The 43,594-nt window shown below is 35.3% G+C and carries 45 protein-coding genes and 1 pseudogene; 42 read left to right on the top strand and 4 right to left on the bottom strand.

The features are described from left to right. Positions 1-23: 23 nt before the first annotated feature. Complete coding sequence (locus ACIFQN_RS27375) at positions 24-1,604, bottom strand: recombinase family protein (RefSeq protein ID WP_429836207.1); 1,581 nt, start codon at positions 1,602-1,604, stop codon at positions 24-26. 702 nt (positions 1,605-2,306) lie between these two features. Between ACIFQN_RS27375 and ACIFQN_RS27380 the strand changes: the two genes are divergently transcribed. Beyond that, positions 2,307-2,519: a DNA-binding protein gene (locus tag ACIFQN_RS27380; RefSeq protein WP_429836208.1), complete on the top strand. Its 213-nt coding sequence runs from the start codon at positions 2,307-2,309 to the stop codon at positions 2,517-2,519. A gap of 67 nt (positions 2,520-2,586) precedes the next feature. Here the strand turns inward: ACIFQN_RS27380 and ACIFQN_RS27385 are convergent, their stop codons facing one another. Together ACIFQN_RS27385 and ACIFQN_RS27390 are read right to left on the bottom strand one after the other, a co-directional pair. Beyond that, positions 2,587-2,805, bottom strand: a complete 219-nt coding sequence (locus ACIFQN_RS27385) for a hypothetical protein (protein ID WP_429836209.1) — start codon at positions 2,803-2,805, stop codon at positions 2,587-2,589. Positions 2,806-2,822: 17 nt separating this feature from the next. After that, positions 2,823-3,098, bottom strand: a complete 276-nt coding sequence (locus ACIFQN_RS27390; RefSeq protein WP_429836210.1) for a helix-turn-helix domain-containing protein — start codon at positions 3,096-3,098, stop codon at positions 2,823-2,825. Positions 3,099-3,240: 142 nt separating this feature from the next. On the opposite strand from ACIFQN_RS27390, the gene ACIFQN_RS27395 reads away from it, so the two are divergent. Genes ACIFQN_RS27395 through ACIFQN_RS27405 form a run of 3 tightly spaced genes read left to right on the top strand, consistent with a single transcriptional unit; the run spans position 3,241 to position 4,392 of the window. After that, complete coding sequence (locus ACIFQN_RS27395; protein WP_429836211.1) at positions 3,241-3,501, top strand: hypothetical protein; 261 nt, start codon at positions 3,241-3,243, stop codon at positions 3,499-3,501. A 45-nt stretch (positions 3,502-3,546) separates the two neighbouring features. Then, positions 3,547-3,978: a hypothetical protein gene (locus ACIFQN_RS27400; protein WP_429836212.1), complete on the top strand. Its 432-nt coding sequence runs from the start codon at positions 3,547-3,549 to the stop codon at positions 3,976-3,978. Positions 3,979-3,999: 21 nt separating this feature from the next. Next, positions 4,000-4,392, top strand: a complete 393-nt coding sequence (locus ACIFQN_RS27405) for a hypothetical protein (RefSeq protein WP_429836213.1) — start codon at positions 4,000-4,002, stop codon at positions 4,390-4,392. A gap of 52 nt (positions 4,393-4,444) precedes the next feature. Here the strand turns inward: ACIFQN_RS27405 and ACIFQN_RS27410 are convergent, their stop codons facing one another. After that, positions 4,445-4,657, bottom strand: a complete 213-nt coding sequence (locus ACIFQN_RS27410; RefSeq protein ID WP_429836214.1) for a helix-turn-helix domain-containing protein — start codon at positions 4,655-4,657, stop codon at positions 4,445-4,447. Between the two features lie 139 nt (positions 4,658-4,796). On the opposite strand from ACIFQN_RS27410, the gene ACIFQN_RS27415 reads away from it, so the two are divergent. The 38 genes and pseudogenes from ACIFQN_RS27415 to ACIFQN_RS27600 all read left to right on the top strand — a co-directional run. Beyond that, positions 4,797-5,063 (top strand): hypothetical protein, encoded by a 267-nt coding sequence (locus tag ACIFQN_RS27415; RefSeq protein ID WP_429836215.1) that lies wholly within the window; start codon positions 4,797-4,799, stop codon positions 5,061-5,063. A 24-nt stretch (positions 5,064-5,087) separates the two neighbouring features. Next, entirely contained in the window at positions 5,088-5,450 is a 363-nt protein-coding gene (locus ACIFQN_RS27420) for a hypothetical protein (protein ID WP_429836216.1), read from the top strand. A 29-nt stretch (positions 5,451-5,479) separates the two neighbouring features. Further along, positions 5,480-5,722 (top strand): hypothetical protein, encoded by a 243-nt coding sequence (locus tag ACIFQN_RS27425; protein WP_429836217.1) that lies wholly within the window; start codon positions 5,480-5,482, stop codon positions 5,720-5,722. Beyond that, entirely contained in the window at positions 5,719-6,075 is a 357-nt protein-coding gene (locus ACIFQN_RS27430) for a type II toxin-antitoxin system PemK/MazF family toxin (protein WP_429836218.1), read from the top strand. Before ACIFQN_RS27425 ends, ACIFQN_RS27430 begins: the two co-directional genes overlap by 4 nt. Positions 6,076-6,097: 22 nt before the next feature. After that, positions 6,098-6,373, top strand: a complete 276-nt coding sequence (locus tag ACIFQN_RS27435) for a hypothetical protein (protein ID WP_429836219.1) — start codon at positions 6,098-6,100, stop codon at positions 6,371-6,373. A 777-nt stretch (positions 6,374-7,150) separates the two neighbouring features. Next, complete coding sequence (locus ACIFQN_RS27440; RefSeq protein ID WP_429836220.1) at positions 7,151-8,245, top strand: tyrosine-type recombinase/integrase; 1,095 nt, start codon at positions 7,151-7,153, stop codon at positions 8,243-8,245. A 74-nt stretch (positions 8,246-8,319) separates the two neighbouring features. Then, positions 8,320-8,865, top strand: coding sequence for a hypothetical protein (locus tag ACIFQN_RS27445; protein WP_429836221.1), 546 nt, complete (start codon positions 8,320-8,322; stop codon positions 8,863-8,865). Positions 8,866-9,569: 704 nt separating this feature from the next. Continuing rightward, the gene (locus ACIFQN_RS27450; RefSeq protein ID WP_429836222.1) at positions 9,570-10,172 is read left to right on the top strand and encodes a hypothetical protein; all 603 of its coding nucleotides are present in this window, start codon (positions 9,570-9,572) and stop codon (positions 10,170-10,172) included. After that, a complete protein-coding gene (locus ACIFQN_RS27455; protein WP_429836223.1) occupies positions 10,169-10,786 on the top strand; it encodes a bZIP transcription factor in 618 nt (205 codons plus the stop codon). The genes ACIFQN_RS27450 and ACIFQN_RS27455 overlap by 4 nt, the downstream gene beginning before the upstream one ends. A gap of 152 nt (positions 10,787-10,938) precedes the next feature. Then, on the top strand, positions 10,939-12,870 hold the full coding sequence (locus ACIFQN_RS27460) for a hypothetical protein (RefSeq protein WP_429836224.1): 1,932 nt from the start codon (positions 10,939-10,941) through the stop codon (positions 12,868-12,870). Positions 12,871-12,937: 67 nt separating this feature from the next. Then, positions 12,938-13,303: a hypothetical protein gene (locus tag ACIFQN_RS27465; RefSeq protein WP_429836225.1), complete on the top strand. Its 366-nt coding sequence runs from the start codon at positions 12,938-12,940 to the stop codon at positions 13,301-13,303. 33 nt (positions 13,304-13,336) lie between these two features. After that, positions 13,337-13,957, top strand: a complete 621-nt coding sequence (locus tag ACIFQN_RS27470; RefSeq protein WP_429836226.1) for a hypothetical protein — start codon at positions 13,337-13,339, stop codon at positions 13,955-13,957. Positions 13,958-13,983: 26 nt separating this feature from the next. Next, positions 13,984-14,916 (top strand): hypothetical protein, encoded by a 933-nt coding sequence (locus tag ACIFQN_RS27475; protein ID WP_429836227.1) that lies wholly within the window; start codon positions 13,984-13,986, stop codon positions 14,914-14,916. A gap of 13 nt (positions 14,917-14,929) precedes the next feature. Next, positions 14,930-15,715: a hypothetical protein gene (locus tag ACIFQN_RS27480; protein WP_429836228.1), complete on the top strand. Its 786-nt coding sequence runs from the start codon at positions 14,930-14,932 to the stop codon at positions 15,713-15,715. Between the two features lie 64 nt (positions 15,716-15,779). Beyond that, positions 15,780-18,554, top strand: coding sequence for a hypothetical protein (locus tag ACIFQN_RS27485; protein WP_429836229.1), 2,775 nt, complete (start codon positions 15,780-15,782; stop codon positions 18,552-18,554). After that, positions 18,535-19,392: a hypothetical protein gene (locus tag ACIFQN_RS27490; RefSeq protein WP_429836230.1), complete on the top strand. Its 858-nt coding sequence runs from the start codon at positions 18,535-18,537 to the stop codon at positions 19,390-19,392. The genes ACIFQN_RS27485 and ACIFQN_RS27490 overlap by 20 nt, the downstream gene beginning before the upstream one ends. 1,375 nt (positions 19,393-20,767) lie before the next feature. Further along, positions 20,768-20,983, top strand: a complete 216-nt coding sequence (locus ACIFQN_RS27495) for a YonK family protein (RefSeq protein WP_429836231.1) — start codon at positions 20,768-20,770, stop codon at positions 20,981-20,983. Between the two features lie 11 nt (positions 20,984-20,994). After that, positions 20,995-21,807 (top strand): hypothetical protein, encoded by an 813-nt coding sequence (locus tag ACIFQN_RS27500; RefSeq protein ID WP_429836232.1) that lies wholly within the window; start codon positions 20,995-20,997, stop codon positions 21,805-21,807. A gap of 42 nt (positions 21,808-21,849) precedes the next feature. Next, positions 21,850-22,173: a hypothetical protein gene (locus ACIFQN_RS27505; RefSeq protein ID WP_429836233.1), complete on the top strand. Its 324-nt coding sequence runs from the start codon at positions 21,850-21,852 to the stop codon at positions 22,171-22,173. A gap of 155 nt (positions 22,174-22,328) precedes the next feature. Beyond that, a complete protein-coding gene (locus ACIFQN_RS27510) occupies positions 22,329-23,432 on the top strand; it encodes a hypothetical protein (RefSeq protein ID WP_429836234.1) in 1,104 nt (367 codons plus the stop codon). After that, on the top strand, positions 23,429-25,264 hold the full coding sequence (locus ACIFQN_RS27515) for a terminase (protein WP_429836235.1): 1,836 nt from the start codon (positions 23,429-23,431) through the stop codon (positions 25,262-25,264). Before ACIFQN_RS27510 ends, ACIFQN_RS27515 begins: the two co-directional genes overlap by 4 nt. A 17-nt stretch (positions 25,265-25,281) precedes the next feature. Beyond that, positions 25,282-26,871, top strand: a complete 1,590-nt coding sequence (locus ACIFQN_RS27520) for a hypothetical protein (RefSeq protein WP_429836236.1) — start codon at positions 25,282-25,284, stop codon at positions 26,869-26,871. Continuing rightward, a complete protein-coding gene (locus ACIFQN_RS27525) occupies positions 26,868-27,023 on the top strand; it encodes a hypothetical protein (RefSeq protein WP_429836237.1) in 156 nt (51 codons plus the stop codon). Before ACIFQN_RS27520 ends, ACIFQN_RS27525 begins: the two co-directional genes overlap by 4 nt. Positions 27,024-27,038: 15 nt before the next feature. Then, positions 27,039-28,430 (top strand): hypothetical protein, encoded by a 1,392-nt coding sequence (locus ACIFQN_RS27530; protein WP_429836238.1) that lies wholly within the window; start codon positions 27,039-27,041, stop codon positions 28,428-28,430. Between the two features lie 21 nt (positions 28,431-28,451). Continuing rightward, on the top strand, positions 28,452-28,904 hold the full coding sequence (locus ACIFQN_RS27535) for a hypothetical protein (RefSeq protein WP_429836239.1): 453 nt from the start codon (positions 28,452-28,454) through the stop codon (positions 28,902-28,904). 26 nt (positions 28,905-28,930) lie between these two features. Then, complete coding sequence (locus tag ACIFQN_RS27540) at positions 28,931-29,920, top strand: hypothetical protein (RefSeq protein ID WP_429836240.1); 990 nt, start codon at positions 28,931-28,933, stop codon at positions 29,918-29,920. Positions 29,921-29,976: 56 nt separating this feature from the next. Continuing rightward, complete coding sequence (locus tag ACIFQN_RS27545) at positions 29,977-30,639, top strand: hypothetical protein (protein WP_429836241.1); 663 nt, start codon at positions 29,977-29,979, stop codon at positions 30,637-30,639. Between the two features lie 18 nt (positions 30,640-30,657). Beyond that, positions 30,658-31,149, top strand: a complete 492-nt coding sequence (locus tag ACIFQN_RS27550; protein ID WP_429836242.1) for a hypothetical protein — start codon at positions 30,658-30,660, stop codon at positions 31,147-31,149. Between the two features lie 9 nt (positions 31,150-31,158). Next, on the top strand, positions 31,159-32,349 hold the full coding sequence (locus tag ACIFQN_RS27555) for an Ig-like domain-containing protein (RefSeq protein WP_429836243.1): 1,191 nt from the start codon (positions 31,159-31,161) through the stop codon (positions 32,347-32,349). Between the two features lie 11 nt (positions 32,350-32,360). Beyond that, positions 32,361-32,873, top strand: a complete 513-nt coding sequence (locus ACIFQN_RS27560) for a hypothetical protein (RefSeq protein ID WP_429836244.1) — start codon at positions 32,361-32,363, stop codon at positions 32,871-32,873. A gap of 11 nt (positions 32,874-32,884) precedes the next feature. Further along, a complete protein-coding gene (locus ACIFQN_RS27565; protein WP_429836245.1) occupies positions 32,885-33,358 on the top strand; it encodes a hypothetical protein in 474 nt (157 codons plus the stop codon). A gap of 9 nt (positions 33,359-33,367) precedes the next feature. Next, positions 33,368-34,081, top strand: a complete 714-nt coding sequence (locus ACIFQN_RS27570) for a hypothetical protein (protein WP_429836246.1) — start codon at positions 33,368-33,370, stop codon at positions 34,079-34,081. A 64-nt stretch (positions 34,082-34,145) separates the two neighbouring features. Continuing rightward, positions 34,146-34,898: a hypothetical protein gene (locus tag ACIFQN_RS27575; RefSeq protein WP_429836247.1), complete on the top strand. Its 753-nt coding sequence runs from the start codon at positions 34,146-34,148 to the stop codon at positions 34,896-34,898. 81 nt (positions 34,899-34,979) lie between these two features. Continuing rightward, positions 34,980-35,480 (top strand): hypothetical protein, encoded by a 501-nt coding sequence (locus tag ACIFQN_RS27580; RefSeq protein WP_429836248.1) that lies wholly within the window; start codon positions 34,980-34,982, stop codon positions 35,478-35,480. After that, a complete protein-coding gene (locus tag ACIFQN_RS27585; RefSeq protein ID WP_429836249.1) occupies positions 35,455-35,877 on the top strand; it encodes a hypothetical protein in 423 nt (140 codons plus the stop codon). The genes ACIFQN_RS27580 and ACIFQN_RS27585 overlap by 26 nt, the downstream gene beginning before the upstream one ends. Positions 35,878-36,041: 164 nt before the next feature. Beyond that, positions 36,042-36,422 (top strand): hypothetical protein, encoded by a 381-nt coding sequence (locus ACIFQN_RS27590; protein WP_429836250.1) that lies wholly within the window; start codon positions 36,042-36,044, stop codon positions 36,420-36,422. Between the two features lie 74 nt (positions 36,423-36,496). After that, positions 36,497-43,129 carry a phage tail tape measure protein gene (locus ACIFQN_RS27595; protein WP_429836251.1) on the top strand — a complete coding sequence of 2,211 codons (6,633 nt, stop codon included), beginning with the start codon at positions 36,497-36,499 and terminating at the stop codon, positions 43,127-43,129. Positions 43,130-43,161: 32 nt separating this feature from the next. Next, a pseudogene (locus ACIFQN_RS27600) lies at positions 43,162-43,594 on the top strand (hypothetical protein); the annotation flags it as partial.

A 43,594-nucleotide genomic window follows, 5' to 3' on the forward strand; every position in this document is an offset into this window, starting at 1 on the left:
GAACGCGTTATATACTCATATTACTAAAAAACATTCCTGAATAAATCTGCTTTCAAGATTGGTGTTAACTCAAATCTTGTAGGTTTTGCTCCTCTTCCTTTTTCGATTACCTCCAAATCTATATAATCAAAAACTGCTCTTAGTAATGTATTTTTCCTAGTTTTATTCTCTAAGGCATTGTAAGCGGTCAATACAGAATTAATATTCCCTTTGATTTGCCCCACATCAATTTTTTCAATTTCAATTGAATCATTGGTGTTTACATTTACTAATTCTAACTCAGACATTTCTTTTTCTATTGCTGATTTTCTTTCAATAAAATCTGTGTCACTATAAATTCCAGATTCATATTTTTCAAAAACAAACTTTAATCGATTTTGTAATTCCCTTTTTCTTTGTTCAATAGATTTTCTTACTTCATCATAATCAAATTCATCTTCCGATACTAACCCATTAAGAATCTCATTATGCAACTTATTGTCATCCAAAATTGTTAAATGTTCTAAGTAGCTAATAATTGTACTTTCTACATCCCTGTATTTAACAAAAGTGCAAGCAGAGGTTGTACACCAAAGAAATTCTTTATGATATTTACTGATTTCTCCATCTTTCCTTTTGTAATTCTGAACAGAATATTGTCGAACCATTTTTCTTCTACATTTTTTACACACTATCAGGCTGGCTAACTCACAAGGGGAAAAATCTAGTTTCGTTTTAGGTAATGTCTTATTTTGAATCTTAATCATAGACTTGTTCCAAGTAGTTAGGTCAATAATTGGTTTGTGAGCGTCATCCACAATTATCTGTTCTTCTTTGGGACGCTTCACAACTTTACCATTAACTCTTTCAGTAATTCTAAATCTAACCTGTCCAATATATACAGGATTTTCAATTAACTGCCTTACTTGTGTTGCACGCCATTCTGTCTTCCCTTTTGGTGTTTTTATTCCTATTCTCCTCAAGTAAGTTGAAATTGCTCTAAAACTAACCTCCTTACCTTCTATACCGTTAACATATAAATTAAAAATAAGGCGAACTATCTTTGCTTCTTCTTCACTTTCTTCAAGGCGTTGTGTGTTCTGATTATAGTTATATCCGAACGGAGTAGATCCCGCGACCCATTTACCTTCCATGGCATAATTGTATCTTGAGCCAATAAGCCTTTCCTTTGTGGTTTCAAATTCTTCCCTAGAAAGAAACAGTTCAAACCGAATCTGCCTAGCATCAGAATTGTTATTAGGATCATAAATTTTCCAAGGTGTTATGATATAAATCCTGTTTTGCCTAAGTAAATCATAAATAATACCCATATCAGTATAAGAGCCACGTCCCAATCGGGAGATTTCTTTTACAGCAATTGCATCGTACTTCTTATTTTTTAAATCTTCGATGACTGATTGAAAAATTGGTCTGGTTGAAATTTGGTCTCCTGATCCAATCTCTAATCTCTGTTCATAAGGGATTCCCATATCATCCAATATTCTTTCCATCAGCTTTTTTTGCTCAGAAAGAGTATCTTCACCTGTTTTTCTTTCTCTTTCTATATCTTGTCGTGATTTTCGAAGGTAATTAATTATGTTGGTTATTTTGTACTCAGATTTCATTTGGCACCACCTCATTTTAGTTTACTTCATTATACTTCGTCATAGTTTATATACTCAACCAAAAATAGACTTTAATCGAACTTTCCTAATCATGATAATACATTATCTTGATTGAATTTATAAAATATAGTACTTTAACACAAACAAACTCCCCCGTTTTGAGTAGGTGTTCTCAACGGGGGAGCGTAGCAAGAAAGTTGATGCATAAATAAATCTATCCAAAATGTACCAGTGTGTCAATGGTACAATACTCAAGCAAAATATCTAAGAATCACTTTACTACAGTTAACTAATTTGCTACAATCTACTTGAGGGTATGATTTCCATACCTACCATTTAGGGGAAGGAGGAAATAATGGTGGTAACGGCTACTTTGCTAATAATCGCAGGATTAGTTAATCTACTCACAGCGATTATTAATTGGCAGACCGCAAAACGGAATGCCAGAAAAAAGTAAGACCCCTCCGTATCGCACACGGAAAGGGTCAGGTCACAAAGGAGGTTGGGGAGTTAAAACTCCCTTCCTCTACCATCATTATATGTCAATCATACCCTCGTCATTCACTATAGTCAACGACAATACGTTCAAAGGAGACTGGGACTTATGGACACCCTTGCTACAGTTATAAGCATAATTGCCTTGGTGGTATCAGTCGCTGCTCTTATTCAAGCTGTGAAAGCCCGTAGAAGAGGTTGAATAACATGTACACATTCAACAGCAAAGAAGAATTAGAGAGATATATAAAAGACTCTGTTATGACATCAACTGAGGTAATTGAATATCTGGGAGTTAGTCGTGCTGGTTTAAAGTATCTAATTGGAGAAAATCAGATTAAACCATTCAAAGAAGAGAAAACGACAAGATTATTTTTCCGTTACGATGTTGAGAAAATCAAGGTGAGAAGACAAACATAAATGAATGATTGTTTTTCAAAAAGCCTACTTAACCAATATGGAAGAGTAGGCTTTTTTGTGTTGCTTATTAGTTGGTAATAGCCTTTTTCAATAACTTGATATCTGTTTCTAGATCGTTAACTTTGATTCCAATTTCTTTAATATCGAATTGGTACTCAGTGTTATTCGCTGTTTGCTCTTTGATTATGTCTAGTTTTTGTTCAATCGTGTTCAATTTAATATCAAACAACTCGTGTGACTTTTGTATTTCCTCTAGCTTGCCAAGAATGAGGTCGAGTTTATCCAATTGGTTTGTCCTCCTGTTCAATTAGAAATCGTTAATTCTTTCCCATTTTCATCAACTAAGATTAAAAGGTCGCTTATATTACATTGTAATTCTTCACAGAGTAATGCCAAATTCTCTAACGGAATATGCTTTGATTCGTTTCGGCACATCTCACTTATAGAAGGTTGTCTAATCCCCGTTTTTCTAGATAGTTCTTGTTGTGACATTTTTCCTTGAATGAGCTGGTCTAATCTAATTTGTACACTGTATATAGATTTTCGTTTCTCTTCCTTTGTTTTGTTTGCTTCTTTCACTTAATCACCTCCCATTGATTTTACCACAAAAAACAATACGAAAATAGTATAGAAAATGCATTGACACGAAAAACGTATAGGTGTATTATTAGGTCATAAGGTAATACGAAAAACGTATTAACAAAACGGGAGGTAATACATAATGAAAAAGTTCACACAAACTCAAGCGGTTATTGAAGCAATGAAACAAAATGGTGGTTACTCAACTCTAAAGGAGTTGTACACAGCAGTTCCTTTGGTTGAGGGAGTGACATGGAACACGAAAACTCCTGAAGCGACCATTCGTAGAATCGTTCAAAACGAAAAGCATTTCTTTAATATCAAAGCAGGCCTTTGGGCTTTGAATGAATGCAAAGATACCCTGCCAGATGAAATTAAGCAAATGATACAGGAACAGTGTTAATCAGATTTCAATAAACAAATTAAAAATATATCGGAGGTAATACATATGAAAGTAAAAGTGACGGTTGAAATTGAAATTGACGAAAAAGACTATGCAACTTTAACAAAAGCTGAAATAAAAGAAGAAGTGAAATCAATAACTTTGAAAGACCTTGATGAAAGTACACAATCTAGAATTAAAACTCTTGTCCATAACACATTGAAAACAAGACATTTCAAAAATTACAAGAATCCTCAATTGAAAGAATGTGCCATGTATGCACAAGAGGTCATAGATTTCAATCCAGAAATTGCAGCAAAAGCAAAGAAGGCAAAACAACCATTAGATATTCTCGTTCCTGTACATCAAACAATGATAGCAATTGGTGCATTTGATGGTGGATATACGAATGACAGTAAGGATTATTCGTTAGAAGTCGCTAAAGCTATCGTCATGGGATATTACAAAGAAGTAAATGAATACTACTTGCATAACTAAAAATATTGGAGGAATGAATAAATGGTTACCATTAAAGAAAGCGTAAAATTTGAATGGTATGAGACATATGCAGGATATAAGGATTTTCAAGTTCTAAACATGAAATGTAACAACATCTTTCATTTAGTGGTGATTGGCTACAATGATGATTATGATTTGGAAATCAAAACGTTTGTTCCACATGTAGGCAAAAATAAAATTAACTTTGTAGATGGTTTACCTAGCTATATCTATAACAAACTGGTTCGCTCTTTGTTTAATGAATTTAGTGTGCTGATTAAAGAGCGAGAAGCGTGCGAAGAATACGATTCCTTTATGACAGAAGAGGTATTTGAAAAGACATACGAACAGTGGATCACGGATTATGTAGCATTCTGCAATGAAGGAATGAACGAATACGGCTATGATGAATAACAAAGCCGTATCATGTTAAATTATTGAATTAAATTATGTCGGAACCTTTACGCTATTCTGTAATAACTACTATTTCAAAAAGGCTTTCCACACTTATTCCTAGAGCTTTAGCAATAGAAAACAAATGAATATCTTCGTGACGTGAATTTTTATCAAAACGTGAAATGCTTCCTTGTGGGACACCTGACAATTCGGATAATTGCTTTTGAGTCATTCCACGTTCTGTGAGAATCTCGTTTAAGCGCGGCTTGATTTGTAAGTTCATAAAGTTAATCACCCTCCAATTTAAATAATTATACGATATCGAATATTTTTTTGCAAAAGGTCTTTACAATTCAATATACGATATCGTATAATGTAATTAAGAAGAAAACAGAACAACAAAAACTAAGGAGGAATAGTAAATGAACAAGCTCAACAGCCTTCAAATCAAAACGGCGCACGAATCAAACCTAATCTTTGATTTCAAACATGAAGGTGTTCAATACCGCACCTACATTGAAAATAGTGTCAACGAAGGTTGGAGAGTAAACTGCATCATTTACTGGTCTGATAACGGTCGTGAATACTTAGACAATCCTCAAGATGAACTAAGAATTGCCCTAGTTGAATTGTTTAATAAGGAACCAAAAGTATTGAGATATACAGAAGGCAAAGCAATCAAAAACTAATAAAAATATATGGGAGGAATTCAAATGGTAAACAAAATGGTTCTGAATCAAGTAATGGAAATGGCAATCGGTCAAATGGACAGCAAGAAAGGATATCGCGGTTACATCTTAGCACTAGACAACATCAGACACAACGAAATGAAAACTGCTGACACTGTTGAAAGAATCATGTTCGATGCTTTGGAAGAAGCAGCTACCTATATACATATCCTACAAACTGGCCTGAATCGAATTACCGAAGAGTTAAAGCAAATGAGTTTAAAGGATATGATTCAACTCACATACAACTTGGCTCCAAAATACTTCGAAACTGCTAAAGTAAACATGGATCATGTTTGGGATGAAATTGATGCAATCTTAAATAATACAGAGGAAATGGTGGCTTAATGCCACCTTCCCCAAGGGAGGATTGAAGAATGCACATAATTGATAAAACTGAGCAACTACAGTACTACGATAAATGGTTTCAAATATACACACATAGTTTCCAAAAAATAAATCCACTTGGACATGAAGAAAGTTTCCTAGATAGACTCAATGAACTAATTCCCAATGTACCATTTGAAGAATACCATTTAGGTCTTATCAGCAATGATGTTGTTCAAATGAGAGCGTTAGTTAATGCATATAAACAAATCAAGGAGTTGTCAAAAACTTGAATATTAGACGTGGTGATATATTCTATGCCGACCTGTCGCCAGTAGTTGGCTCTGAGCAAGGAGGTGAACGCTTAGTAGCCATTATTCAGAATGATATCGGCAATCAATTTAGCCCAACTGTTATTGTTGCTGCAATCACGAGTCAAATTCATAAAGCGAAACTACCAACGCACGTTCCCATTTCAAGTGAAGAATATCCAATTAAAAAATCATCTGTGATTTTGACTGAGCAATTACGTACCATAGACAAACAGCGTCTTAAATGGAAGGCAACCACTTTACATGATGAAACGATGGGGAAAGTTGATAAGGCAATGCAAATTAGCCTTGGATTGATTGGTATACATTCATAAATTTATAAAGGAGAGATTGAATATGAAAACAATCTACATCGTTCAGTACAATCATAACGAGGATGCAAATACATGCAATTGGGATTTAGTTGAATCTGAACAAGAAGCAAAATTAATTGATCCTGATTATGAAATTGCAAGTGTAGATGACCTATACGACATGATGGCTGGATGTGGCTACATTTATGAAGGGTTGATAAAGGTAAAAGAGGGAATAGTAAAGGCTGTTTCAAGCACATTATATGATGGATTGAGATACATAAAGATCAATATTGAAAGCAACATGATGCCAGCGTAAGCTGGTTTTTTGTTTGTGAATGGAGTGTTAAAACGCTATTCGAAAGGGGTAGTAAGTTTTCATTTTGATTGCTTTCTGTGCCTAAAGAGTCCAATGACAGAAATGACAATAGCCAATCCACATAATGCTTTCATAAAGATAATAGATGAATCATTGTTGTCAAAATGCAAAGTTAAATAGCCAGAAGATATAATTAAAACGAAAATAAATGTAAATGCATTGTTCATATTAGAAATCTCCTTTCCAATAGGGAATTGAGTTGTATAAACGTTTGTAAATGACTATAATAAAGGTAAGGGAATGGGAGCCTGTGTTAGCGCTCCCTGAGTGATTCAGCGTTTGTGGTGGGTTTCCTTTCGTGGAGGAATTCCACCATTTGTTTTGTCTGGATGTTCACGCTGACTTTCTAGTTCTTTCTTTCTAGCTCTAATCTCGTTGCTTATGTATGCAAGTATTGCTAGAAGGAAGGAACTAATAGGGATGATGTACTTGACTATGAAATCAAGGTAGTGCATTTGTCTCACCCCTTTCCCTCTCCCTTGATTATATTATATCACTACTCATTGAGTATCACAATTATTATTTGTTATTTTTATTTAATAAACTTGGCAATGGTGAGAATTCAGCGATTACATTAAGGCTATAGAGCGAGGGAAACTCTAAGAAGAAAATCATATAGAATAAAAATAACAAATATACCATTTAATCATTTGACTTACATACCAAATATTGCTATAATATAAATATAAACACAGGGAATGAATGGAGGTAAGTCAAATGACTCAACCAGCAACTCAATTACTTAATGTAAGAAGTGTTTATAAATCCATTGAAACATTTTTGGACTATAAGGGAAGCGATAGCATAAACACAAAAATGGCCTATGAAAAAGATATTAGGAATTTCTTCAGTTTTATGAAAGGTAAAGAATTGCATGAGTTGACTACTGATGACTTAGGTTTCATTCAGGAAGATGTGTTGAGATATAGAAGTTACTTAGCTGGATTAGTCAAAGAGAATGGAGAACCAAAATACAAGGCAGCTTCTATCAATCGTTTTATTGAATCAGTTAGGTCATTGTTTGATTTCTTAATTGGCAACAAGTATAGAGAGTTTATAGATCAAGACGCATTTTCATTTAATAACTTAAAAAATGTAAAACGGGAAAAAACAGGACAACTTAAAGAAAATGAATTTAGGTTGTTTGAATCAAAGGCATTGGAATTAGATAATGGATATATGAAATCAATGTTGATTGGATTGGCTGGACGTACATCTATTCGTTTAAGCGCTCTACTATCGTTAAAGTGGAGCGATATAAAGAAAGATAATGGTGATGTTTGGTTGATAAGTGTAGTTGATAAGGGACAAGAAGAGGACGTAAAGCCAATTCTTGATGTATTCTTCAAGAAGCTTATCGCGATGAAAGAAAACGAAGAATATCAAAGCGCATTAGCTGTATGGAGAAAGAGTAACTTTAATGCTAAAGAGGACGTAATCTTTCCTATTAGTACAACTGCTGTTGCTCGAATGGTGAATAGAATTGCCAAGTTATTAGGGATACCAGATGAACGAAATATTAGGTTTCATTCATTTAAAGGCTTTGGGATTAATATGGTCAGATTAAATGGTGGTTCAGTATTAGACATGCAAAAGCAAGCTCACCATAAAGACTTTAAAACGACTAATGACTTCTACATTGACCAACAAGAAAAGGATTATTCAAAGTATGCTGGTGTAATTATGGATAGTGAGTTTACGACAGATCCATTACATGATCTGAGTAAGGATGAGCTAATTGAGTTGATTAATAAGTGTGATATACAAATCAGAAGAGCAATCATGAATGAATACACAGCAAATCTATTCTAAAGCCACTCACTGTGATGAGATGGCTTTTCTTTTTATGGTATACTTTGGAATATTGTAAACAAAAGGAGCTCATCATGTCTGGCATAATTCCATTTGTATCACTTATTGGTGTTATTGTAGGTTTTGGGTTAAGTTTACTTAAAGACTGGTTAACCAATAGACCAAAGATGAAAGCTGAAACGTCTAATGGTAAGTTCGAGTACTATAATAAATATTACAATGAAGAAGGAATACATACGGCAATTAGATGCGAACATACAAACGCGAATATATTAAACATACAATTGGTTATTGACATTTACAATGTTGGAAAGGTTGCTACTGCTGTTAAAGAAATCATAATTGAAGTGGAAAACAAAGGATTGAATAGTAAAAAGTATCTTCAACCTGAGTTATCAAAAGGTGAGAATAAATCATTTAATGTTTCTGTTGGTAGTATTATCACAAAAGAACTATCACTAAGTATTGCAAGGGAAGAAGATACTGAAGTATTTTTTAATGATATAATACTAGACCCCAATAGTGATGGAAGATTGTTGATTACTGTACATGTTAAGGACATATATGGTAATCAGGTTAGTGTGATTGTTGAACCATTTTCCATTGTGACAGCTTATTAGGTAATGAGTAAAGTGATAGGGTGATAGTGATGTGGTGAATAGTAGGATAGATATCTTCCAACAAGCAATCACTGTTACCCTATTCGATAAATTAGTGACTACATGTGTAATCTATTAATAACTCCTCATTACTTTAAAAAAATAAGTATTCAGCTTTATGTTATTAACTTACTAAAAGTAATATAAAATAGAAACAAACGTTCCTGTGTTTATAGCGGTGTTGTCATAACAAGGATTATTGACACATTAAACCGCTATTTATAAGGGTTCTGGAGGGGGGGATATTTTACATTTATAAACTTAAATACAGGAACAAATGTTCGATGATCTCTTCATCCCACATACCCAACTTATAAATCAGTTCCGTTACATGTTTACAATTTCCATCGAATTTGCTATCGATACATGTATCGACAATTCGCTTTAGCCTCAACGTTTTAAGCCGTATTACATTCCTCCAATAAATCACATCAACATTCCATTAATTCTAGGTAAATGACAACGAAATCAATACACAAGCCATGTTCCTACTGCATTTATCCGATGAAGGCATTATATCGAACAATACAACACATAATAATGTATAAAAAAATAAACAAATATAACTTTACTACTTGATATTCACCCCTAATCCATATGGCCTAATTGTGATACAATATTTTGAATTGGCATATGACGTATCAAACTCTTGGAAGTGATGAAATTTGAAGCATAAGCTTAAATCCCTAGACAGAGAAACGCTAAATAGAATGTACCATGAAGAAAACTTAACCGATCTTGAAATCGCTACATTATATGGGGCAGATAGAACTGCTGTTGTTCACCTTAGAAAGAAATTCAAAATAAGTTCAAGAGAGACAAATCGTGACAAAGCACTTCAGCTTGTTACTGATAAATTATTGGAGCTTGGTTATCAAGTAATAAATACAAAAGAAACTAACAAAATTGCAGAGTATGACCTATTGGTTAATGGGAATGTAAAAATAGAAGTGATTTCTACAGGGAATGTATCAAGAGGAGGGTTCTCCAGATTCGTTCTAACAACACAGATGAGTAACAATGTCAAAGAATCAGCAACAAGAATTGTTTTACCTAACAGTAGATATAAAAAACTTCACAGACTCATTACTGACTTTATTATCTTTGTATTATTAAAGGACGTTGAATCCTATTTTTGGGTTATTCCATCTAATGTTATCGGTGATAATGTGCAAACAATCAGTCTCAGGCCAATATCAAAGAGTAGTAAATTTGACAAATATAAAGAAGCTTGGGATTTAATAGAGGGAATAGGGGGAAGGGAATGAGCGAAAAAGACAGTAATTCAATGGAACAATTCAAGGGTAACGCCTTTATCTCATTTATTGGTTGGTCTTACATCATGCTTGGTATCGGGATTTTGTTTTTTGATTATCACGTAGACCCGATTTATTTAACATGTCTATCTCTTACAGCACTATTTGTTTCATTATCAGAGACAAATCCATCAAAAAGATGGGAAGGTAAAAAGCTGTTTGGAAAATCACTGCCTGATGAAGAAACAGTATCACTTAGCATGTTTATTTTGGCAGCAATGTGTATGGTTTTTCTCCCATTTAACCCTGCTTTCGTTAATTTAAGCCAAGAAACATTGGGTAAATTTGGAAATACGGCTACTCTAGTGAGTTTGGGTATTTCAATTAGTCTAATTGGGAAGAGATCCAATAATGCATTTCGTGATTATGTCAAAAAAATCTCAAATACATTTGTTTCAATAACTGAAAAGGGTACGGAGGAAATGAAGCAATTAATTAACAGACAAGCCGAACTCATAGACGAGATGGAAAAGAGGCTCAACGCTTTATCTGAAGAAAATGAAAAGTTGATGAAACGATTGAATGATAGTGAGCAGGTAAAAGAAACAGCAGCTACAGAAGAATAATGGAATAGACTAGGGACTTGTGGCTTTTGTCACAGGTCTTTCTTTATAGAGGGGACAAAGTTGTTCAAGTTTATTAAATAAAAATAATTGAAATTTAATTGTTTTTATGTTACATTCATTTTGTAGTTGATAAGATGAAAAGGAGAGATGTAATGAAATTAATGCTACACCCTAAAACATACCCATCAAAGCCAACAAATCCTTGGACAATTAATGATGAGATCGCACAGCATCCAGTGGATATTTCAATCAATCAATTAGCACAAGAGATAATACTAGGAAAGACATTCTGTGCAGGTTATCTCAATACATCAAATTCAAACAATGAGATTAAGCGTTCTAAGGAATGTTGGACATCACAAGAATTAATCTGTTTAGACTTTGATAATGAAATCACCACAAAGGATGAAAATGGTAACACCGTCACAGTAAAGCATGTGACCAGAACAATTGAAGAAGCTCAACTACAATTCAAGGATAAGGCCACATTTATTTACTCAACATTCAATTCTAAGAAAGATCACCCAAAGTTTCGAGTTGTGATGGTATTGGATAGAGTAGTTACAAATGCAAGTGAGATTGACAAAATACTGCAATCTCTTAAACATCAGTATAGTGATGCTGATGAAAAATGCTTTGAACGCTCTAGACTCTTCTATGGAGGAAAACAACTATATAAACTGGATTACACGAAGAAAATCAGTACAAATGACTTAATTAATTACTATGATAATGTCGTAAAAAAAGAAAGTAGTAATAGAGAGAGGGATTATGAATATAAAATTAATGAAAATATTATGGGGGTTACAATAAGAAGTAGGGTTTTATTTACTGATTATAGTAACCCCCATAACACACAGCAACCAAATACCACACTCATATCGAATAAGAGGATATCAGACTTACATTTTAGATTAAAGATTCCACCACAAAATATCAAGATAAACAATAAAGATGACCTTAAGGAATACCTAAAGAAACAAGACTTGAGACAATATTTAGGCATAGAATCATCTACAAGTTCATTTCATTGTATATTCCACAATGACAATAAGCCAAGCGCGAGCATAGTGACTAATGAAGATACTGGTCATCACATTTACATTTGTGGTAGTGATAAATGTGGAGTGAAAGGTTCAATAATTGAATGTACAGAACTACTATTGCCCAAGTATAATAGACCTAAAATTTATCAGTTTTTAAGAAAGGTATACAGAGTTGAATTTGAGGAATCCCAATGGCAAAAGGATCAGAAAGCAATTTTGGATGAAAATATTGATACCCTTTTAGATGATACATTCCCAACATTCTATCCCACGTTACATAAACGGATTCGAGATCACATACCTGATTTAATTGTTTTCCATGAAATTGCTAAACAACACATAACAACGGAAAATTTTATTGATACAAATGGGAATTCGGCATTCTTTAAAAGTATGGACATGATTGCGTCAAAATTCAATAAATCAAAAAATAAGGTTAAGGATAAGTTAGCTATCTTTGCTTACTTAGATTTGATTAATAAACTCGGACGCAAAGACGTACCAGAATTTTTATGGAGAGAAGCAAAACGACAGCAATCAAAAAATCGTAAAAAGTTCTTAGTAGGCTTTTATTCAATTCCATCTTATACAACACATGTTCTTACTTCTGGAGAGAAACAGGCATCTCTATTCAAATCTCTTGGGTATACAATGAAAGGTATGTCATGGGAGATGTTTAGGAGGGGCGAGGGGGAAGAGGTAGCAAATAAGGTATTTCCACAGCTTGAAGGTAAGTCACTGAGTGATTTAAGCGAGAATTTAACTTCAAAGATTGAGCAAGTCACAATGAAATTCATCTCTGAACGAGGATGGGCTAGAGAATCAGATATAATTTCAAATGTACAGCATAATGTTTCTGAGAAATTTACAGGAATCCAAATGAAAAGAATACTTGCAGAACTATTGGATAAGTATGATCTTCAGCGGACTAGATTAAATAAAGACCTAAGGGTGCATCTACAGATTAGTATAGAAGATATTGAAGAAAGAAAGACTCCTTTTATCATTTACAATATATTAAATAAAAATAATGAATAAAAGTATTGTATTCAAAAATCAATCATGTTATTCTAACCTTACCAGCCAAAAGGAGGTGAAAAAAAGTGTGTGTATTGCAAGAGACATAGTTACAAATGGGCTTAATCAGATTACATATGAACTTGAGCTCCAGAAGGAACTACTGAATGAACAGGTTTCAGACATCACTAAGAAGATCAATCATATTCAGCATGAACTAACTATCACTACATTTAACGCATCTCAAGGCTACAGAATTTTGAAACACCAACAAGACTTATTGATTGAAAGAAGAAAGCTAAAGGGTGAAATGGCAATCATTGACCAAGCATTACAAGTGAATGAGCGATCAATGGGTATTTCTCAGCAAGTTATTCAGAACAGTATGGCATATCAAGAGAACTTAGTGAAGGATACTGGAGTGATTAGGCAGTTGTTGGAGTATAATAAATAAAAATAACAGAGATAAAAAATGGAGGTTTTTGCATTGGTTAATTTTCAAGATATTCTTTCCCTGAGTGATGAAAAGAAGAAATTGGTTTGGGACATCGTACAAGATTGGATTACTACAGATGATCAGAGCGGAGAACTATATATACATATACGAAATCTGATGGAAAATGATAAATACTGCACTTGGTTTAGCCAACAAGAATTGCAGAGCTTCTTAAATTTATTTGTAAGTGATTATGAAGAAGCAGTTCCAAATGGGAGAGAAGAGTTAGAAGAATATTACCAACAAATTAAGAAAGAAATTGAAGAAGAAAATGCGAACAGAACTAAACAGGAAGAAGAAAAACGCCGGATGGGTGAAATGTTAAAAGAGGTAATCATTGAGGGAGAAAGACATAAAGAAATGTTCAACACAATCTCTAATCAATTGAACATGTACCCTGAGTTTTTATCATCTGATATTGTAGTACAAGCATCATATCGTTCTCTAATGGAGAATTTCAACAAACTTAATGAACTAACCCGCGAATATTACAACAGTAGTTATGTCTTCATCAGATTACTTGCGAATAATTTAGGAATTAAAATTCCGAAGAGTGATGAGGAAAGTGTTGAAAGCTTATTAGACAAAATCAGAGGACAATATCTACAATAACAAATAAAAATATACGGAGGATAAATGTGAGTCAATTATCAACAGAAGTTCAAGCTAAGGAGACACATGAAAAGGCAATTGGGTATTTCAGAGTAGCAGAGCAATATGGTTATAAATTCATCATGGAAGTAAAGAAGATTCGTGATGAAAGATATTATAAACAACTTGGGTACTCAAGATTTGATGATTATTGTGAAATGGTTTGGAAAGTAAGACGCGATTTTATGGATCAACGAATTCAAATAGCCACCACCTTCTCAAATGAAGAAGAATTTGCCGACCTGAGTCGGCAATTAGGACACAAAAAATCACTTCTGTTAGCAAGAACAGAAGAACAAATCAGAAATAAAATTCTTACTGAACAGAGTTTGGTACCATCGACTGGCGAACAGAAAACAGTTGAAGAAATGACAGTTAAGGAATTACAAGAAGTAGAAAAAGCACTCAAAGAAGCTCAACAAAAGGCTGCAAATGAACAACGAGAACGTCAATCTGCTGAATTGAAAGTTAAACAACTAGAAAATGAACTTAAAAATGAACGTAATAAAGAACCAAGTATTGTTGAGAAGGAAGTGATTAAAACAGTTGAGATTGATAAGACGGACTATGCGGAGATTGAAAGATTAAAGAGGGAAAGCAAAGAGAAAGATGCAGAAGTACAGAGGTACGTAGATCAAGTTGGGGAGTTAGAAAGTGAAAGAGTAAGACATGAGGAGGCATATACCCCACAAACACGAATGTATTTAAAACGAAAAGGCAAACTTCAAGATTTATCACTTGAGTTTGTTGACCAGATCAAAATGTTTTCTATTCAACCTCCATTGGATTTGCCTGAAGTTTATCGTGTGGATTATCTTGTAATGCTTGAATCACTCATAAAGGAAGCTTCAAATGCTTATGATGCGATGAATAATAACCAAAATAAAAATATTATCGACGTTGAATATACAACGTTGTAAAGGGAGGAATATCATGAATAACATTTATCAAGAGGCTAAAGACTACAAGGAATTGATTGTACGTAACGAAGAAGAGGACAACTTTCAAAAGATTGACCGTTTTGACACAATGATTGAAGAAAGTGCAGTTCTAGTTTTTGCTTTTCCAAATGAAAAAAGTATATTTGAATATTTTGATGTTCCTAAGTGCGGAAAATTGGCACTTCCTGCAATAAGCAGAAAAACCGATGAGGTTCTCAAGGCATATAAGATGCAACGAGTAAGATTAATTCACTTACATGACATTACTGAAGATGTGTATGAGGAAATTAAGGATTATCCTTCAGTAAAAAACAAAATTAAGACAAATACAGATAGAGAGTGCTTTATAAAGGCACTTGCATATTTTGTTGCAAGACATGTTCTGGTACATCGATATAGGGTAGGAAAAATTATTAATTGTGAAGTCAAGGAGCTGATTGGCGACTTCCTCGATCTAACCAATGCTGATAGAGGAAGGTTTCAGGGGATGCATCAAATTTCCAATAAACTATTGGAAGGGGGATTAAGTCCTAGGGGGGCAATGGAAGAACTGAAGTGTGTAATTTGGACAAGAAAAGAAGAGTTGGCAAAGAAAGCTATTGCCTACAATGGGGGCTATCTTGGAAAGGCTTCTAAAGAGTTACAAATGACTGATAATGAAAATGAACTATTGAGCTTCAATTTTTCACTGAGAAGTGTGCCAGATAATCATATTATTCAAGGTAGACGAAATAAGCCTCAACGTAAACGAAATGCAATTAGTAAGCAAGGTGAGTAATACATAACGGGTGGCAGCACAAACACTGTCACCCAAACTAATTATACAAAAGGAGAATGATTGTTTGAAACAAGGAAAATCATACACTATTTATAAAATCAATTCCGAACGTATCAGAAAAAACAAATGGAGTCTTGATATCGACCATGAACAATTAAAGAAGTCTGGAGAAGTCGTTGGGTTAGCTGAGAGTAACCTAATTAGAATATTACGTAAGATTAACAACGTAGATGAACAGGAATTTAAACAGGGGATCGTCGAGCTAGAAGATAAAATCAATGAGTTAAAGCATCAGGTTGCAACCAAAGACAATATTACAGAGATGCGCAAGTTAAACAATGACTTGCGAACCAAATTGCATGTGATTGATGTAGTCATGATAAAAATGAGTAAAACAAGCGACTTTGATAGACTCAATAATAGTAAAGGCTTTAAGATTAACGGGGATAAGTATATTAGATTATTTGGTACTGCTGGGGGAGTAAAGAAAGAAACTATATTCTACGCCAATGAAAAGGTCTATGTAGAACTAAATAGACGGATATTAAATGACAGAGATCCTAATTTTAAAATTGTCCCTGCGAAAGACGAGGCATATAAATCATTAGTCTCTAGTTCGTCCATATCCGTGGGACATTTAGAACCGCATGAAGTATTAGTTGTTCCAGATTGTATAACCAACTTTAAAGAAGATGTAATTCGGATCTTTGATGAAGAAGGCAAAGAATATCCAACTGTTATAGAAGTTAAGGATTATCCAATTGAGAACAACGCTTCAGATGGTTTTGGACTAATTTGTCCAGAACTAGCTCAAAAGTGGGGTGTTAATAGTGGTGCTTGCATAAGGAATTCTACTTGTAAAGGTATGGTTTTTCAGTTCGATTTTCATGCTTTTGCAAATGAGGCCGTAAGTAAACATGAGAAAACTTATTTCGTTCCAGATGTATGGGGAAAAGAACTTAAAGACATTAGGAAAGTCAAACTTATTCTAACCGCCTCCATGGTGAAATTGTGGAAAGCATATGATAGCATTGAGCATTACTTAGAATCATGCAAAAAGAATGGACACACATTCAGTATTACGAAATTTACACCTGAGAAACTTGAGAACGAAAGAGATTTGAATTATCAATTCGTACAAGCACTCGAAATGTCAGATTCGGATATCGAAGAGTTGGTTAACCCAACTATCAATAACATCAAAGACGTATTGAGTAACGACTATAGAAAAGCATTGATCTACCTAAAGGGAGATACATTAAAAGCAAGAAACTATGAAATAAAGAATTACGACTATTCAGATGCTCTAATGATAGAACCAAGATTGATGAACGACCCCTTTGTAAAAAGTAAAATCAAAAGTCTAATCGGGAAAAGGATTAATGATCTAAAGAAAGGTGACATATCCGTCCGAGCTAACTTTGCCACAGCATCTGGCGACCCTTATGCATTGTGCCAGTCCATCTTCAATCTTCCAGTAACAGGCATTCTGGAAGCAGGTGAACACTACTCAAGATATTGGAGTGATAGGGGAGTATCTAAAGTTGCGTGTTTCAGAGCGCCTATGTCAGTTGCAAACAATATTCGTATCTTAAATCTACAGGATTCTGATGAACTGAGATATTGGTATCAATACATGCCTACAGTCAATATCTTCAATGCTTTTGATACGACATGTCATGCTCAAAATGGTCAGGATTATGATGGTGACGCAAACCTCACTACTGACAACCCTGTACTGTTACGAGTTATCAAGGAATTGAAGCCAATCATGTGTGAGCAAGGTAAAGTAGATCCTAAGATTCCAACAGAAGATGATTACATAGAAGCTAATAAGTTATCATTTGGTGATGATATCGGAAAGGTAACAAATCGTGGTACTTCCCTTTATAACGTATTGGCAAAGTTCAAAATTGGCTCACTAGAACATGTAGAGGTTTTGAAAAGAATCATGTGTGTGCAGCACTATCAGCAAAATGCAATTGATAAAACTAAAGGGGCTAAATGGAAGCCATTCCCTAAAGAGTGGTATAAGTTAAAGGCTAACCAGATCAATGAAGACGACTCAGAAGAAGTAATTCAACAGAAATTGTTCAACCTAAGAATTTTGGCAGATAAGCAGCCATACTTCTTTATCTATCGGTATACTGAAACAGCAAATACATATAGAGACTATGTGAGAAAACATGAGGATAATTGTATTTTCAACTATGGAGTTAAACTCCATGAAATGCTAAAGAAGGAAGACAGAAGTGAAGTAGAAGAAAACTTTGTAACAAATTATTACAAATATATGCCTGTTTCGCTAGCCCCATCAACAATGAATCGTATTTGCTGGAAAGTGGAATCTGCTTTTGGTAGGAAAAAACGAAGTAACAAGAAGGACAAGTTTGATTATACAATGATGAAATCAGGAAACTCGTACAATCAAAGCCAGTTTAAGCAGCTACAAGGTCTATATAATGAACATAACAAGCTGATGCAAGAACATATGAAGATTAGCAAACATGATAATATTGACGAAGAAGAATCGATTGAAGATAGCAGATTGTTTGTTGAAGGGTTTAAAAGAAGAGCCTTAGATATTTGCAACAATGAAGTTGTACTAACAGACATGCTTTTAGATGTATGCTACTCGAAAAAGAACTCAGAGAAATCAAAGCAACTTGTATGGGATGTGTGCGGAGAACAGATAATCAAAAATTTACTGAAGGTAAGTGGTAATTCAATTAACATCCCTGTACAAGATGAAACAGGAGATGTTGAGTACAATGGTAAGAGATTCAAAATTATAAGATACAAATTCAAGGAGGGATTGGATGGATCAAATTCTGAATGAAGTGAAATACATAAATAGAATATTGAATGAAAGATATGTTGATCCAAAAACCTACAACTCACTGAGAATACTAGCAAAGTATTACGCCATCAAGGGATTAAAGAAAAAAGAAATACATAATGAAGTCTTTAAATATGCCTGCAAACATTACCTGAAAACACAAGAGAAAGGAGGAGTGAATAAAAAGTATGAAATGGATGAACTTGAAAAGGTAGTTACTAAGTATGTAAACAGTTTGACCAGTCAAAAGAAAAAGTTGGAAAAGGGTGGTAAAGTATTTAAATTATATGGGATAGAAAGCATAAGTATCACGAAAAATGAGTTATATAAAATTTCAATGTTAAGCAATCATGAATTGGAGAGACTTGCTTATGTAATGCTTGTACTTAGTAAAATCGCAAAAGCAAAATCAGATTATCTTGATGGTGTATATAGTATCTATTGCAACAGTGATGTTTTTAAAGAGTCGTTTCTTTCATACTCATATAAAAATAAATGTTTGATTAATGAAATGAAACAAACAGGACACGTACAGCCCAATGAAGAGTATGGTAATTCAAGATTGGTAAAGCTACTATATGCTGACAATGATAACGATTCAGAAATTGCTATTACTATTATAGACTTCAGGAACTTCGCTTATACATATGATCAGTACAGAGGCAGTAAGATGATAAAGAATTGTAGTGGGTGCAATGTTCTTTTTGAAAAGAGGTCTAGCACTCATAAATATTGCGATGCTTGTAAGAGGGAAAACGAATTACAAAAGACCAGAAAAAGAGTTATGAGATATAAAAATAAAAAGGTAACGGTTCGAGAAAGTGAAGAAAACCCTTGATAGATATATGTTTATCGTATATTTTTATATTCATCTTATATGAGTAGTAAGACAAAAAATACTCAACAGTGAGGCAATGTGGGGTGAGATGCCCACAGTTAACTATGTGTGGTGATATTCACCACTCACTAGATGCATGGTCTATCGCAGGGTTCAAGTTTGATAGACAGTGGGCAGTTCGTTCATCATGTCGATGAAGTTCCCTGAGAGCAACAGAGAATCCCACAAGAGAATATTGCTCACTTGTATTTGAAGGTGGTTTTATAGAAACGCCTTTTGCATGTTTTAGTAAGAAGCGTCTGCAATAAAGAATAAGATTTACTGATAAGTCCTACACACAAAAGTGGGGTCTTATCGAATGAATTGAGCCTATTGAAAGTTGGTAGGCAGCGATTTAGCAATCCACTTATCAATTTCATTAAGGCAGTCGTCAAACCAATTATAGACTGCTGACAATTATGCAGGAATTGACATGGGTCAAATATTAGAATGATTTAAGAGGATAGAACAGGCAGCTATCGCACCCGTTGTATTAATAACTAACGGTCATGAGATATCATGATGTCGATTGTGAGACGGGTCTTAAAAAAGCGTAATTGCTAAGAGATGTGGGATTGTCGCCCCACCTTGAATCATTTCTAGAACATTCTACAACATAAGAATGTCTATTAATACCTCTGGCTTAATTGCCAACTAGATATCTATCAAGCCGTAAGGCATGGCTCATTTATTGAGCATTGTTAAACACTTAAGCATAACTATGTTCTTTGCGACCATTCCCCTTTAAAGGGAGTCACATTAGATGTGTCCTTGCTGGTACGCTGGTAGGGATGAATTGATTAGATGAGGGAGCGCTTGAATGGTGCTTCCCTGATATTCATAGAACTGGGCGTGAAGCTCGAACGAAGAAGTATAATTGAACTACTGAACAAATATGTCCTGTCTGTTGATAGGATCGTCTATTTACAATTCAAAGATCATGTCAGGGATTACTGAACATTGCACGACCCACATTAATTGTGAAGGTCAGCGAGTGAGAAATTACTCGCAAGGATAGGGAGGGCTACAATTAAAACTTGAAGTCCTTTAAAATTTGTACATGAGACCCGATTGGGCAAATTGATTCACTTCATTGGGGATTGGTGATTTAATCATCATTCCCTTTTTTACATTGAAAGGTATGAGTAATATGTCACTAGTTGAAGATTCACCGAAAGTAATTGAGGATTTGTCTTATCAAGCAATCACTGTACATAAAGATGAGCTTAGTGTAGATACATATGGTGTTGTCCAAAGTCCATGGGAGCGTCAAATGAATAAGATGTTAACAGAATAATATATAAAAATAATCTGTATAAAGGGAGGTTTCGTATTTATGGCTAAGAACAATAGCAGCTTTGCAGTAACTGGCAATTTCGAAATGGATACAATGAAGATCGCAGAGGAAAAAAAGGATGGAATTAAGACATTTGATCTGCGAAAAGTATTGCGGAAATACGATGGTTACAAGGTGAAGTTCTCAATTTCCATTGATAGTGACGACTCCGAATTTCTTGTTGATGAGCAAGAAGACGAAGATGAACAAGAGTAAGAGGTGATTGAATGAATATCTCCCTACACCTTCGACAGTTAAACGAAAGTCTTGAGCAATATAAAGACCGCCTCGTCCTTAACAAAGAAGCCTACAATTTGTCTTGGAATGCTATTGCCCAATTATGGTTCGATCATGCTGATGATCGAAAAAGTGATGACTACTTTAGGAAATATCGTAAGAGACTTTTTAAAAGTGAAAAGAAAGAGTTAAAGACGGTTGATTCACAAGGTACAGAAATTGAGGATAAAATTATTCAATATGAAAAGACAAAATTCAAAGTTCAAGACCAAAAGCGCGAATATCGAAACCTGATTCGTAATGATGCACGTTTTGAGCATTTAAAAGAAGAACTCATTAGAGCTGTGCAGGAAATAGCTCAACTAAAGCCCCTCAATTGGAATAGACCATATCAATCTATTGGTGACAAGGAAGCTGTCGCACTCTTCTCTGATTGGCATTATGGCATTGTATCTGACAACTATTTCAATAAATTTAATCCAAATATCTTTCATGAGCGTGTTAAGGTATTAGTACATAAGACGATTGAATATGGCAAATTGCATGGAGTAAAAAAGCTCCATGTTTTTAATTTAGGTGATATTGTAAGTGGCATCCTTCATGTTTCAGTTCGAGTTCAAAATACAGAAGACATTATTTCGCAGGTTAAAGTGGTATCTGAAGTTATGAGTGAAGTGCTTGCTAAATTCTCAAGTGAGTTTGAGGAAGTAAAGTTTTACAGTGTTCGTGGAAATCATGATCGAGTAACAGCCAATAAACATGATGCGATCTCAAAAGAAAGCTTTGCTGATATCGTCCCATAGTTCGTGCAAGCAAGGACTGCTCACATTCCCAACTTGGAAGTAATGAACAATACATATGATGATGAAATGATTGTTGCGGATGTTGCAGGTCACACTGTTTTGGCCGTTCACGGACATAAGGATAGAGTATCTGAGGTAGCTCAGAATCTCACTGTCATGCTCAAACTATTCCCCGTTGTCGTTTGTATGGGACATTACCACCACAATTGGGAAAAAGAATTTAATGGCATTGATGTTATTGTAAACCCATCTCTATCGGGAACTGATGAATACGCTAGGGATATTCGCAAGGTAAGCAAACCTGCACAAAAGATGCTCATCTTTGATGAAACAGGTCAAATCTGCACTTATAAAATTTTATTGTAATATCCTCGACTTAAAAACCTCTTTAAAGTATCACATCAAATTAACGATGTGATTTTCTATAAGCGGTTTTTGCTGCTTTGGTGGGGATAGGAGAAATCTGAAAAGTGGAGTCCTCCCCTTCATTTCTCCACTACATTTTTTATGGAGGTGAATTGATGATTAGGGTAAAGAAAAATACAAGAAATAGAATTATACATGAAAAAAAACTGTGTACTAAATGCAATGGTGATAAAAGAATTGATACGAATTTTTATAAATCACTATCAGACCAGCACTCAGATGGTAGGTATCCAACATGTAAAGTTTGTTTGAAAAATGGACTACCTGATTTTAAAGATGAGTATACAGAACATGTTAATAAGGTTAAAGAATTACTTCTACAAATGAACCGACCCTTTATTTCAGAACTGTGGGATTCAACAGTAGTCAAGAATAAAGATAAAGATATTTTTGGATTGTATATGAAAAATGTACAACTAAATTACAATGAATTGACTTGGAAAGATAGTATCTTTGATTGCTCTACGAGTACACTGAAGACTATTTTTGAAGAAAGCTCTGATGAGGATTCAACAGAATATGATAATCAAAGAATTGAACTTTCCCTAGAGGATATTCAATCGCAGAAAGATTGTATTCGTTTACTTGGGTACGACCCATTTTCAGGATACTCAAAATTTGACCGTAAGTTTCTGTATGCTGAATTAATCCCTTACCTCGATGAAGAGACATTGGAGGATCAGTACAAAATATCAATCATCATTCAAATACTGAATAACAATAATCAAATACGTAAAATTGATCTACTTATTAATAACTTAAGTTCGGACGAGAAAGCATTTCTCAGTAACAGTGGAGAGATTAAGCAATTAACTTCAGTCAAAAAGCAAATTATCGAAAGCAATGACAAACTCTCCAAGGAAAATGCCATTGCCATTAAACATCGTGGCGATAAGAAGGCTGGTCGCAGTACTTTAGGGTACCTAATGAAAGATCTACGTGAACTTGGCTTTGAGAATGCCGAAGAAGATTATTACGATATGAAAAAGGCTTATGGAATGCAGGTTACAGCAGACATAAGTAACAAGAGCATTCTTTCACAGTTGAACTTTGATGAAAAAGACTTGGAAGACATGTTAAAAGAACAGCGTGACTTGCTTTTAAACTATCAAGATAAAATTATGGAACTTGAAGAGAAATTGCGTCTCGCAAATGAGCAAATTCTCGAATTGAAAAAGAACGGTAGTGAGAGTCAATGAAAAAAAGCCGTTCAAAAGATATATTGTCTCAGCGAAAAATTGACTTATACGAGAAGAACTCGAAAATTATTAAGTTCTGGCGTAGAAATCCAGTAATTGCCTGTGAACAGATATTGGGAATAAAATTATTGGATGCACAAAAATACATACTTCAAGAGTCGTGGACTAAGCCTTACGTTTTGTGGTGCTGCTCACGTAACTTTGGTAAAAGCTTTCTTGGCGCTATTTTTATGATTCTTAAGTTTTTACTCTTCGAGAATCAGCAGATATACATTATTTCAAGTGTAGGATCTCAATCTCAAGAGACATTTATGAAGATCGAAAAAATCGCCAAACAGCGAATTGAATCTACTAAGTCTCTAAAAGACATCTTTAGAACTGAAGTTGTCACCAGCCCTGCTAATCAGGATGGTTTTACACACAACCCCGCAAGTTTTCATACCATGTCCTATAATGGCAGTGAAATTTTTACTCTAAATGGCAATCCTGACAACAACAGATCAAAGCGCGCGACCCTTGTTTTCTTTGATGAGGCTGGCTTCTCCAGTGACGAGATTGTTCTCATCAGTGAAGCTTTTGCAACACAAGATAGTAACTTTGCTACATCTACTGACGAAGGGTTCAACCTTGACACCCAGCGGAAAAAGAACCCCACTCAATTGATATATGCTTCCTCTGCAAGCGATATTGACACGATTTTCTTTAAAAGATATAAAGAGTTCTCTAAGAAAATGTTCTTAGGAGACACTCGATACTTCGTTGCGGATATCCCTTGTGACATACCATTGAGCCCTTTAATGGATGGAGAGGTTCACCCTCCCCTATTGAAAAAAGAACAAGTAGAAAACGCAATGAAGGGTAATCGAGAAAAAGCAAATCGTGAATATTACAACCGATTTACTACCGATGGTGGTGACACACAGGTATTCAAGCGTGGCGTATTGGTTAGAAACTCTACAAACCAATTACCTGAGTTATTTAATGCTACAAATAAAGACAAATTTATTTTAGCATTTGACCCTGCACGCAGCTATGACAATTCAATTTGTTCTGCGATGAAAATCTTTCAAGATCCACATGTGGGCTGGATAGGTGAAATTGTAAATGTTGTAAGCATGGTAGATGTTGAGAAGAAAAAACGAACGCCTATGAAAACCCCCGATCAGATAAAATACTTCAAAAACATGCTTCTAAATTATAATGGCAAAGCTCCCGATTATCAGAATATCATGGGAGTGTTATTTGACAGTGGTGCAGGTGGCGGTGGGATAAGTGCCTTTGCAGATAACCTTTTAGATGAGTGGGTTGATAGCAACGGAATAAGACATAAAGGTTTGATTGATCTAGGGCATGATGAGTATAAAGACTACGCACACAAGTACCCTAATGCAGTAAATAAACTTAAATTAATCTCACCGAAGAAGTATAAAAAACAAATGGTTGAAGAACTCAAAGAGTTATTGGACTTAGACTTGATCAAGTTTACAAAAGAATATGACAACAAAGGTTTTATCAATTTGATCATTGATAATGAAAAAGAGAGAAGCATCAAAGAGAAACAATTAACAATAGAAGAGGAAATTGCTTTAACTAATATAGACTATATGAAAGAAGAAACTGTAGCTATACATAGATTTAAGTCTTCAAATGGCAATGTTAGTTATGATTTACCAAAGGACAAGGAAAGCAAAATCGGGGATGATAGATTTTACACCCTATTAATGCTAGGTCATTTTTTATATGAGTTAAGGCGAGAAGGAATTACTAACAAGAAAGAAGACGAAATCGATTGGACTAGTGCTCCTACATTCGTTTCATCAGTGAGTTTTTAAGATTGGGAGGTGAGAAATTGTCAAATGAAAACGAAAATTTTAAAGTAGTCATCGCTTCAAAGGCTGATGAGGACACCATTGTTCTTACTTCACAAGAACAGTCGCAGCAATGGCTTGAGCAAGCATTTTCCAAATTTAATAATAACTATCACCAATACTCATCATATCTAACTGAATCATCATTGGGTAGAACACCTATATCGAATGACACAATTGACGACCTTGCAGATAACCCACAAGGGAACTTAGAAAAGGTAAAAAAGATAAACGCTTATGCTCGTTATTTTATCAATAAGGATGACTTAATTGGTAAAGTATATGAAACCATTGAGAGTAACATAAATACTGATATTAAACTATCTTATAGGGATTTTTCAGGTAATCGCAACAAGCAGAAGCAATTAGAAAAAGCTAAGGGAATTATTAACGATTTTAATAAACAAATTAATATAAGAAGTTTATTGAGGAAGTCAATACCTCTAGCTTATTCTGAAGGTAACTATCCAATGTACTTAAGAAAAAACAACGAAGGAAGTTATGTTGTAGATCATCATCCTTTAGGCGTAGTAGAAGTTAGTGATTATGAAATTGATGGTGAACCTTGCCTATTAATGAACATAAATGAGTTAAAGGGCAGATTACAAAAGATAAACAAGAAAACTAAAAAAGGTAAGAGCCTGTTCTTTAATGATACAGCAGAAGAAATTAAAAATACTTACCCACCTGAAGTGTACGAAGCCTATACCAGTAAGGAACCATACGCGAAACTTGATGTTAAGCACTCAGGCATACTAAGAGTGAACAACATGGGACGCAAGTATGGGGTAACACCAATCTTTCGGACTTTTGAGTCTTCCATGATGCTCAACACGTTCGAAAAAACAGACAGGGTAAATGCCAAGGCCAAAGGTAAGAAAATCATTTTTCAGAAGCTGCATAAAGAAATCTTAGGGGCAGACTTCTCCAAACAAGGCTTTGAGCAAATGGCGTATGCTCATGATTCTCTTATGAGGGCATGGAGAAATGAAACAGTTATGTATACGGGTGCTCCATATGTAGAAGATATCAAGTACATCGAGCCTAAAGTTGAGAACATTAATATCAACAATGTTAACTACTATAGAAGTAAAATTATGACTGCACTAGGAATTGGATTCTTAAATCAGGACTCAAAGCAGACCTTTACAGTTGCAAACATATCTATTCGAGAACTCATGAAAACAATCAATAAAATCTCTGAACAACTGGAAGATATTCTAGAGAAATGGTACAAAGTTGTTCTCCAAGAAAACAATATCCCAATTGAATTCTATCCAACGATTAAAGTTATTGACAGTGAGCAGCTAGAGAGCGAGATAAAGTTCAAACTGGCAGAAATTCTATTTAGTAAAATGAATGCGAGTTATTCTACTGTATTTAGTATTTTGGGTGTTGACTTGGAAGATGAGAAACAGAAACGGGCACAGGAAAATAATGAGGGACTGGATGAGGTATTTACGCCTAGATTAACCTCTTATACAAACTCAGGGAATTCACAAGGTAGGCCTGTTGATAACAACAATCCTGACAAACAGCTTCAAGACCAAGACAGGAGAGGTTCTGAATGAAGTCGCTAATTAATTGCCCTTGCTGCGGTGAGGAAATGTCACTCATCATTGAATCTGATCAAGTAAAGAGTATCACTGTTAATAGTTCTTTTGAAACTTCAGAATCCAATATTAAAGAATTGCTATTGGAACATAACATTGAATTTGGTTAGAAAGGTGGTGATATATTGAACAAAGAGATTATCAAAATTATTAGCACTCATAACTTAATCATTAGTGAATCAGACAATAACGATACCCTTGATGCCAAATTCATCATTTGTGATTTCTGCCCAAACAAAAATGATGTTATGTTAAATCGAGACACAATTGACACTTGGATTGATACTTTACAGATAAAGCCCTTAGTTGGAAAAGTCATTACAAAGAGCAATGGAACTCAAGATTTTTCTGGACACAATGTAAAGCTTGTAAAAAAAGTAGATGACGATGGCAATGAATATACAGATATTGAATTTGATACTTCAGCCTTTGGAAGTTTTTATTCCTCATCAATCGAGACGATGGATGAACATGAATACATAGTTGCAAGTGCGAAAATTTGGAAGAGATTCTCACAAGCACATGATGTAATCAAACGAAGAATTGACTCTAAAAAAGGGATAAAAACCTCATGGGAAATTCAAGTTATCGAGAGTCACTATGAGACTATAAACAACAAACAAATAAAGGTAATCGACAAAGGCGTGTTCATCGGACATGCTTTGCTTGGTGAGAATGTAGATCCTGCCTATGATTCCAGTGGGATTTTACAAGTTGCGTCTGTAGAAGAGGTTGATACAGAGCTGGCAGAAGCATTAGCAAATGATATTAAAAAAGCAGAAAGGGAGGATGAAGCAAAAATGCCAAAGAGTCAAACGGACACTTCAGCACTTACTACAAGAGATTTGCATCAAAAGGTATACGAAGCGCTGAACCCAAAAGGTTGGAACAGTAATCCGTACTATTCAGTATGGGAAATCTATCCTGAAGAACATAAGGTACTTGCTTATGATATTGATCGCACTTCTGAAGACGAGTATATGGTATTTACCTATTCCGTTAATGAAGATGTAATTTCAGTTGGTGAAGGCACTGTAACTAAACTGAGTAATATTTTAGCTGAAAAGAAGCTGGTTGATGATCAAGAGTTTTCTAAAATCCTCAGTGAAAAAGATGAGGCTCTTGTCTCTGCAAGTGAAAAAGTAAAAGATTTGCAGGCGCAAGTTGACGAATTAACCCCCTATAAAGAAAGGGTTGAATCTTTAGAGCAAGCCGAAAGAGACCAGAAGCATGCTGAAAAGATGGAAGATTTAAAAGAAATTGCTATGAAAGGTGGATTAATTTCAAAGCAAGAGCTTGATACATCTGAAGAGATCAAGTCAATGATTGAAGCACTTGATGAAAAAGGCATTAAAGCTGTAATTGCTGAACGTTTCATCAAGAGATTAGAAGAGAATTCACCAACAGTGGTGACTTCTGAAAAACAGAACAAGAATAATGTAAAGACTAACATTAATACTGATATGGATTTAATCGACTATAAAGTAGTAATGTCATCGTTTTTAAATAATAACTAAAATTATAGGAGGCATAAAAATATGCTTAGAAGTTTGCAAACCATTCCCCATAAAAATGCAGATGCCATGTTCAAGGCAGCAAGTGAAGTTACTCGTGGTCGACTCGTTCAGAAGAATCATGTAACGAAAACAGCAGTTCTACCTACATCTCAAGAGGGACTTTACTTCATTAATAAGGATAATTATCCTGTTGGCATTATGAGTGCAGAAGGTGAGTTATCTGATTACGATTCACGCCTTGAGAAGATTCAAGCAGGAGAATCTGTTGTACTTGAAACACCACTACATGGCGAGCGCTATGGGACTAGTGAATATGTACCAGATGGACTTGTTGAGGGTGATCATCTTGAGGTTGAAATCACTTCTGGCGTCAATCAAGGAAAACTTAAGAAAAGTACAGATGTAACTAAATTTAAGTATTGCGGAACCATTAATGACAATGGTCACACCCTTGCAGTAATTGAAGTACTTTAATCTCACACAAATGGAGGAAATAATACATGCTACATACTGAAATTTCTAGTCTCATGAATGAAAAGGGCAAGATTGCTGAATGGGCTTCCAAGGTTGAATATAAAAAGGTTTTGGATGCCGAAGAAAAAGAAATGTCGTCAGTGATTGATGCTTGGGCTAAAAATATTGGAGAGAAAGGCCATGATCCAAATTTAGAACTTTCCAGCTACATTGTAAAAGTTGTGACTCCTGAAATCTATGATGCTCCTGATGAACTGTTGGATTCAATGTTTGATCGTGGTAACATTGGCGAATTTGACGACTCTCAAGTTACAGAAACACCGAAAAATACACTGATTGCTTATGAGTCTGCGAAAGGTGGTAATGTAGATAAGTCATATGTTGACATTACTGTTACAAAGCCGAGATTTAAGCATCGACAAGTAGAAACAGCAGTATCATACGCAGATCTTCGTAGAAATGGCTATAAAACAATTGCTAACCTTACCGTTTTCAGTGAGGAAGCACTCAAGAATAAAATGTTCTTTGACGTTTTCAATGACGTGGATGTAGCTGCTGCTGGTGGAGAGCAATTGATTGTGGCAGGTGGGACTAATCCAACTCAAGTCGCAATGGATGCATTGGCTTTATATCTGATTGATCGTGGGGAGAATCCATTTAGCGTGTCCTTGAGCAAGTATGCTCAGGCGATTATGAATATGTCAGGTCGCACAAGTTTCATGAACGATGAAATGAAGGGTAAGTATAACCGTTATGGTCTCGCAGATTTCTATAATGGGGTTAGAATTGGTCACATTTCTGGAGCAAAACGTACAGGAGATAACCAGCAACTGCTTCCTGACAAGCGCATTTTTGGTATTGCAGGTAAAATTGGCACACTAGATATGCGGGGACAGATTCGAGTATATCAAACATTCGATAATAATCGTGAAAAAGTTGATCTGAAAATTACGGGCTTTGAGTATGGCGTTGCAATCACTAAATTAGACAAAATCGCTAAGATTGTAATGTCTTAATTGAACGGGGGCATGAAGATTTCATGCCCTAATCCAATCCTTGGGAGGAAATGTTAATGTCTATTACAGACAGTACAGTAATTAATATCTATAATGTGACAGATAATCAAGTGGCTATTTCAACTTATTTAAAACCGTCTGGAATTTTACTTGAGGCCACCAGAGATGACGTCCCTTACGCAATTCAGTTGACAGTTGCAGAGGTAAAAGGGATTAATACCCAATCAAATGTATTCAAAGAAGGGATCTTGCGCTTTGATACAGAGCTAGAAAAAGAAATCTATGAACTATTGGGAATACGCGATTGGGAAGAAATCCTATCTGATCAGCAAATCCGAGAGACTATTTTACGTCCATCTGTCGATGCACTGCAAAAAGTAATTAAGACAAATACACCATCTATGATTGAACGATTCAGGGGTATGCTTGTCATGCTTGAGAATTCAAGAATATATGACGTATCTCAGAAAGCGAAAGAAGTGATTTTGGCACGTTACTATGAGATCTATCAAAACACGCGTGTATCCAATATCATTTTGCAAGTACCACAGGAAAATAAAAGCATCGATGAAGATCAGCTTACTAAAATTAAAGAAGAACTGGCAGCAAAAATTCGTGAAGAGTTGATGGCAGAATTAAAAGCGCAAAAGGAATCTTCGAAAACCTCAAAAGGAAAAAATGTAGAACAGAGCCAAGAGAGTCAAGAGGTTAAAGAATAAGAAGGGAGAGCATGTTCTATGTCAACGGCATGGTCTTCTGTCTATGATGTATTCTTTCGAAAGATTGAAAAGGATGCAGATTTCTTCTCGTACAACAACATTGAACCTGATGAAGCAGTGGAAATAGCGAAATTAAGAGTTAAAGGGTATCTTCAGGAGGCTGTATCAAGATTAACAATGAATGGTACTCCAGACATTGACTTTACTGATTACGATGCGGATTTAGAAGTGTTCAATGTTGATTTAACCAACAACGAAATAGACCTATTGGCTAATATCATGAGAGAGAAGTATTTTGAGAAAGATCAATCAAAATTGAAGGCATTCCAAGTTCGCTTTTCACCAAAGGATCTAAATGTCTTTTCTCCTGCTAATGAAAGAAAGACTTTCATGGATATGTTTGATGTAATTACTAAAGAGAATGATCGATTAATAGCACAATACTGCTCAAGAGACAGAATTACTGGGAAACTAAAGCAGATTAATTATGCCCAGTATTCTTCTGAATAGGAGTGGACAATGGATATCTCCTATTTTCGAAAAATAAACAACATGTATAAGACTACTACGAAAAAAGAAGTAGAAGTCTATAACACAAAGAAAAGCATGTTATTGGATTTTGAAGACAATCCACTACCAATTTCTGTACAAATTGACGGACAAGATAGAGAAGTTTTCATTATGAGTTCGTCTAAGGAGAAAATGAAAAAGGTTCTTTCTAAGCCTGATGAACTTATCAATATGGGTAGCTTAATCGAATGGAATACTTCTTATTGGCTGGTTGTAGAAAAAGAGCCGAATGAGGAACTTCACTCTAATTGTAACATGAAGAAATGCGAGTCCTCTTTGAAATGGCTAAATTCTGAAGGTGAGATTAAAGAGGCTCCGTTTACTCGAAAGTTTAATTCGTCTGCATATCCACTTCAGGACGATAGATTTATGATACTGTCCAAAGAAAGACGTGTCATTTTAGTCCAGTCCAATAAAGACACAAAGCTAATTAAGAAAGACAGACGTTTCATTTTTGATGAGCGCTGCTGGAAGGTGATTGGCTATGATGGACTAGTTGAGGGACTACTTGAGTTAACACTTGAGGAAGATCAATTTCATGACACTCTTGATAACGTTGAATTACGGATTGCGGAGTATTATGGAAAAGTTGCTAACTACAAAGTTCATATTCTAAATGGTAGTAGTAGCAGTCTTTCCCTCGATGACAGTTTACAATTGACAATTCGTGTTACAAATAATGAGTCAACTGTTGATTCCCCCATCCTGCTCTTTTCGTCATCAAATGAATCAATTGCCACAGTTGACGTGAATGGATTAATCACCCCGATATCTGTTGGTGAAGTGGTTATCAATGTCGAGTGTAATGGTGCGATATCAAACATCACACTACAAGTAACCGAAAAAAGAGTCTATAACTACACACTTGATATCTTAGGCAGTTCAGAGATCAAGATAAATCAATCTCAAGAATATCAGGTCATTTTTTATAGCAATGGGACTCCAATACATGATAAGGCCACTTTTACATTAACATCGTTAGATGGCACCCCTACTACGCTTGCCTCAATTAAAACAACCACAGATAATTCCTGTGTAGTTACTGCTGGCAAAACAACTGGTAAGCTTCTTCTACATGCAGCAAATCAAAATGGATTTATAACGGGAAGTAAAGAAATTAAAATTAAATCACTAATATAGGAGTGTTGAATGTGGGTCAGGCAATCATCTCCTTGGATAAACTCTCTGTCGAGAGTTTCATTTCAAGTGGAACTAACAACAACTATCTAATTTTCAAACCACTCCCCTACTCTCGTCAAAATAGCAGTGGGATTGATGGTCACCTGCAATTCAATGGTATTACAGCTACAGAAATTGTTGATGCAGATCTTGACGTAGCACTAACAGGTTCGGATTATGCGTTTGCGGTTGGGACGGACAATAAGATTAAGCTCGCATTCAGTAAGACCCTTCATGCGACTAAGGCTGAGGCAATGAATGTGCTTAAGAATGTAGATGTCACTTATGAATTGGGGAACCTCAAGTTAGATGGAGATAACTACACACTTATTGCTCGTGATAGCACAGGTCAAGAAGTTCACGCTACTACTCCTGTGACACTAGATCAAGCAATGAAGATTGTCAATACTTTGGACATGAGTCGGGACACTAACTCAGATGGCTTTATTCGTTATGAATTAGTTCATAACTTTATTGTTAGTTAGCAGGTGGTTCAATGGCTAACTTTGAATTCCTAAGCGAAAATTTGAACAATGTCTTGTTAGAATTGATGGATTCTCAAGAGCTGTGTAAGTTATTGCAGTATCCTTCATATGACCCCTTATCAGAGCCAGATATTGAAGATACTTCTGAACTTTTATTTAATAAAATTCATCCCTATCCCAGAGTTCCAGATGTAATTGCTACAGCTACTAGCAATCTCAATGTAATTTTTGATTCTTTTACTCTTGGAGATGTAAACAATATCAAAGAAGGTCTGTTAAAGTTTACTATTCTTGTTCATAACGATCTTTGGAGAACGAATGGTGCCTTAAGGCCGTTTTTAATCATGTCTAAGATAGATAATATCTTTAATGAGAAAAGGATTGTTGGCCTTAAAAAATTGAAATTCGAAAGAGCGAATTTCATTTGGGCTAATGAGAATTTTTCTGGATATCAGGTTAGTTATAAAATGGTTAATGCAAATTAGGTGGCGCATGTGAAGTTAAATCATATCTTAGGATTACCACAGTATGTTGAAGGGGTTGGAGAGATTCATCCTGTCTTAATAAAGGAATATGATAGTTTCCAAGAGTGTTCTTATCCTCTTTACTACTCTAAAGCGCACTTTAAAGGCATGGATGAATATCCATTGTTGGATTTAATAGTGTTTGGAACTGGTGATAACAAAATTACCTCTAATCTGGAGAATCTCTTTTCATTAGTGCTTAGAAAACAGGTGTACTTTGATTCAACTGATACCCATTACGGGTTTGTTATAGAGGAAGACAAAGCTATTTCAAGTTCAAACTATGATCTAATTAGAACAGTCATTATGAAGCAAAACATCTTGTTTGAGCAAAAAGTATATGACAATCCATTAGTTCAGCAGTGGGCAGAAAAGGTCATGAAGGCTAAATCAAAGAACGCTGCAAAAATTGGTGCTGAGGAAATGCTTTCGACAGTTTCAGTTTTTAAAGGCGCCTCATATGACACTCTTGCTGAACAGACATATTACCAACTGTATGCTGACTTTCTTCGAATCAATAAATTCAAGGCTTATGACACTTCTATACAAACAGCTCTTACTGTAGGAAGTAAAGATGTAAAGATTGAGAATTTTGCTGAAGAGGTTAACATGTACAACAATCCATACGACGATCTATTTGTTAGCTCAGGTAAATTAAATGATCTAAATAATGCAATGAAATAGAAAAGTAGCCATAAATAGCTGCTTTTTTAATTTATAAAAATACAAAAGAAAAGGTGATTATATTATGGCTTTCGTAGCAGACGTTTTTGATGCTATTTTAATTGATGTAGATACAGGAGACACAATCGCAACAACTACCCTCCAATCAGGTAATCTTGAAGTTTCTGTTTCTGAAAATGAAATTCGTGGTGGTAAGGGTAATGCTCTATTGGGATTATTGCACGTTTCTCGAGACATTAATGTGTCATTGACAGATGCAGAATTTAAGTTTGAGTGGATGGCTAAACAACTTGGTCAAACTGTAATTACTGGAGCTGGAACTGCTTATGCTATGCCTGAATGGTATACAGTCATGGACAATGCTGGCGCAAAGGAAATTACACTGAAAGAGGAGCCAACAAGCATTGATAGTGTTGTTCTCTTTGACAAGAATGGCGTAAAACTTACTAAAACAACTGATTTCACATTGGACGAGAAAGTAATTACCATTACGAAAACTGGAGTCAATGCTTCTGATAAAGTGGAAGTCCGTACCTTTACATATGCAACTGCTGCAACCACTCAGACAATCAATATCGATAGTTCTGTTTTTGCTAAAGGGGTTAAATTGATCCTTGAAACAATTGAGATTTCAGGGGATGAAAAACCACTTAATAAGATCCAATATCAGTTCCCTTCTGCTGTACCTGCTGGCAACTTCTCTATTCAGACATCCTCTGAAAGAAGCGCACAGGCCCAACAGTTCGATCTCAAAATTCTTAAGCCATCTGACAGCACTATCGTTGGTCAAATCGTTCGAATTCCAATTGCAGCCTAAAAAGGATAAGTATGTGGGTAGGGGATCAAACCTCTACCCATTTCTTTAACAATCAAATAAAATTCTGGGAGGAATTATATAATGTCAAATGTAAAAAATCTTTCTCTTTCTCACCTGAAGAAACAAGATGCTGAAAAATACAAAGAAAAGAAGCAAGTAGTATTTCATGATGGGACTAAAGTAGATGTAGACATGGCATTTCGACCATCTGTACAAAATGATTTGAATACCGAGCTGTTGAAACTGTTTCAAGACGTAATCAAGAAAAAAGAAAAGGCAGATGGTGGTGAAATTACTGCTGTTGCTCTTTGCTTGATTATTAAGTACTTTACCTCAATTGAAATCAAGGGCGCTAAAACATTTAATGATTACATTGAGATGTACAACATTATTGAGGATAACGAGTATTTACAACCCATTGTGCAAGCCTTCGAACCAAGCGAACTACAAAAATCGATGGATAGCATTAACAATATTATTGGTCGATGGACAAAAGACATGGAAAGAGTAATTGAGGAAGTTAAGTTTAAACGATCATTGGAGGAGAATCCTTCTGATGGTAACATTCAAGAACTTGAATGATCTAGCTAAGTATGTAAATACTCAGTCGAAACAATCCTTGAAAGACGAAATTGCCCCACTTGTTAAATCCAAAATGCAGTCTCATGTAGAATCTGATGTGTACTCCGTATACGTACCATCAATTTATGAGAGAACTGGTGGATTAAAAAGGGACATTGATATAAGAGAAACATCGAATGGTGTTTCAGTTGTACCTACAAGAACTGATGAGGTTACAGGAAACTACATACCACACACAGTGGAGACAGGACAGGGATATTTGTATTCAGGTTATGGGTTAGGCTATGAAAGACCAAGGCCATTCGTTGAGAATACGGTAAAGGAATTACAGAGTACAGGTGAACATGTAAATAAGCTGAGGCAAAGCCTACAAGCTAAGGGCTTGAGTGTGAAGTAGGAGCATAGGATCATGTGCTTAACAGTGCCAATAGAATATCCAACTGTCTGTTGGCAGTTTTTAGAGCATGATTCTATGTTTAGATTCATCTGTTTATATATTGAGTGGAATATTGAGTAAATTTTGTTGTATAATTGTGGTAAAACTGGTGCGAGGTACTTCATATGATTAGACAATTTGCACTTATACTTATTTGCTGTTTAATACTTCTTGTGGGATGTAGTAGTGAGTCTACAATTCGTAAGGAATTATACGATGATTCTTTGAAGTACTATAATTTAATGAATGAACGTGTTGTTGCTATAGAAACTTATACAGAAGAAGATAAGAAGAATTTGAAAGCGTATGATGATAAATATACAGCTATACTGAACGATCTAAACAAAGAAGAAAGAGCTTTATATGCAACTATTGGTGGAATGGCTATGTCCCTTGATTTGATTAATGAGACATATTCGATTCTTGGTAAGGAAGGTATTAAAGAGACAGTAGAGGATTTTGTAAGAGATAAACTTGAAGCTGGAAAGATCTTAGGAGTAGAGTAGTAGATCAATTTAATATATTTCTGTTAACCACTCAATTATTGGGTGGTTTTTTCTATTTAGAAGGAAGTGATAACATGTCAAATGGGCAACATAATCTTTCTATTGAACTTACTGGTCAATTAAATGTTGGTCGCACAATTTCAAACCTTAACACTCAAACCAAGGCATTGGAAAAGTCTGCACAACTTAAAACACTTAACTTGAATGCGAAAATTGACCCTAAAGTTCTCAACGAGTTACAGTCTCAGATTAAGCAGATGCAATCATTGCTTGGAACTAATAAGATTAGGATTTTTGATGAAAAGGAAATCGCAAAGTTTAATCAAGGAACTCAAAAAGTATTCCATACTGTTCAAGATGCTGTAAAAGAGTATCAGAAATTTGGTCAGGTTAAAGTTGATAAGAATTTTAATCCACTCACAGGAAAGCTAAGGGATTTTACTTTAGAAGTTAAAAAGGCTGATGGGATAGTTGAGAAATTAAAGTTCGATTTAATCCATGTAGCAGAAGGTGCAAAATTAAATAATCTTTTTCAACTGAATAATATAAAAACGACTGATACAACCAACAAAGTATTAGCTCAAATAAGACAGCAAAAAGAAGAGTTACGTACCTTAGCCAGAGAGCTAGCACAAGTTGGAGCACTTTCAAAAAGTCAACTCGGTGACTTAGGAAAAGCGATCAATCTAAGTTCAACAGTTAAAGATATTGAAAATGCGAAGCAAAAATATCAGCAATTGCTAAACACTCAAAAAGAAACACTCAAGGTAACTAGTGCCCAACAAAAGGTGAATAGCGATCAGCAAAAAGCGAGACAGCAAGAAGTTGCAAATAATGCAGTACTCGAAAGACGTCTTGCGACATACAAAGAAATAGCTAAAATGAAATTGCAAGATTTAAGAAGTACATATGGATATAAAGTCGATCAATCTGCAACGCAAAGTTGGCTAAACAATGTAAATCAGTTAAATACATCGATGCCAAATCTAAAGCAGAAAATGCAAGATTTAAACACCTCTTTTAGGCAGATATCATCCAATGCTAAAGAAGCTAGCAAAGAAGGTGCTTCATTTGGGCAGGCATTTGGTAATGCGCTGCCAAAATTCGGTTTGTGGATGGCTGCAAGTAGTGTATTTTATGGATTTTTTAACGTTCTTCAAAACGGAATTAGTCATGTAAATGAGCTAAATAAATCCATGACGGATTTATCAATTGTCTACATGAAGAGTCAGAGTGAAGTTGCAGGCTATGGTAAAGAAATGCAAAAAATTGGTGTTGAGATGTCTATCACCACCAATGAACTTGCTAAGGGTGCAGCTGAACTTGCAAGACAGGGCCTCTCTCAAGGTGAAGTATTTGCACGTATGCGTACAATTACAGAGTACGCCAAGATTTCTAATCTCTCCTTCAATGAGTCGGTTGAAATCATGACTGCCTCCATCAACAGCATGGGCGTTACTGCTGAGCGTGCTGCTGATGTGTTTAGTTACATGGGCGATGCAACTGCTACTGGCGCTGATGAAATTGGTAAAGCGATGCAACGTGTAGGTGGTACTGCTGGAGCAATTGGCATTGAATTCGAAAAGGTTTCTAGTTGGATTGCCGTTGTGTCTTCGCGAACTAGGGAATCAGCGTACACGATTGGTAACAGTATTAAATCGATCATTGCTCGTGTTCAGTCTCTTAAGGAAAACGGCTTTGATTCTGAAGATGGAACCAAAGTTAATCAAGTAGCAAAAGCACTTGCTGAAGTAGGTATTCAACTTGTAGACTCAGAAGGTAATTTTAGAAACTTTGGCACTGTGATGGATGAACTTGGTGGCAAATGGGATACGCTGTCTAATCGACAAAAGGCCTATGTCGCAACTACAGTTGCTGGTTCTTATCAGCAAGCTCGATTCCTCAATTTAATGGAGGGTTATGGTGAAACTGTTGAACTGTATAAAGAGTCATTAGATTCAGCAGGAATTGCCCATGAGAAATTTGAACTTTATCAAGAAGGTACTGCTGCAAAAGTAGATAAACTAAAAGCCAGTGTCGAAGGTCTATACCAGACCTTCCTTGAGTCTAGTGCCATTAACGGAGCCGTTACTTTATTAACTAATTTATCTGAGGCTATGAATAGGGCAACAGATGATTCAAACTCTTTATCCTCGGCAATCTTCAGTGCATTTTCTACTCTTCCATATGTTCAAAGTTCTAAAATGGGCATTGATTTCCTCAAAGATTTTGGTGACGAGGCAGCGTTTGAGAAACGTATACAAAATCAAGCAGATACTATTCTAAAGACGTATTCAACCAATCTTGAGGAGTTAGAAAAGTTATCTGAAAGATATAAGGAATTAAGTAAAAATAAAGATAATCTGAATGTAAATCAAGAAAAAGAGTATCTTGATGTTCAAACAAAGCTTGCCAAGCTTGTTCCCATTCTCATCGATTCCTATGATCAAAAAGGGCAGGTTGTCTTAAAGTCCAGTGATGCTCTGGAAGAAGAACTTAAACTTGCTAAAGAGATTTATGAAACTGAAAAAGAGCGTAGAGCACAAAATGCATCTGATGATTATGCACAAAAGCTACAGAAAATAGCTGAACAGCAAACGAGAATTAACGAGCTAAAGCAACAAGTCAAAGACTCGAAAAAAAATGGAGATTTAGAACTTAAGTTAAAACTTGACTTTCAAGTTGGAGAAGCTCAAACAGAGTTAAATAAACTCAAGAGTGAATTAGGTTCAAATGTAAAAGACCTTCAAAATATTCAACGTGAAGTTTCAGGAATCAAACTGGGTGATGAATACAAGAAAATCGTTGATGATGTAATTTCATCAATTGACTTCTCAGGAATGAACTTTGCTGAACAGCAAGCGAAGTTTGATCAGCTCAATACCTATATCAAAACTCTCCAAAACTTCAATGAGGATAAGAGCATAGGGTCGGAAGAAAAAGCAAAAGCGTTTAAATCCATTGAAACAGGTATTAAACAATTACTTGCTGAGTTTGGTAGAACACCAGAAGAGACCCAGAAATTCATTAATGCGCTACATCAAATAGATGCTGCGACAAATAAAGCAGTCAATCCACTTGCTGAGCTAACTAGTGCACAAGCAGGCTTACAGAAATCATTTGAGGAAACTGCCAAGCAGGTCGAGCCATTAAACGTTCTACTTCAAGAAGTTGCAGAAGGTAAATCATTATCTGCAAGTGAAGCATACGAATTAATTCAAAAAGAAGCAGAGCTAGCTAAAGCAATTTCCGTTGAAAATGGCGTAGTAAAGATCAACACAGACCTTGTAAGAAAACTTAGAGATGAGAAAATAGCAGCTCATGAAAAAGGACTGCAATTGCAACAACAGGAATTACAGAACATGCAGTCAGCATTAATTTCTAAGTTAACAATGTATGGGGTTGAAATTAAACAACTTGATGACCTAAATACTGCTAGACAAAAGTTAGCAACTGGTCTTCAAAACGCTAAATCGTATGGTGAAGCTGTAGCTCTTGGTTCGGCAATTGGACAAGTTAATGACTTACAAAGTGCGCTTGATGAGAATAAAAGAAATATTGAATTTGCCAAAGCTGCCTTAAAAGATGTTGGCGTAAAGTCCAAAAGCGGTTCAAAAACCAAGTCTGAATACACACCTATCACTGAAGAGGCCAAGAAATTAATTCAGGCAGAAAATGAACTAGCACGTATTCGACAAGAGCAATCAAAGTGGACTGAAAACTCTGTTCAATATCGTCAAAGTTTGGCTGATGAGCGTAAAGAGCTTGAGAAGATTATTACACTTAAACAACAAGAATTAGCAACTGTAGAAAAGACACAGCGTATTGGTGGAAAGTCTAATAAGGTTGGTGGATCTACAAAGGATTCTGATGAATCGTTCAAGAGAGCCGAAGACCTTAGAAAAGAAATTGCCAATTTAAAAGGCGACTTGGAAGAAGTGTTTTCCAAAAGTGAAAAGTCAACTATTGCTGGATTTGCAAAAGACCTGCAAGAAATTGATAATGCTCTTGAAGAGAATAAAGATACACTTGAAAGTTTGAACTCGGCTTCTAAAGAATATAGAGATGGATTAGAAACAGATATCTCGCTAAATGAAGCTAAGAAGTTTACTATTCAAGAACAAATTGCATACCATGAAGATCTTGTTAAACAATATGGTCTAAACTCATCAAAGGGCAGAGAATACAACAATGCTCTTCAACAGATGAAGGATGCACTTAGAGGCGTTAATAAAGAACTTAGTGATAAGAAACTCGCTAAGTTTAATTCACAAATCGAAGAACAGCAAAATAAGATTGAGTTTCTTAATGATGAACTTCAAAGATCTAAAGACCGCATGGATTCTATGGCTGAAGGAAGTAAAGCTTGGGAAGGTGAGTTGTCAAATCAAAATGGAATTCTAAGGGAACAAATGGCAATCAATGAAGCTATGATTAGCCAAACTAAACAAAAGATGGCTAGTCTCCCGAAAGAATCCAAGGACTATAAAGACCTTTCCAATCAACTCCGTAATCTTCAAGCAGCTCAAATTGGCTACAACAATGCACTTAGAGAAAATCAAGCTCTGCGGGTGCAACGAATTAATGAACAATGGGACAAAGATGTTGCGAAAGAAGTTAAAAGGGCACAGGAGTTAAGAGATGAAATTCTTGACTCTTTAAAGAAGCTAGTTAACACAAAGGATATAGAGTTTGACTCTACTTCCATAAAAACCAAAATTACATCTGCGTTAAATAATTTAAAGAATCTTAATGGCGAGTTTGTAATTGACCCTAAGATTAAGTCAATTGACTCCTTTGAGGAACTTGAGAAGTTAATAAATAAGTACACAAAGAATCTTGAGACTGTTAATAAGGAAACTGAAGACCTCTTTAAACAAGGTGGCACTAAAAGTGATCTAGCTAATGCCATTCGAGATGAAGCTAAGTATGCATCCACTATCAAAAAAGACATCAAGGAAACAAATAAACTCCTTGAACAAAAGAGGCTACAATATGACCAAATTGAAAAGTCTCTTGAACATCAGATTTCTCTAATTGAGAAGCAAAGAGATAAAATTATTTCTAATCTCCAAAACTCACTGGATGTCCCTATTGAGATCGATTGGGAGAAAATCAAAGATGATCTTGTTGACCTTGGTCAATCAGGGAAAATCGTTATTGATGATATTGTTCTTGATTTAGACAATGCTACCGTAGTTGGCGATGTTTCTAGTGATGTAGGCGATATTACTCAAGATATCGTGACTGACTATAAGAACATCGCTGAATTGAACAAAAAAATTGAAGAGCAGAACACTATCTTTGAAAAACAAGAAGAAATCAGAGCGAAAATCTCTGATCTTGAGACAAAAGGTAAGACTGATACAAAAGAATACATCAAGCTGAAAAAAGAGCTTGAGACTCTGGATAAGGCTGCTCTTGAAGCAAGAAAAAAAATACAAGAATCCATTGAAAAAGAAGTTGAAATGCTTAAGGATCTTCGCGATGAAGAAAAGAAAATCAAAGAAGAAATCCAAGAGCGTGAAACTGTCTATAAACGTCAAGAGGAACTTCTTAAGGGACAAATTGATCAAGTAAAGAAACAAATTGAAACGACAAAGAATCTTTATGATGATCAGATTAAAGCACAAAAACACAAACTTGATCTGTTAGATGAGCAGATTGAACGGGAAGATCGTCTAATCCAACGTACTAAGCTTCTTCAGGAACTTGAAAATGTTCGCAATGACAAACGCCATGAAATCATTAATAAAGATGGTCAAGTTGAACTCACCTACGATAAAGGTAAAGTTGCTGAACTTGAGCAACAACTTGCTGATTTCGATAAAGAGACTCAGCGCAATGATGAGCGTAAACAAATTGAAGATGAGATTAAACGACTTGAAGAATTAAGAGATAAACAGATTACTCAACTGGAATCTACTATTGAGGTTCTAGAGTCTGATTTGGGAAGGCTAAAGGAAACTCATGATAGGGAAATTGCTCAACTTAATTTCTATCTCAATCAGAACAAGGTTCTTCAAGACAAGTTGCTGAGCAACATCAACAAACATATCTCCGATCTTGAGAAATCGTTTAATAAAGAAATTCAATTCCAAAACTCTCGTCTTGAGCAGTTAAAAGCGATCCATGAAGCAGAAATACAGGCATATGAAGCTTATATATCTGGTCTTGAAGTGCAACTTGATAGACTCAATGATGATATTGGAGAGAAGATCGATAAATTAGCTAAACGACTAGATGAAAATATTGAGCATTTTGCTGAGAGTGCATGGGATCTAGGTCTTTTAGCAAGAGATATTAAGAAATTAGCTGAGCAGGTTTCAAATATTGATATCTCTTCCCCATCTAAAGGTTCTGGTAGGCTGAGAGAGAAGCATGTAGGTGGCATTGTTGGAGAAAAGACACCATCCAAGGCTACTCAGTTAGCAAACAAGATATTCAATGCTAAGCCCAATGAAACGGTTATCAAGTCATTAATTGGAGAATTGCAAATCCCGCCTAAGAATATAGCTCAAAATTTTATTCCTGCAATGCAGAATTTTGCTAATCAAGTGTCAAGTATGGTTAGTGGTAGAAATACAACGCCTGCTGTTGTGAGTCAAGATACGCATTATAACTTTGGCGATGTAACAGTCAAAGCAGACAATCCAATGCAGCTATTCAGAGGCTTAGACAATATCATTAATGCAAGGAAAAAATAAACCAGAGATTGATTTCTCTGGTTTATTTGGAGGTGAACACAATACTTCAAAAACCCTACAATCTTATTCCTACTGGTGGCGTAGCAGTTGATGCGAAAGAAAATAATGTTATTTCTTGGTCTGTTTCAGGTGATATTCAAACCGCATTTGAAATTAAAATATACGACAATACAAATAACACCCTATCTTGGTCACTCCCTAAAACATCAAGCTACTCCTTAAAATATAGCCTCCCCTCTTCTACGCTTACAAATGGAAAAGAGTATAAATGGCAAGTCATTATTTATAACGAGGCTAATAAATCAATTGCAAGTGACTTCCACGTTTTTCAGACATCATCTAGGCCAACAATAACGGTTAATCAAATACCTACAGTGGCAGCCCCTTCATATATGTTTACAGCAAATTATTCGCAAAAGGAAGGAATTCTAATCCGATCATGGCAAGCATTGCTGTATGATGAAG

The sequence above is a fragment of the Brevibacillus sp. NRS-1366 genome (assembly GCF_050467985.1).

Coding starts and splice junctions, on each gene's coding strand:
- ACIFQN_RS27375 (WP_429836207.1), bottom strand. CDS start 1,604: ATGAAATCTGAGTACAAAATAACCAACATAATTAATTACCTTCGAAAA.
- ACIFQN_RS27380 (WP_429836208.1), top strand. CDS start 2,307: ATGTACACATTCAACAGCAAAGAAGAATTAGAGAGATATATAAAAGAC.
- ACIFQN_RS27395 (WP_429836211.1), top strand. CDS start 3,241: ATGAAAAAGTTCACACAAACTCAAGCGGTTATTGAAGCAATGAAACAA.
- ACIFQN_RS27400 (WP_429836212.1), top strand. CDS start 3,547: ATGAAAGTAAAAGTGACGGTTGAAATTGAAATTGACGAAAAAGACTAT.
- ACIFQN_RS27405 (WP_429836213.1), top strand. CDS start 4,000: ATGGTTACCATTAAAGAAAGCGTAAAATTTGAATGGTATGAGACATAT.
- ACIFQN_RS27410 (WP_429836214.1), bottom strand. CDS start 4,657: ATGAACTTACAAATCAAGCCGCGCTTAAACGAGATTCTCACAGAACGT.
- ACIFQN_RS27415 (WP_429836215.1), top strand. CDS start 4,797: ATGAACAAGCTCAACAGCCTTCAAATCAAAACGGCGCACGAATCAAAC.
- ACIFQN_RS27420 (WP_429836216.1), top strand. CDS start 5,088: ATGGTAAACAAAATGGTTCTGAATCAAGTAATGGAAATGGCAATCGGT.
- ACIFQN_RS27425 (WP_429836217.1), top strand. CDS start 5,480: ATGCACATAATTGATAAAACTGAGCAACTACAGTACTACGATAAATGG.
- ACIFQN_RS27435 (WP_429836219.1), top strand. CDS start 6,098: ATGAAAACAATCTACATCGTTCAGTACAATCATAACGAGGATGCAAAT.
- ACIFQN_RS27440 (WP_429836220.1), top strand. CDS start 7,151: ATGACTCAACCAGCAACTCAATTACTTAATGTAAGAAGTGTTTATAAA.
- ACIFQN_RS27445 (WP_429836221.1), top strand. CDS start 8,320: ATGTCTGGCATAATTCCATTTGTATCACTTATTGGTGTTATTGTAGGT.
- ACIFQN_RS27455 (WP_429836223.1), top strand. CDS start 10,169: ATGAGCGAAAAAGACAGTAATTCAATGGAACAATTCAAGGGTAACGCC.
- ACIFQN_RS27460 (WP_429836224.1), top strand. CDS start 10,939: ATGAAATTAATGCTACACCCTAAAACATACCCATCAAAGCCAACAAAT.
- ACIFQN_RS27480 (WP_429836228.1), top strand. CDS start 14,930: ATGAATAACATTTATCAAGAGGCTAAAGACTACAAGGAATTGATTGTA.
- ACIFQN_RS27490 (WP_429836230.1), top strand. CDS start 18,535: ATGGATCAAATTCTGAATGAAGTGAAATACATAAATAGAATATTGAAT.
- ACIFQN_RS27495 (WP_429836231.1), top strand. CDS start 20,768: ATGGCTAAGAACAATAGCAGCTTTGCAGTAACTGGCAATTTCGAAATG.
- ACIFQN_RS27500 (WP_429836232.1), top strand. CDS start 20,995: ATGAATATCTCCCTACACCTTCGACAGTTAAACGAAAGTCTTGAGCAA.
- ACIFQN_RS27505 (WP_429836233.1), top strand. CDS start 21,850: ATGAACAATACATATGATGATGAAATGATTGTTGCGGATGTTGCAGGT.
- ACIFQN_RS27510 (WP_429836234.1), top strand. CDS start 22,329: ATGATTAGGGTAAAGAAAAATACAAGAAATAGAATTATACATGAAAAA.
- ACIFQN_RS27515 (WP_429836235.1), top strand. CDS start 23,429: ATGAAAAAAAGCCGTTCAAAAGATATATTGTCTCAGCGAAAAATTGAC.
- ACIFQN_RS27525 (WP_429836237.1), top strand. CDS start 26,868: ATGAAGTCGCTAATTAATTGCCCTTGCTGCGGTGAGGAAATGTCACTC.
- ACIFQN_RS27535 (WP_429836239.1), top strand. CDS start 28,452: ATGCTTAGAAGTTTGCAAACCATTCCCCATAAAAATGCAGATGCCATG.
- ACIFQN_RS27540 (WP_429836240.1), top strand. CDS start 28,931: ATGCTACATACTGAAATTTCTAGTCTCATGAATGAAAAGGGCAAGATT.
- ACIFQN_RS27545 (WP_429836241.1), top strand. CDS start 29,977: ATGTCTATTACAGACAGTACAGTAATTAATATCTATAATGTGACAGAT.
- ACIFQN_RS27550 (WP_429836242.1), top strand. CDS start 30,658: ATGTCAACGGCATGGTCTTCTGTCTATGATGTATTCTTTCGAAAGATT.
- ACIFQN_RS27555 (WP_429836243.1), top strand. CDS start 31,159: ATGGATATCTCCTATTTTCGAAAAATAAACAACATGTATAAGACTACT.
- ACIFQN_RS27565 (WP_429836245.1), top strand. CDS start 32,885: ATGGCTAACTTTGAATTCCTAAGCGAAAATTTGAACAATGTCTTGTTA.
- ACIFQN_RS27575 (WP_429836247.1), top strand. CDS start 34,146: ATGGCTTTCGTAGCAGACGTTTTTGATGCTATTTTAATTGATGTAGAT.
- ACIFQN_RS27580 (WP_429836248.1), top strand. CDS start 34,980: ATGTCAAATGTAAAAAATCTTTCTCTTTCTCACCTGAAGAAACAAGAT.
- ACIFQN_RS27585 (WP_429836249.1), top strand. CDS start 35,455: ATGGTAACATTCAAGAACTTGAATGATCTAGCTAAGTATGTAAATACT.
- ACIFQN_RS27590 (WP_429836250.1), top strand. CDS start 36,042: ATGATTAGACAATTTGCACTTATACTTATTTGCTGTTTAATACTTCTT.
- ACIFQN_RS27595 (WP_429836251.1), top strand. CDS start 36,497: ATGTCAAATGGGCAACATAATCTTTCTATTGAACTTACTGGTCAATTA.